The following is a 56914-nucleotide window of genomic DNA, read 5'->3' on the forward strand; positions in this document are numbered from 1 at the left end:
TGGTGGGTTGTCCCAGTCGTCGGCGCCGGCGGTGGCTGCGGGTGTCTCTTCGAGTGCGGGTGGTGGGGTGTCCCAGTCGTCGGCGCCGGAGGTGGCTGCGGGTGTCTCTTCGAGTGCGGGTGGTGGGTTGTCCCAGTCGTCGGCGCCGGCGGTGGCTGCGGGTGTCTCTTCGAGTGCGGGTGGTGGGGTGTCCCAGTCGTCGGCGCCGGAGGTGGCTGCGGGTGTCTCTTCGAGTGCGGGTGGTGGGGTGTCCCAGTCGTCGGCGCCGGAGGTGGCTGCGGGTGTCTCCTCGAGTGCGGGTGGTGGGTTGTCCCAGTCGTCGGCGCCGGAGGTCGCTGTCGCTGGTGCGGGCTCCGGGCGTGGCTCGGGTTCGGTGGCCGCGGGTGAGTCCTCGAGTGCGGGTGGCGGGGCGTCCCAGTCGTCGCCGGCGGAGGTGGCCGCGGGTGAGTCCTCGAGTGCGGGTGGCGGGGCGTCCCAGTCGTCGCCGGCGGAGGTGGCCGCGGGTGTCTCCTCGAGTGCGGGCGGCGGTGCGTCCCAGTCGTCGCCGGCGGAGGTGGCCGCGGGTGTCTCCTCGAGTGCGGGCGGCGGTGCGTCCCAGTCGTCGGCGGCCGGCTCGGCGACCGGTTCCGGAGCCGGCTCGGCTGCCGGTTTCGCAGGCGGTTCGGCCACCGGCTCGGCGCTCGACGCACCGGCCTCCGGCTGCACACTGGTGGCCGGCTGGTCATGGGTGTCGACCGAGTCCTGGGCGGGCGCGGCGCTCGCGACCTGCCCCGGATCGACCGCCGGCTCTGCCCTGCTCAGCTTGTGATCACTGGTCACGCCGTCGATGCCAACCGAGCGACCGCCCTTCGGGTCGCGCAGCAGCAGCCACAGGACGACGGCCAGCACGACAATGATCAGGGCCAGGATCAGCCACACCATGAGCAATACCTCTGAGTTCGACGGTGATCCGACGGAGCGTTCGCCGGACGGGATCAACTAGCGCCTCACCCTAACGAGTCGCGATCGCGCTCGCCGCCGCGTCTCTACTCGCCGGTAACAACGCGATGTGCAAGGTCGCCCCGCGCAGGGCGGCGACATACCGCTGAGCGCGCGGGGTTACCGTTCTGGGCGTGAACGAGCAGGAACGACCGTCCCACGGGGACGGCCCGCAGCGGGACCCACGCGTGGTCCGACGCCGGGTGCGGCGTACTCCCAACTTCCTGCGGTTCATCATCACCGGGGCGGTGATCGGCCTGATCGTCGGCGCGATCATCGCCAGCACCGGCCCGCAGACCGCGGGCTACTCCACCCGCACGGGTGTCGCGCTCATCGGCGCTCTACTGGCCGCGATCGGTGCGCTCGCCGGAGCGATCGTCGGTCTGATCCTGGAACGGCTCCTGAACCGCCCGTGACCGAGCAGTCCGCTCCCCATGTCACACTGGTGACGTGGCGCGTGGAGATGGACGGCTGACGCACGATCTCTATCCCGGTGAGAAGGCACCCCAGGACGAATGCGGTGTCTTCGGTGTCTGGGCTCCCGGTGAAGAGGTCTCCAAACTCACCTATTTCGGGCTCTATGCCCTGCAGCACCGCGGTCAGGAATCGGCCGGCATCGCGACCAGCGACGGCCACAGCATCCTGGTCTACAAGGACATGGGCCTGGTGTCGCAGGTCTTCGACGAGTCGAGCCTGACGTCGCTGCGCGGCCACCTGGCCATCGGCCACACCCGCTACTCGACCACCGGCGGCAGCACCTGGGAGAACGCCCAGCCGACTCTCGGCGGCAGCGACCGCGGCACGGTGGCACTGGCCCACAACGGCAACCTGATCAACTCCGCCGAGCTGCGGGAGCTGGTCGACCAGCAACTGGACGGCCGCGCGGCCCGCGGCGAACTCGCCCGCGGCAACACCTCCGACACCGCGCTGGTCACCGCGCTGCTCTCGGAGAACCCCGACAAGCCGCTCGAGGAGACCGCCCTGGAGGTGCTGCCGAAGTTGCGCGGCGCCTTCTGCTTCGTCTTCATGGACGAGCACACCCTGTATGCCGCCCGGGACCCGTATGGCGTGCGCCCGCTCGCGCTGGGCCGCCTCGACCGCGGCTGGGTCGTGGCATCGGAGACGGCGGCACTGCAGACGATCGGCGCCAGCGTGGTGCGCGAGATCGAGCCCGGTGAGCTCATCGCGATCGACGAATACGGGCTGCGCAGCCACAAGTTCGCCACCCCGACGCCCAAGGGCTGCGTCTTCGAATACGTCTACCTGGCCCGGCCGGACGCGGTGATCCGCGACCGAGTGGTGCACGAGGCGCGGGTCGAGATGGGCCGGGTGCTGGCCCGCGAGCACCCGGTGGATGCCGACCTGGTGATCGGCGTGCCCGAGTCCGGGGTGCCCGCCGCGACCGGCTACGCGCAGGAGTCCGGCATACCGTTCGGCCAGGGCTTCGTGAAGAACGCCTATGTCGGCCGCACCTTCATCCAGCCCAGTCAGACGCTGCGCCAGCTCGGCATCCGGCTGAAGCTCAACGCCCTGCAGCACGCGGTGAAGGGCAAGCGGGTGTTGGTCGTCGACGACTCCATCGTGCGCGGCAACACCCAGCGCGCCCAGATCCGGATGCTGCGCGAGGCGGGCGCGGCCGAGGTGCACGTCCGCATTTCCTCGCCGCCGGTGAAGTGGCCCTGCTTCTACGGCATCGACTTCGCCACCCGCGCCGAACTCATCGCGACCGGCCTCGGCGTGGAGGAGATCTGCTCGTCCATCGGCGCCGACTCGCTCGGCTACATCTCCGAGGCCGGCATGATCGCCGCGACCAAGCAGCCGAAGCGGGAGCTGTGCAGTGCCTGTTTCACTGGCGAATACCCGATCGAGCTGCCCGAGGACGGCCGGATCGGCAAGCACGTGCTGGAGACGCTGCCGATCGACGTCCGCACCGGACACGACAGCTCCATCGACGTCGCCGACCAGGACCGGCGCAGCGACGCCGAGGGTGTGTCGATCGGTTTGTCCGGTGGCGCCGAGAACTCCCTGTTGCAGCCCTGATCCGTCATACCCCCGAAGGACTCCGATGACCGACTCCCCGCAGATCACGTATGCCGCAGCCGGTGTCGACGTCGAGGCGGGTGACAAGGCGGTCGAGCTGATGAAGGAGTCGGTCCGCCGCGCCACCCGGCCGGAGGTGATCGGCGGCCTCGGCGGCTTCGCCGGCCTCTTCGACGCGTCCGCGATCGCCCGGTTCGCGCACCCGGTTCTGGCGACGTCCACCGACGGCGTGGGCACCAAGGTTGCCATCGCCCAGGCGATGGACGTGCACCACACCATCGGCTTCGACCTGGTCGGCATGGTCGTCGACGACATCGTGGTGTGTGGCGCCGAGCCGTTGTTCATGACCGACTACATCGCCACCGGGAAGGTGGTGCCTGAACGCATCGCCGCGATCGTGCAGGGCATCGCGGCCGCGTGCGAGCAGGCCAACGTGGCCCTCGTCGGCGGCGAGACCGCCGAGCACCCGGGACTGCTGGAGCCGAGCGAGTACGACGTGGCCGGTGCCGCCACCGGCGCCGTCGAACGGGCCGACCTGCTCACCCCCGACCTGGTGCGGGCCGGTGACGTGGTGCTCGGGGTGCCGTCCAGCGGGCTGCACTCCAACGGGTTCTCGCTGGTGCGTCGCGTCATCGCGTCGGCGGGCTGGCCGCTGGACCGCGACGTGCCGGAGTTAGGCCGCACCCTCGGTGAGGAACTGCTCACGCCGACCCGGGTGTATGCCGCCGACCTGCTGCAGCTGGTCCGGGAGCTGCCGGTGCACGCCCTCTCGCACGTGACCGGCGGGGGATTGGCCGCCAACCTGGCCCGGGTGCTGCCGACCGGGCTGACCGCCGTGGTCGACCGCAGCAGTTGGACGCCGCCGGCGGTCTTCTCGGTCATCGGCGAGCTGGGCAACGTCCCCCAGGAGGACATCGAGCGCACCCTCAACCAGGGCGTCGGCTTCGCCGTGGTGCTTCCCGAGGCGGCCGTCGACGACGCGCTCGCGCTGCTGGCCGCGCGTGACCTGCCGAGCTGGGTCATGGGCACCGTCCGGGCCACCGACGAGGTCGATGCCAGCGGCGCCGAGATCGTCAGCGGCGCGAAGGGCGCGCAGTCCGGCGGGGCTCAGCTGATCGGTGTCCACGGCTGAGGGAGTGACTGCGCGCCGCGACGTGCAGTCGTGGCAGGTGCGTCATACCCAGGCTGGGCGGAACAGACCGATCCACGGACCGACGGTCCGTGGATGCGGTGAGTGTGGTGTGGTGCCCCCGGTCAGCAGGGGGCAGGGTCAATCGCGGTGCGACGCCCAGTCGGCGTAGTCGCCGTAGTCGTCGTCATCACGCGACTCGTCGGCTTCCTCCGCACCGTGCTGAGACTTCGCGCGAAGTTCGCGCTCGAGTGCATTCAGATCCGTGTCGGGAGAGAAGTACTTCAACTCCCGGGCTACCTTGGTCTGCTTTGCCTTGGCCCGGCCGCGCCCCATGGCGAGACCCCCTCGTGTGTGTTGCCGGGGTGCGACCCGACGGGAACCCGCGCATGCGCGAGACCGCCCTCGGACCCCGGGATCCTCGGTCTATGTCGTGAGGTAAACGGTACCTCAGCCGCCGGACATTCCCAGCATCGACCGGCACCTGTCGCGCAGATCCGATGACGGGGCGGGTCACAGGTCGGAGTCGTCGTCCCGAGAGCGCAGCCGGATCAGCGCCGCGACACCGCTGACCACGATGAGCGCGGCGACCGTCAGGACGATGATCAGCAGCGGCTCGTTGTTGGTCCGGTCGGTCGGGCGCTGGAAGGTCGGCACCGACGTGGAATAGCTGGTGTCGTCCGACGTCGACCCGCTGCTGCGCTCGAGACCGCCGGTGGCGCTGGAACTGCCCGTCCCGGTGGTCCTGCCGGCGCTCGTGTCCGGACTGCGCGTGCTGGCTGCCGCCGCGTCGACCGAGAAGGTGAAGTTGCCGGTCGCCGGATGCCCGTCGGAGGACGTCACCCGCCATACGACCCGGACGGTGCCCGGCGTCGTGGTCGCCTTGAGTCGCTGCGTGACCACGGTGTCGTTGACGACCGGTTCACCGAGCTGCAGCTGCGCGCCGGATGCATCGGTGACCTGGATGGCCGTGCCGGTCGCGTTGATGCCGTCGCTGAACGTCAGCCGCAGGGACGTCGGCGCCGTGCGCAGGTCGGTGCCCGCGGCGGGATTGGAACCGACCAGCGAAGCGTGGGCCAGGGCCTGGCCCGTGCCGGCCAGCCAGGCCGCGAGCAGCAGCGGCAGGACGAGGAGGCCGAGACGGGGACGCAGAAGACGCATGGGCCCGATTAGAACATCGGCTGTGCCGATCGGGCCCATGCGCCGGTCCTGGCGGTGTGTCTCGGACCTCCGGTCAGTGCAACCGGACGGTCTTGCTGTCCTTGAACAGGCCTCCGCTGAAGTCGATGGCCGTGGCCTGCACGCCGACCGGCATGTCGTAGACCAGGATGCCGTCGACGGCGTTGCCCGGGTTGATCTGCGCCAGCCAGACGTCGTTGTCGGCCATCACCAGCTCGGCACCGCTGTCGGGGCTGTAGGTCTTGTTGTCGGCGTCCTTGATCTTCTGCTCCGAATCCAGCAGCGTCTCGGAGTCGTTGCCGACATTGCGGACCGTGACGTAGACCAGCGTGAAGCGGCCCTGCGCCTTCTGCGCCATGAAGTCCTGGCCGACCTGGGCCTGGTTGCGCACCACCTTGGTGACGGTGAACTGCAGATTGCCCGACTTCACCGGGTCGCCGATGCCCGGCGCGGTGTCCTTCGCCGGCTCGGCGGCTGCGCTCGTCGGCTTCGCCGAGGTGGCGGACTTCGCCGGCGCCGCGCTGTCGCCGGTCGCCGAGCCGTCCGCAGAGCCGGCCGCAGAGCCGGCCGCAGAGTGCGAGGCCGCGGTGGTCGGAGCCGGGTCGGAGGCCCCGCCACTCGCGGTGGCCGCCGTGGCGATCACCACGACGGCGGCCAGCCCGCACAGCCCGGTCAGGATCTTGTGCCGGGCGAACCAGTTGGCCTTCTTGGGTGCCGGACCGGGCGGCACGGGCGGGTAGGGCCCGCCGGCGTACGGCGGTTGGCCGCTCCACTGGGTGGGGTTCTGCTGCTGGTGTCGTGAGGTGTTGTGGGCGCCGTGGTCGGGGCCGTCGTGCTGGGTCATCGGGTGCTCCTCCGCTTGTCGTTCTCCGATGGCCTCAGTGGACCGCGGCGGCGGGGTGGCGCACTTCCGGCGACCGGCTCGACATACCTCCGCCGAACGGGGGAGGTGGTGATCGCCGACCGGTGGATATGCGCCGTCCGAGGCGGGCCCTAGAGTGCGGCCATGACGACCGCAGCCGACGCATCCTGGTGGCGATCGTCGCGCGTGCGGCGTGGCGCGGTCACCACCGTGATCGTGCTGTTGTGCGCCGGCACGCAGATCAGCACGTCGGCATACGTGCAGTACCGCCACGACGGCATCACCGACCGCGCGGTCGCCGATGCGACTCAGTCGTCCGGCCGCTTCATCCTCCTCGGCCTGGTCGGTGTTCTCGCCGGTGTCGCGCTCGTCTGGCGGCACCGGTGGCCGGTGTGGATCTCCCTCGGCATCAGCACGCTGACCATCGCCCTGCCGCTGGACGCCATCACCCCGCTGTTCGCGCTGTATGCCGTGCTGCTCGTCGCGTCGGGGCCCTGGTTGTGGGCCTGCCTGGCCGTGGCGACCGGTGCGGAGCTGGCGAGCGTATGGCGCGACGGCACCGGCAGTCAGGTGTCGTCGTGGGCCCGCAGCATGTTCTCGATGGACGACGCCACGCGCTTTCCGTGGTGGCTCGTGGTGCTGGAGACGGTGATCCTGCTCGCGATCACGGTCGGGGCCGCGATGCTGGTGCGCAGCCGCAGGGCGCTGCGGGTGAGCAAGGTCAAGGAAGGCCGCGCCGAGACCAAACTGCACGCGCTGGGTGAGGAGGTGGCGCGCCAGGCCGAGCGCGAACGGATCGCCCGGGAGGTGCATGACGTGCTCGGCCACCGGCTGTCGCTGCTGTCGCTGCACGCCTCCGGTCTGGAGCTGGCCGCCGAGGACCCCAAGCTGGCCCGGAGCGCCGCACTGGTGCGGGAGGGCGCCCAGGAGTCCATGGACGACCTGCGTTCGTTGCTCGCGGTGCTGCGGCAGCCGGGCTCCCCGGACATCAGCGCCACGCTGCCGACGCTGGTCGACCTGCCCCGGCTGATCGACGAGTCGCTGGCGGCCGGCAGCCCCGTCGCGGCGACCGTCTTCCTCGATCACGGCGCCGACCTGCACGACCAGGTCGGTCGCAGCGCCTACCGGATCACCCAGGAACTGCTCACCAACGCACGCAAGCACGCCCCCGGCGCACCGGTCCGGCTGCAGATCGAGGGCGGCCCGGAGCGTGGGCTGCAGATCGGCACGGCCAACCGGGCGCCCGACCCGGCCGACCACACCATCCGGCCCGGCAACGGGCTGACCGGCATGCACGAGCGGGTGCAGCAGGCCGGCGGCGAGTCGTGGGTGTGGGTGGACGACGAGGGCGCCTTCCGGACGCTGGTCCGGCTGCCCTGGCGATCGAGAGGAGCCACTGGTGAGTGACGCGCAGGTGCAGCCGATCAGGGTGCTGCTGATCGACGACGACCCGCTGGTGTGTGCCGGGCTGGAGCTGATCCTGTCCAGCACCGACGACATCGAGGTGGTCGGCACTGCGGGCGACGGCGACGAGGCGGTCGCAGCCGTGCAGCGACACTTCCCGGACGTCGTCCTGCTCGACGTGCGCATGCAGCGCCTCGACGGCATCGCGGCAACCGCGGCGCTGCGTGCGCTGCCCCAGCCGCCGCGGGTGATCGTGCTGACGACGTTCGACGCCGACGACGTGGTGATGCGGGCGATCTCGGCCGGTGCAGCCGGCTTCCTGCTCAAGACCGCCCCGGCGCCCACCATCATCGCCGCCATCCGCAACGTCCATGCCGGTGACGGCGCGCTGTCGCCACGCAGCGTGCGCCGGGTGTTCGAGCAGATCAACGACCGTCATACGAGCGAACACACCGCGGCGCGCGAGGCGATCGGCATGCTCACCGAACGCGAGCTCGAGGTGGTGCAACTCGTCGGCGAGGGGCTGAGCAACCAGGAGATCGGCGCCCGGCTGTATGTCGGGGAGGCGACCGTCAAGACGCATCTGTCCGCGGCCCAGCGCAAGCTCGGCATCGAAGGGCGCGTGCGGCTGGCGGTGTTCGCCTCGAAGGCGGGCCTGGTCTGAGGCCGGGCCGGCCGGCATACCGACCGACCCGCAGTCCGCAGACGACAACGGACCCGTCCGAGGACGGGTCCGTTGTGCGGCCAGTGCGACCGTGGTGGCCAGAGACGGGGTCGAACCGCCGACCTAGCGATTTTCAGTCGCTCGCTCTACCAACTGAGCTATCTGGCCTTGTGGCTGTCTAACGTCCCTCCGAGAAGGGATGGCGACCCCGACGGGACTCGAACCCGCGACCTCCGCCGTGACAGGGCGGCGCGCTAACCAACTGCGCTACGGGGCCTTGCGGCCTTCTTGCATCCTGCATCATCACCATGAGTGATGCGTATCCCCAACGGGATTCGAACCCGTGCTACCGCCGTGAAAGGGCGGGGTCCTAGGCCGCTAGACGATGGGGACTACATCTTCGACGACCAGTCCTGTCGCTCAGCGCACCTCGGCTGGTGTCGAGGACTAGAGAACTATAAAGGAGCGTTGGGCGATCCGCCAAAACGAGGTCCTCAGGACCTCGCCGCCCAGCGCAGCAGGTCCCTCTTGGGCCAGGTGTTGACGATGCGTTCGAGCGGGATCTGCAGCCGTTCGGCGCGTTCGCAGCCGTACTCCACGAAGTCCAACTGCCCCGGCGCATGGGCGTCGCTGTCGATGGAGAAGAGGCAGCCGGCGTCGAGCGCGAGCGCGATCAGATCGTCCGGCGGGTCTTGGCGTTCGGGCCGGGAATTGATCTCGACCGCGACACCGTGCACGGCGCATTCGGCGAAGACCGCCGCTGCATCGAAGCTGGACTGCTCGCGCCGCAGCGCCTTGCCGCGGCGTTCGCCGTCGACCATCCGTCCGGTGCAGTGGCCTAGGATGTTGGTGCGCGGGTTGCGGACCGCGCCGATCATCCGGCGGGTCATCGGCGCCTTGGCCATCTTCAGTTTCGAGTGCACGGACGCGACGCGTACGTCGAGCTTGTCGAGCATGGCGTCGGTCTGGTCGAGGGTGCCGTCGTCCAGGATGTCGACCTCGATCCCCTTGAGCAGCGTGAAGTCACCGGTGCGTTCGTTGATCCGGTCGATCAGTGCCAACTGCTTGGTCAGCCGCTCGGCACTGAGCCCGTTGGCCACCCGCAACGACGGTGAATGATCGGTCAACACTTGGTATTCATGGCCGAGTTCCATTGCGGTCGCGACCATTTCGGGGATCGGTGAGCCGCCGTCGCTCCAGTCGGAGTGGCTGTGGCAGTCGCCGCGCAGCGCCTCCCGGTAGCGCTCGCCGCCGTCGGCCAGGCGTTCGGGTGACTTCTCCTCCAGGCTGGTCAGGTATGCCGGCCGGTCGCCGCCCAGTGCTTCCCGGATGACCGCCTCGGTCGACTTCCCGATGCCCGGCAACTCGGCGAGGGTGCCCGCCCGTGCGCGGTTCTCGAGCTCGTCGCGCGGTGTCGCCACCACGGTGTCGGCCGCCTGACGGAAGGCCTTGACGCGATAGGTGCCTGCACGGGATCGCTCCAGCAGGAACGCGATCCGGCGCAGTGCGTCGAGGGGCTCCATGGTGGTGTCGTCCGGCATACGCCCAGCTTGCCGGACGAGTGTGGGTGAGTGTGCCGAAGGGACGACGGTCGTGATGTCGGACAGTTCTGGCAGCTGACCCGTGCATAACCGGCAACGGTCGCTGGTTGGGTCGGGTTCTGGCAGCTGACCCGTGCATAACCGGCAACGGTCGCTGGTTGGGTCGGGTTCTGGCAGCTGGCCCGTGCATAACCGGCAACGGTCGCTGGTTGGGTCGAAATGGTTGGTGCCTTACGCTCCGTGCGTGCGGATCTGGATCGAGTTGCCCCTGCTGGTGGCGGGCGTTGCTTGGGCGTGGTGGGTGCGCCGGCGCATGCAGCAAGGTCAGCTGCGCTGGCTGATCCGGGCAGCCGCGCAGAGCACCAGCCGCGCGCGCACTCTGACCGTGAGCAGCCAGCTGATCGCAGCCGTGCTGGCCATCGTCCTACTCGTGGTCGCGCTGTGGGCGGAGCAGGTCTATCGCGCCTTCTGGATCCGAATTCCGCTGGCACTGTTGGTGATCTCTGTCTATGTTCCGTTCGCAACGCAGCTCGCACCGGTGCGGTTCCGGCTGGGCACGTTGCGCCGTTCACCCGAAGAAAGGATGGTCGAGCTCGGTGCGCGACCGCCCGTCGCCGAAGCGATCGGTCGTGCCGGGCGGCCGTTCGCGTTCGTGGGTTCGCTGATCTTCCTGGCGTCGATCGCGGTCCTTGCCTGGCACCACGTGCGCTGAGGGAGTCTCAGCGCGACGACAGCAGGCCGGCGAAACGATCCAGGTCGATGTTGCCGCCGGACAGGATCACCCCGACCTTCGCGCCCGGCATGTCCGGAGCCAGCGTGCGGGCCGCGGCAAGCGCCAGTGCCCCGGTGGGCTCGACCACCAGTTTGCAGGTGTGCGCCAGTGACCGCATCGACGCCACGAGTTCATCATCACCGACTCGCACGATGTCCTCGACGAGCTCGCGGATGATCGGAAAGGTCAGCTCGCCCAGCGCCGTGGTCTGGGCACCGTCAGCCAGCGTCTGCGGCACCGGGATGCGGACGATGTGCCCTGCGTCGAACGACTGCTTGCCGTCGTCACCGGCGGCCGGCTCTGCGCCGAAGACCCTTGTCCCACCTCGCTTCCCGCGGACCGCGACGGCCGTGCCGCTGAGCAGTCCGCCGCCACCGAGCGGTGCGATCACGACATCGAGATCCGGCACCTCCTCCAGCAACTCCAGGGCCGCGGTGCCCTGCCCGGCGGCGATGTGCGGGTGGTCGAACGGTGGTATGACGGTGCGGCCGTCCCGCGCGGCCAACTCGGCGGCGATCGCCGCACGGTCCTCGGTCTGCCGGTCGTAGAGGACGACCTCGGCGCCATACCCCTTGGTGGCGGTGAGCTTGATCCTCGGCGCGTCCGTCGGCATCACGATCGTCGCCGGCATGCCCAACAGCCGGGCGGCCAACGCCACCGCCTGCGCGTGATTCCCAGAGGAGAAGGCGACGACCCCGGCGGCGCGTGCCGCATCGTCCAGCCGGCTGAGCGCGTTGTAGGCGCCGCGAAACTTGAAAGCGCCCATCCGCTGCAGGTTCTCGCACTTCACGTGCAGTGAGACGCCCAGCTCGGCGTCCAGCCGTGCCGAGGTCACGACCGGTGTGCGGTGTGCGACGCCGTCCAGCCGGCGCGCGGCGTCCTCGACGTCGGCGAACTCGAACGTCGTCATCGGGTTCCTGTCATCGGGTCTCTTCGGGACGGCTGTCGCGCTCGGTCTCGGCCGCTGCGTCGGGACCGGACGTCGACGTCGGCAACGCCGGGTTGGCCGGCTTGGCGCTCGGCGGCGCTTTCGGGCCGGTGGGTGCGGTGGCCGCCGGTGCGTCGTGCCGTGCCCGGTCCTGCACGGTCTTGACGGCGAACAGGACGGCGACGACGCCCGCTGCCATGAGCAGCCGCGGGTGCTTCACACCGCGCTTGACCAGGAACTGCTCGATCCGGTCGTCGGCCTTCATGCCGAGGCCGGAGGTGACCAGCATCAGCCCGCCGGTGGCGGCGGCGAGCACGTCGCTGGCGCTGACGGCCTTGTGCAGCGGGTGGTCGTCGGGCAGGTCGTCACCGCGGACGACGAAGAAGAGCGACCCGGCCGTCCCGGCGGTGTTCGCCCAGCGCAGGCCGCGCCGCGCCCACTTCGGGAAGCGCGCGGGCTGGATCAGCGTGATGACGCCGGCCGTCGCGGCCGACGCGAGGTTGAGGGCAGTGGTCTGCTTGGAGGACGCCATGGCAAAACCCTAGAGCGTGCTCGGGCGCGGGCAGTTGTCGCCCGAGGACGGCGACGGTGGGCTCAGGCGGCTCGTGTCGCCGCCGACCGACGGTTGTCGCCCGGCTGCAGGGTCTGCGCGGCGGCGTGTGCCCGCCGCAGCAACGGGCCGGCCAGCACGGCGAGCACACAGGCGAGGCCACCGGCGGTGACGGTGACGGCGAACGCGGCGGTCGCGCCGGACACGTCACCGAGTCGTCCGGCGACGGCGGCGCCGACGGCATACCCCAGTCCGGTGGCGGCAGCCAGCAGCGTCATCGCGGCGCCGGTGCGCGACGGAGGTGTCAGCTGCTCGCCGAGGGTGAAGGTGGTGATCATGTATGGCGCCACGCAGCACCCGAGCACGATCAGCACCGGGCACAGCAGGGCCAGGGAGTGCACCAGCAGCAGCGGCGACGCCAGCACGAACAGGCCGGCCGCTGTCACCCGCCAGCGGGTCACGTAGCCGATCCGCGCCGGCAGCGCTGCCATGCTCAGCCCCGCCGCGACGCTGCCGACGCCCAGCAGTGCCTGGACGAGGCCGGCCACCCCGCCGTGTCCGGCGTCGGTCGCGATGACGGTCGTGCCGGTCTGCACCGAGCCGAAGATCATCCCGATGATCAGTTGTGCCAGCAGCAGCGTCCCCAGCGCGGGAGTCAGCAGCCGCCCGGCCGCGGCGACCCCGGTGCGGGAGGAGCGCAGCCGCGCCGTCGGGTGGATGGCGAACCACGTGCCGAAGACGGCGAGCAGGGCCGCGGCGGTGCAGATGCCGACGCCCGGGTCGACGACCGCAGCGATCGACCCGACGAGGGCCGGGCCCAGCACGAACGACGCCTCGTCGGCCGAGCCCTCGTAGGAGAAGGCGGTGTCGATCAGCCGGACCGCCGAGCCGGGGCGGTCGCTGGAGGTGATGATCGGACGCCAGCGGACGCGTGCCAGCGGCCCGGCCTGCGGGATGAAGAAGCCGCCGACCGCGGCCGCGACGGCCGCCCACCCCCACGGGATGCCGCTCTCGGCGGCGATCACGACAGCGATCAGGCCCAGGGCGCTGATGACCGACTGGACGAGCACCACGGATCGCTGGCCGAGCCGGTCGGACACGGCGCCGAGCACTGGGGCACCGGCCGCGTTGGCGACGGCGAGCGCACCCGCCGTGGCACCACCGGCTCCGTAGCTGCCGGTGGTGTGCGCGACGAGCAACAGCACGCCCATCTGGCTCATCGCCAGGGGCAAGCGGGCGAGGAACGCCACGACGATGTAGGTGCGTCCGGTCAGGCCGAAGAGGTGACGGTATGACGCGACGGGTGACACGGGGGAGGCCTTTCGGGTCGTGCAGCGCCCTTCGGGCACTGCGTCGGAGGTCGGCAGAAGCCGACGCGCGACTTCCCGCCTCCAGTCGCGCCGGACCCTTCACTGAACGGGTCCCAGTCTACCGCCGATCCGCCCGGTCACCGACCGCGTCGCTCGTGGCCGGGCGTTCGCCGCGAACGGCGGCGCGGTGCCTTGGGATTCGGGGCCCGGTTTGCGACCGTGGTCACGGACATCGCCGTCTCGGAGGGATGTCCGGCAACCCGAGGGGAGTTGGGGAGCAGATGGCGACGGTTTCCAGGCGGGACGCCCTGGCCGCGGGTGCCGCGGTCGGTGCGGCGGCGGTGCTCGGTGGGTGCGGCATCAGCGGTGGTGGCGCAGGGGCGCGCCATACGCCCGAAGGCGGTCGGTCGTCCGCCGGGACGCCGCATGCGTCCACCTCGTCGTCCCCGGCCGTGCGGCTGATCGGCGACGGCTCGACGTCCGACACCGGTCCGCAGCCGCACCAGCCGGTCGCGCAGCGCCTGGTGCCGGGACAGACGCCACCGCAGTTCGTGGTGATCTCCTGGGACGGTGCCGGCGAGATCAGTGGGCTCAACCTGCTGTCCCATTTCCGCGAGGTGGCGCGCGACACCGGTGCCTCGATGACGCTCTTCCTGTCCGGTCTCTTCCTGCTGCCACGCAGCCACAAGGATCTCTACCACCCGCCGCGGCACCGGGTCGGCGCCTCCGACATCGGCTATTTGGAGGACGAGGACATCCACGCCACGATCCAGAACATCGGCGAAGCCTGGCGCGAGGGCCACGAGATCGGCACTCATTTCAACGGTCATTTCTGTGGGCCGCGCGGTGTGCAGCAGTGGTCGCCCGCCGACTGGAAGAGCGAGATCGAGCAGGCGAAGTACTTCGTCGAACATTGGCGCAGCACCACCGGATTCACCGACCTGCCGCCGCTGCCCTTCGACTACGACAAGGAACTCGTGGGCGGCCGCACGCCGTGCCTCGAGGGTGCGGACAACCTGCGGGTCACGGCGTCGAAGCTGGGCTGGCGTTACGACAGCAGCAAGACCGGCATCCAGATGTGGCCGTCGAAGGATCGCAATCTGTGGGATCTGTCGATGCAGTCGATCCCGTTCGCCGGGCACACCGGGCAGGTGATCTCGATGGACTACAACATCATGTACAACCAGACCGGCGGCACCACCCGCGGCACACCGTCGCGGCGCCCCGGCTGGCAGCAGGAGGCGGTGGACACCTACCTGGCCGGTTTCCGGCGCGCCTACGACTCCAACCGGGCACCACTGATCATCGGCAACCACTTCGAGGGCTGGAACGGCGGCATCTACATGACGGCCGTCGATCAGGTGATGCGCAAGATCGCCACCTACCCGGACGCCCGCATCGTGTCCTTCCGGCAACTGGTCGACTGGATCGAGGCACAGGACCCGGCGGTGTTGGCCAAGCTGCGAACGGTGCCCTTCGGTGTTCGACCGCCGGGCGGATGGAAGCAGTTCCTGGCGGCCTAGCGGCGTGGCGGTCTTGCGTGCGGCGAGTCGCGCACTGGATGCTGAGGTGAATCTCTCACTCCTGGAGGCGATGTCCGGTGCGGTCCTTCCACGTGATCGCCAACCCGTTGTCCGGCGGCGGACGCGCCGTGCACATCGCACGTGACGTCGCCGCGAACCTGGGCGACGCCGGCGGCACCGTGCGGATCACCTTCTCGCCCGGCATCGAGATGGCCGAGAGCCTGATCCGGGACACGGCGGCCGCGGGGGAGATCTGCGTGCTGGTCGGCGGCGACGGCATGGTCAGCAGCATGGCGGGCCCGCTGCACAAGTACGACCTGGTCGCCGCGATCGTCCCGGGCGGTCGTGGCAACGACTTCGCGCGCCAGCTCGCCATACCCGAGAACATCCACGACGCAACCCGATTGGCGGTGGGCGGCGTCGAGACGAAGGTCGACGCCATCGAGGCGGAAGGCCGCGTCGTGGTCGGCAGCGTCTACGCGGGCGTTGACGCACGCGTGTCCGAGCTGGTCAACGCCGGCGCCGGGCGGCTGCCGTCGGCGGCGCAGTATCAGCTGGCGTCGGTGCGCGGACTGCTGCAGTTCAGTCCGCGGCACTACCGCGTGCAGGTCGACGACGAGACCTTTGACTATCGCGGATTCACTGCGATCGCAGCCAATTCCGGCTACTACGGCAGGGGCATGCACATCGCTCCGGACGCCGACGTGCGGGACGGACTGCTCGACGTGGTGATGGTCGGCGCCGGCAACCGGTTGAAGTTCGTGCGCTCCCTGCCGCAGCTCTACCGTGGCACCCACGTGCGCAACCCCGAGGTCAGCGTCCTGCGCGGGCGCACCGTGCGGATCGAGGCCGAGGGCGTCGAGGCGTATGCCGACGGTGATCCGCTCGCTACGGCGCCCGTGACCGTGCGGGTGCTGCCGGGTGCGCTGCGCCTACTGTTGGGGCCCTGACCACAGTTCGACACCGAAGAAGGAATGCAGATGGCTGCCAAGGGTTCGGCAAAGGGCTACTGGATCGCGCGCGTCGCGGTGCACGACGACGCCGGGTATGCCGAGTACGTCGCAGCGGCCAACCCCGTGTACGCCGCTTTCGGCGGCGTCCCGATCGTGCGCGGAGGTCGTTTCGACATCAGCGAGGGCGAATCGCGGGCGCGCAACGTGGTGATCGAGTTCCCGAGCTACCAAGCAGCGATGGACTGCTACAACTCACCGGGGTACCAGGCTGCTCGTGAGCTGCGCTTCAAGGCCGCTGAGGGTGAGGTCGTCGTGATCGAGGGCGCCGAGTTGTCGTGATGACAAGCCGGTGGCTTCCTTGTTTCCGGAGGACGTAGATCACCGGCACGAAGCGGCCAAGAAACTGGTGCGTTGACCACTGGGCGCTGGCTTCGGTCAACCGGTAGACGGGTTCGCCGTACTCCGCGCGCCACCGGGTGCCGACGACCACCTTCTCCGTGATCGCGTGGTGGTGTCGCCGCCAGGCCCTACTTCCTGTATGGCGGTCGCTGCGCGGTCGACGTGCTATGGGACGGGATCGATACCTAGGCGGAGAACCCGAACTGCTCTGCCAGCCGAATCAAATGTCTGGCGTCGCGGCATCCGACATCCAGCGCGTGCCCGCCGGTGACGTGCCGGGCGGCGACGTCGAAAAGCTCGTCCGGGCCGGCCGGTTCGACGAGGTCGATGTCCAACTGGTCGAACAGTCGCCAGCTTCTTGGGTGGTAGATCTCGGACATTTCCACACGGACAGCATGCCGGGCCGCGACTCGGATCTGCGCGACCTTCGACTCCCCGCCGATCGGACTTCGGTCCGTTCCCCTTGTCGTTGGCGAAATCGTAGGTCTGCACTTCCATTCGTCCGAGACTCATGTTTGCTTCGCGCCCTGACGATCCTCGATCTCTGAGGAGGCCAGCTGCGTCCTTCGCGCGTGAGCGCCAGTCGATCAGATTGAGGTACCACCGACATTTTCGAAGTCTGGATCCCGTTGTGGGGTGGGGCTATTCGCCGGGGACGGTGGTGTAGGTGCGGCCGGACGGGCTGGTCCAGGTGCAGACCCCGTCGGCCGTCATGGCGACGTGCCAGTGTTGTTCTTGTTTGGTGCGGTGGTGGTGTCGGCACAGGCATTGGAGGTTCCAGGCCGCTGTGGTCCGGGCAGGCCAGGGGACGACGTGGTCGATGTCGCACCAGCGAGCAGCCCGGGCGCATCCGGGGAACCGGCAGTGCCCATCTCGAGCGCGGACGAAGTCGGCGAGCCGGTGACTGGGCCGGTATTGCGTTTCATTGGTTTCCACGGTGACGCCGGTGTTCGCGTCGACCAGGGCGCGGGTGATCGTCGTGCCGAACGAGCGAGACATTTCGCAGATGACGGCGGCGGGAATGACTCCGACGCCGGGCACGATGGCGTCACCCAGCAAGGCGGTCGAGACGCCGGGCTGCGTCGCTGCTGCGGGCGGTCGGCTCGGTTCAGCCCGCCACCATGCTGGCGGTCCGTCGTCGCCGTCGTCCCGATCAATGGGTTCGTAGTCGTCGAATACGTCGGGCGGGTAATCGTCGGGATCAGGCGGCCACAAAGTCTTCATCAGTTCGTTGAACTCGATGTCCAGGTCTAGTTGCGACTTGACTCGTACCCCGGTGGGCGTGATGGATCCGGCTCTGGCTGCGGTGGGGCGGCCGTGCGGCAAGACCGTGAGACCGGTGATCGGGTGCGCGAACGCGGCAGGCCAGAACGCCGCCCCCTGCCCGACGCGCGGTGCTGCCGACGCTGCGTCCCCGCTGCTTGGGCTGGTGGTGTCTGCTCGGACGTGGACCGGGACGTGGATGAGCAGTTTCGTTGCCACGGTGGCATTGCCCAGGGCCAGGTCGGCGAGGGCATCGGCGCGGCATTCGGCCAACGTCTTGTCCGTGCTGGTATCCGCATGCACATCCCGGGCGAGCTGGTCGAGCGCCGACATGAGCTGCGCAGCGATTGCCGAGTCCAGGATGGCGTGCAGGTGGGTCAGGCCGGGTTCGTCGTCGGGGTGGGTGAAGACCCCGACCCGGTCCCGGCGTCGTTTCGTGGCGGCCTTGTCCGCAGCGACCTGGTCCACGGTGCGCAGGATGCGTTCGGTGCGGTGCCGCAATTGCCGGTTGGACTGCCGCGCAATCAGCTGCACGTTCTCTTGCACGACGGTTGCTGCCTGAGCACTGTCGTCGTCGGGGTGGACGTCACCGAGCAACGCGGTCTCCACTGTCCGCGCCACATCGATTGTGACCGGGTGCCCGTCGTCGCCGAGCTCTTTGACGGTCCGCCCGATGGCTCGGTGGATCGAGGCCAGCTTGGCGGGCTCGAGTTCTCCGGTGCCGACCCTTGCGAACAACCGCGGGGTCCGGGTGATCATGTCGGCGGCTTCGCTGACCCGCCCGACGGCCTGCCCGGACGTCCAGCCCATCAACGGGCCGATCTCGCAGCCGATGAACTCGTCCTGATGTGTCCCGATCGGGTGCGCCACCGCATGCTCTCGGAACCCTGACGGGGAGGTGTGGTCCGGGAAGCGTACGGGCTCGATCGCGGCGACCTGGGCGAGCCGGGCCGCCTGCACGCGACATTCAACACGTACTGGGCGGCGGCAATCTGCTCCAGCAACTCGTCCTTGCCCGGCGTGATCGCATCCAGCCGGGTGTCCTCGAACGCGGACACCAACAACTCGAACGCCGCCCGGATCTTGCCAGCTGCGGCCAGCCCATCACCTGCTGGTGTCTGGTCTGTCGGTGTCCCTCCCATGCACCAAGTCTACCGAACTGGCGTTCGAACTACAAGGAGCCCGATGATCGAATATCCTTTAGAGTCAACGGCTTTCCCCTCGCCGACGTAACCTCGACACGCTCGGCCACCACGAAGACCCGATGCAGCGATGGCGAGCACGCGGGCGACCACACCGACACGAAAACCCTTGTGGCTCAGCTCGACCGACGTGCATCAGGGATCGCCTACTCGGCCGAGGCGCCGCAGCCGAGCGCCTGACGCATCGGCACGAGTTTCGCGTCGGACTCCCTCAGCTCGGACTCGGGCTGCGACCCGGCGACGATCCCGCAACCGGCGAACAGCCTGATCCGGTGCGGTGTTTCGAGTGCGCCGCAACGCAGCGCGATGCCCCACTCGCCATCTCCCGCGGCATCCAGCCAGCCGACGGGTCCGGCATACCGGCCGCGGTCCATCCGCTCGAGTTCGGCGATCAGGTCGCGTGCGGCGAGCGTCGGCGTGCCGCACACGGCCGCGGACGGGTGCAGCGACGCGGCGAGCGTGAGCGACGAGACGTCCTCGTGCAGCACGCCGGCGACGTCCGTCGCCAGGTGCATGACGTTCGGCAGGTGCAGCACGAACGGCGACTCCGGCACGTTCATCGACGAGCAGTGCGGTGAGAGCGCGTCGGCAACCGACCGCACCGCGTACTCGTGCTCCTCGAGGTCCTTGCTGGACCGCGCCAGCGAAGCGGCGAGGGCCAGGTCGTGCTCGTCGTCGCCGGTGCGCCGGATCGTGCCGGCGAGCACGCGCGAGGTGACCAGACCCTTCTGCCGGCGCAGCAGCATCTCGGGGGTCGCGCCGATCAGCCCGTCGACGCTGTAGGTCCAGGTGTTGGGGTAGGAGTCGGACAGGTTGCGCAACAGGTAGCGCGGGTCGATCTCGCTCGCGGAGCGGACCACCACGTCACGCGCCATCACCACCTTGTCGAGCGCGCCGGACTGGATACGATCGACCGCCGAACCCACGGCCGCGGTCCATTCCGCGTCGGTCAGCGCACCGCTGCCGACGGCGGACACGTCCGGGGCCGCCGGACACCGGCCGGCCTGCAACCTCGGCGCGCCGGGCAGTTCGGCGGCCGTGCTGATCGTGGTGATCCAGGCGACGTCGTTGCGCCGGCCGACGACGACCTCGGGCACGTGCAGCACGCCACCGGCGGCGGACGCCGCCGCGAAGGCGAACGACCCCACCGCGATGAGGCCCGAGCCGGGCAGGTCCACCTCGGTGCGGACGACCGCGTCGCGCACGATGCTGCGCCACCACTGCTCCGCGTCGGCGAACCGCGCCGTCCCGTGCGTCTGTATGGCGGCGGCGGTGCCCCACCCCACGAAGCCGTCCCCGTCGCGCAGCCAGCTCACCGGCGCCTCGGCGCCGGCTGGGATCAACGAGACCAGATCGCCCGGGTCGGGGATGCGCCGCGAGCGCACGACCAGTGCGGGATGGGATTGGGGCAACGGCATGGTCACGAGCGGCCACCTTACGCCGCCGTCACCGGTCGGCCCCCGTCCGCGCCGTCTCGGCATACGGAAGAATGCGCCGTATGAACCGTGCGAGCTTGGAGAAGCAGCCCCGTGACGTCGCCACGATGTTCGACCAGGTGGCGGCGCGGTACGACATCACCAACGACGTCATGTCGATGGGGCAGGACCGGCGCTGGCGCAAGGTCGTGGTGGAGTCGGTCGCGCCCCGTCCGGGCGACCTGATCCTGGACATCGCGGCGGGCACCGGCACCAGCAGCGAGCCGTTCGAGCGCCTGGGTGCGCGCGTGGTGCCGGCCGACTTCTCGCTAGGCATGCTGCGCAAGGGCAAGCAGATGCGGCCGCAGATGGCCTTCACCGCGGCCGATGCGATGCAGTTGCCGTTCGCCGACGGGGTCTTCGACGCGGTGACGATGTCCTTCGGTTTCCGCAACGTCCACTCCACCGAGGAGGCGCTGCGCGAGTTCCGGCGGGTGACCAGGCCCGGCGGCAAGATCCTGATCTGTGAGTTCTCCACGCCGACCAACGGTGCGTTCCGCAAGGTCTACAGCGAATACCTGATGTCCGCGGTGCCCCGGGTGGCCCGCAAGGTCGGCTCCAACGCCGAGTCCTACGTCTATCTGGCCGAGTCCATCCAGGCCTGGCCCGACCAGGCCGGCATCGCGTCGCTGATGCAGGACGCCGGCTGGGAGTCGGTCGAATGGCGCAACCTGACCGGCGGCATCGTGGCGCTGCACCGGGCGACCAAGCCCGCCGCCGACTGGATGACGACTTAGGTTCGCCTCAGTAGGTTCGCTGACCTGGTTGGGAATACAGTGCATGGGTTAGTGAAGACGTTCACAAGCTAGAAAGATTCACCCGAGTGAGCCTCCCCGGCGTTAGCCCTGCCCTGGACGAGAACGCCGACGTCATCGTCGTCGGCGCCGGCCCCGGTGGATCAGCCACAGCCGCTTACCTCGCAATGGCCGGTCTCGACGTGCTGTTGTTGGAGAAGACCCACTTCCCCCGGGAGAAGGTCTGTGGCGACGGTCTGACCCCGCGAGCCGTGCGTGAGTTGATCACGCTCGGCGTGCCGACGCCCGAGGCGGACGGCTGGATCAAGAACAAGGGCCTGCGGATCATCGGTGGCGGCATGCGGTTGCAGCTGGACTGGCCGGACGTCGCGAGCTTCCCGCCATACGGCCTGGTGCGCACCCGCCAGGACTTCGACGACATCCTGGCCAAGCACGCCGTCAAGCACGGCGCCCGATTGCGCGAAGGCGTCAACGTGGCCGGCGCCATCCGTGACGAGCGCACCGGCGCGATCGTCGGTGTCGAGGCCAAGGAGATGGGCGAGAACGACCGCCCGACCGGCCGCACGCTGACCTTCCGCGCGCCGCTGGTCATCGCCGCCGACGGCAACTCCTCCCGGCTGTCGCTGGCCATGGGCCGCGACAAGCGCGACGACCGCCCGATGGGTGTCGCGGTCCGCGCCTACTACACCAGTCCGCGGCACGACGACGACTACCTGGAGTCGTGGCTGGAGCTGTGGTCGCAGGACAAGAACGGCAAGCGGGTGCTGCTGCCCGGCTACGGCTGGATCTTCGGTGTCGGCGACGGCACCAGCAACGTCGGGCTGGGCATCCTCAACACCTCCAGCGCGTTCGGCAAGACCGACTACAAGGACGTCATGCGCCGGTGGGTGGCCACCATGCCGGAGGAGTGGACCTACAACGAGGAGACCATCACCGGTCCGATCCGCGGGGCGGCGCTGCCGATGGGCTTCAACCGGCAGCCGCACTACGCCGACGGCCTGCTGCTGGTGGGCGACGCCGGTGGCATGGTCAACCCGTTCAACGGCGAGGGCATCGCCTATGCGATGGAGTCCGGCCGGCTGGCAGCCGAGGTGGTCGCGCAGGCGTTCGGCCGCGCCGACGACGCCGGACGCGAGCGGGTGCTGCAGTCCTACCCGAAGGTGATGAAGGACGCGCTCGGTGGTTACTTCACCGTCGGCCGCTACTTCGCGCAGCTGATCGGGCACCCGGAGATCATGCGCTTCGCGGTGCGCTACGGCCTGCCGCGCAAGACGATGATGCAATTCTTGTTGAAGGTCATGGCCAACCTCGGCGACGAGCACGGTGGCAAACTCGATGACCGAGTGATGTCGATGCTGTCACGGGTGGTGCCCGCAGCATGACCGTCTCGGCTCGAACAGCGACGTTCGGAAGGACTCGTAAGCAATGAACTACTCCTACGCCCCGCTGTTGTTCTTCGCGGGCATCGGCGCCGCGTTCGCCATCTTCTCGGTGCTCGGCGCGAGCTCACTGGCCGGCCCGAAGCGCTACAACCGCGCCAAGGTCGACGCCTACGAGTGCGGCATCCAGCCGAGCCCGCACGCCGAGGGCGGCGGCCGCGTGCCGATCAAGTACTACCTGACGGCGATGCTGTTCATCATTTTCGACATCGAGTCGGTGTTCCTCTATCCGTTCGCGGTCTCGTTCGACCGGTTGGGACTCTTCGCGCTCATCGAGATGGTGCTCTTCGTCGTGACCGTGTTCGTCGCCTACGCCTTCGTGTGGCGCCGCGGCGGACTTGAGTGGGATTGAGGTCTACGGACATGGGAATCGAAGAGAAGCTGCCTGCGGGCTTCCTGCTGAGCACGGTGGAGCAGGTCGCCGGCTACATGCGCAAGAGCTCGGTGTGGCCGGCCACGTTCGGCCTGGCCTGCTGCGCGATCGAGATGATGGCGGTCGGCACCCCCGACTACGACATCGCCCGCTTCGGCATGGAGCGCTTCAGCGCCACGCCCCGGCAGGCCGACCTGATGATCGTCGCCGGCCGGGTCAGCCAGAAGATGGCGCCGGTCGTGCGCCAGGTCTACGACCAGATGCCGGAGCCCAAGTGGGTCATCTCGATGGGCGTCTGCGCCAGCTCGGGCGGCATGTTCAACAACTACGCGATCGTCCAGGGTGTCGACCACGTCATACCGGTGGACGTCTACCTGCCGGGTTGTCCGCCCCGGCCGGAGATGCTGATGAACGCGATCCTGGAGCTGCACCAGCAGATCCAGAACAGCAAGCTCGGCGTCAACCGGGTCGAGGCCGCACGCGCCGCCGAGCGCGCCGCGATGGAAGCGACGCCGACGCATCAGATGAAAGGCCTTCTCGCATGAGCGATGAGAGGAAGCCCGACGAACCCAGCGCGGAGGCGACGACCACCGACGCGGTGACGCCGAACGAGCTCGTCGAGACCACCACCGTGGGCGAGCCGGTCAGGATCGCCGACCGGCACGGGATGTTCGGTTCGTCCCTCGGCAACGACACCAGCGGGTACGGCGGGCTCAACCGCCCCGTGCTCTTCCCCGGCACCGCGAGCAAGCCCTACGGCGGCTACTTCGACGAGCTGACCGACGCCTTGCAGGCCGGCCTGACCCGGCGCGGCGGCGACTACGACGTCGCGGTCGAGCGGGTCGTGGTCGATCGCGGCGAGCTGACCCTCTTCGTGGCACGCGAGCACCTGCCGCTGGTCGCGCAGGCGCTGCGCGACGAGCCGGCGCTGCGTTTCGAGCAGTGCCTCAGCGTGAGCGGAGTGCACTACCCGCAGGACACCGCCCGCGAGCTGCACGCCGTCTACCACTTCATCTCGATCACGGGCGGCAGCAAGCGGGTGCGCGTCGAGGTCGTGGCACCCGATGCCGATCCGCACATCCCGTCGATCGTGGAGACCTACCCGGGCGCTGACTGGCACGAGCGCGAGACCTGGGACATGTTCGGGATCATCTTCGACGGCCACCCGGCTCTCACCCGCATCCTGATGCCGGACGACTGGCCCGGTCACCCGCAACGCAAGGACTACCCGCTCGGCGGCATACCGGTGGAGTACAAGGGAGCCACGGTGCCCCCGCCCAGCGACAGGAGGTCGTACAAGTGACTTCGACAACCGACGCGTATGGCGCCACCACCCACGACGTCGACGACGAGACCCCGGTGCTCAACGCCGTCGGCGGCGACTGGGACGACCTGGTCGACGAGGCGGCCGCGCTGCACGAGGAGCGCATCGTCGTCAACATGGGTCCGCAGCACCCGTCGACCCACGGCGTGCTGCGCCTCATCCTCGAGCTGGACGGCGAGACGGTCACCGAGGCCCGGGCGGGCATCGGCTACCTGCACACCGGCATCGAGAAGAACATGGAATACCGCACCTGGACGCAGGGCGTGACCTTCTGCACCCGCATGGACTACGTCATGCCGATCTTCAACGAGGCGGCCTACTGCCTGTCCGTGGAGAAGCTGCTCGGCATCACCGACCAGATCCCGGCCCGGGCGCAGGCCATCCGGGTGCTGATGATGGAGCTCAACCGGGTCACCTCGCACCTGGTCTGCATCGCCACCGGTGGCATGGAGATGGGCGCGACCACCGTCATGACCATCGGCTTCCGCGAACGCGAGCGGATCCTGCGGATCTTCGAGGCGATCAGCGGACTGCGGATGAACCACGCGTACATCCGTCCCGGCGGTGTCGCCGCCGACCTGCCCGCGGGCACCATCGACCAGGTCCGCGAGAACATCCCGCTGGTGCGCAAGGGCATCGGCGAGCTCGAGGCCCTGCTCAACGAGAACCCCGTGCTGAAGGCGCGCATGTGCGACGTCGGCTACCTGGACCTCACCGGCTGTATGGCGCTGGGTATGACGGGACCGGTGCTGCGCGCGACCGGTCTGCCGCACGACCTGCGCAAGGCCGACCCCTACTGCGGCTACGAGACCTACGACTTCGACGTGGCCGTCCGCGACAGCTGCGACGCCTACGGCCGCTACCGGGTCCGCATCGACGAGATGTACCAGTCGCTGCGCATCGTGGAGCAGGTCATCCAGCGGCTCGACGAGAACCCCGGACCGGTCATGGTCGCGGACAAGAAGATCGCGTGGCCGGCCCAGCTGGCCGTCGGATCGGACGGCCAGGGCAACAGCCTGGACCACATCCGCGAGATCATGGGCGAGTCGATGGAGTCCCTCATCCACCACTTCAAGCTGGTGACCGAGGGCTTCCGGGTGCCGCCGGGCCAGGCCTACGCCGCCATCGAGAGCCCCAAGGGCGAGATCGGCTGCCACACCGTGTCCGACGGTGCGACGCGGCCCTACCGGGCACACTTCCGTGACCCGTCCTTCAACAACCTGCAGGCCGTCGCCGCGATGGCCGAGGGCGGCTCGGTCGCCGACGTGATCGTGGCCGTCGCCAGCATTGACCCGGTGATGGGAGGCGTTGACAGGTGAGCATCGAAGAACACGTCGAGCACGAGGTCGCGGTGCCGTTCCACGAGCAGACGCCGTTGCAGCAGAGCGCCGAGCCCTACACCGCCGAGCAGCTGGAGCAGTTGCACCGCGACTCCGACGAGATCCTGGGCCGTTACCCGGTGAAGCGGTCGGCGCTGCTGCCGATGCTGCACCTGATCCAGAGCGTCGAGGGTTACGTCACCGGCCGTGGCGTGACGTTCTGCGCCGAGAAGCTGGGCCTCACCGACGCCGAGGTGTCGGGTGTGGCCACCTTCTACACCCAGTACAAGCGCCATCCCAACGGCGAATACACCGTGGGTGTCTGCACCAACACGTTGTGCGCGGTGATGGGCGGGGACCTGATCTTCGACGCCGTCTCCGAGCACCTGGGCATCGGGCACGACGAGACGACCGAGGACGGCAAGATCACCCTCGAGCGGGTCGAGTGCAACGCCGCGTGCGACTATGCGCCGGTGGTCATGGCCAACTGGGAGTTCATGGACAACCAGACGCCCGAGTCGACCATCCGGCTGGTGGACGACCTGCGTGCTGGCAAGGACGTCAGGCCGACGCGCGGCCCGGCCAAGGTCTGCGGCTTCAAGCAGATCTCCCGCACGCTGGCCGGTTTCCCGGACGGCCTGGCCGACGAGGGCGTCGGCGCGGGCGGTCCGAGCCTGGAGGGCCTGAAGCTGGCCAAGGAGCACGGCTGGCGCGCGCCGGGCGACTCCTCCGAGGTGGGCGACGAGCAGCAGAACCCCACCGGTGCCGGCCAGGACCCGCAGCCGGGTGACCCGCACACCAGCACCCAGGGGCACGGCACCGCAGAGTCCGCCAAGGAGGAGAAGTAATGGCCACCACGCTGACTCCGATCCTGACCAAGTTCTGGGACGACCCGCGGTCCTGGACGTTGGACACCTACCTGGACAACGGCGGATACCAGGCGCTCGACAAGGCCCTGGGCATGGAGCAGCAGGCGCTGGTCGACATGACCAAGGACTCCGGCCTGCGCGGTCGTGGCGGCGCCGGCTTCCCGACCGGTCTGAAGTGGTCGTTCCTGCCCAAGCCGGACGGCGGCCCCCGCTACCTGGTGGTCAACGCCGACGAGTCCGAGCCGGGCACCTGCAAGGACATCCCGCTGATGATGGCGGCGCCGCACTTCCTCATCGAGGGCGTCGCGATCACGTCATACGCCATCGGCTGCCACCACGCGTTCATCTACCTGCGCGGCGAGACGGTGCACGTCTACCGCCGGCTGATGCGTGCGGTCGAGGAGGCGTATGCCGCGGGCCACCTCGGCAAGGACATCCACGGCACCGGCTTCGACCTGGAGGTCACCGTGCACGCCGGTGCGGGCGCCTACATCTGCGGTGAGGAGACCGCGCTGCTGGACAGCCTGGAAGGCCGGCGTGGCCAACCCCGGCTGAAGCCGCCGTTCCCCGCCGTCGCGGGTCTCTACGCCCGGCCCACTGTGGTGAACAACGTCGAGTCGATCGCGTCGGTTCCGCTGATCGTCGGCCGGGGTGCCGACTGGTTCGGCGACATGGGCACCGAGAAGTCCAAGGGCTTCGGCATCTTCAGCCTGTCCGGTCACGTGACCCGGCCGGGTCAGTACGAAGCGCCCCTGGGCATCACCTTGCGCGAACTGCTGGACATGTCCGGTGGCATCCGCGAGGGTCACCGGCTGAAGTTCTGGACGCCGGGAGGCTCCTCGACGCCGATCTTCACCGACGAGCACCTGGATGTGCCGCTCGACTTCGAGTCGGTGGCCGCCGCCGGTTCGATGCTCGGCACCCGCGCCCTGCAGATCTTCGACGAGACCACCTCGGTGGTTCGGGCGGTCAGCCGCTGGACCGACTTCTACGCGCACGAGTCGTGCGGCAAGTGCACGCCGTGCCGGGAAGGCACCTTCTGGCTGAAGCAGATCATGACCCGGCTCGAGGTCGGCCAGGGCACCCAGGACGACATCGACAAGCTCGTCGACATCTGCGACAACATCCTCGGCCGTGCGTTCTGCGCGCTCGGTGACGGCGCGACCAGCCCGATCACCTCGGCCGTGCAGTACTTCCGTGAAGAGTTCGAGGCCGGCATGCACTCGCCGTGGTGGGAGGCCTTCCCGCCCGAGCGTTCGGCGCTCTTCCCGGCCGCTTCCACCCAGAAGGAGACCGCGTCCGTATGACGACCGTCACTTCATCCGCATCCGGCGGCGCGGCCGCAGCGCCGCCGCCCCCGCCGGAGAGCGTGTCCCTGACCATCGACGGTGTGCCGGTCAGCGTGCCCAAGGGCACCCTGGTCATCCGTGCCGCCGAGGAGATCGGGGTGCAGATCCCGCGCTTCTGCGACCACCCGTTGCTGGAGCCGGTCGGCGCCTGCCGCCAGTGCCTTGTCGAGGTCGCGACGCCGGGACCGGACGGGTCGATGCGGGCCATGCCCAAGCCGCAGGCCTCCTGCACCATCGAGGCCACCGAGGGCATGGAGGTCAAGACGCAGATCTCCTCGCCGGTGGCCGACAAGGCGCAGCAGGGTGTCATGGAGCTGCTGCTGATCAACCACCCGCTGGATTGCCCGGTCTGTGACAAGGGCGGCGAGTGCCCGCTGCAGAACCAGGCGATGAGCAACGGCCGGCCCAAGTCGCGCTTCGACGACATCAAGCGCACCTATCCCAAGCCGATCAACATCTCCAGCCAGGTGCTGCTGGACCGCGAGCGCTGCGTGCTGTGCGCTCGCTGCACTCGCTTCTCCGACCAGATCGCCGGTGACCCGTTCATCGCGCTGATCGAGCGCGGCGCGCTGCAGCAGGTCGGCATCTACGAGGAGAAGCCGTTCGAGTCCTACTTCTCCGGCAACACCGTGCAGATCTGCCCGGTGGGTGCGTTGACCGGCGCGGCATACCGCTTCCGGTCGCGTCCGTTCGACCTGGTGTCCACCCCGTCGGTGTGTGAGCACTGCGCCAGCGGCTGCTCGCTGCGCACCGACCACCGCCGCGGCGTGGTGCTGCGCCGGATGGCGCTGGAGGATGCGGCGGTCAACGAGGAGTGGAACTGCGACAAGGGTCGCTGGGCGTTCAAGTACGCCACCACCGACCGGCTGCAGACGCCGCTGGTGCGCGACGCGCACGGTGAACTGCGGGTCGCTTCCTGGCCCGAGGCCCTGGCCGTGGCGGCCAAGGGCATCGCGGCTGCCAAGGCGGCCGGCGGTGTCGGCGTGCTCACCGGCGGCCGGATCAGCGCCGAGGATGCCTACGCCTACAGCAAGTTCGCGCGGCTGGTGCTCGACACCAACGACATCGACTTCCGCGCCCGTCCGCTGTCCGCCGAGGAGGCCGACTTCCTGGCCAGCTCGGTCGTGACGACCGGTCCCGATACCGCGGCGACGGCCGGTGGTGCCGCAGCGCAGCAAGGCAGCACCGACGCAGACGAGCCGCGAAAAGACGTCCGCGGTGCAGTGACGTACACCGACCTCGAGCACGCTCCGTCGGTGCTGCTCGTGGGCATCGAGCCGGAGGAGGAGTCGCCGATCATCTTCCTGCGGCTGCGCAAGGGCAACCGCAACCACGGCACCAAGGTCCTGTCCGTCGCGCCGTTCGTGACACGTGGCCTGGCCAAGATGGGCGGCACGCTCATCGCGGCCGCACCGGGCACCGAGGCCGAGGTGCTGGACGCGATCACCGCGGCCACCGGAGACCTGGAGTCGACCGCCGCCGAGCTGAGCTCCGACTCGATCATCGTCGTCGGCGAACGTATGGCGACCGTGCCGGGCGCGCTGTCCTCGGTCCTCGCCCTGGCGCAGGCCAAGGGAGCACGCGTCGCGTGGGTGCCGCGGCGGGCCGGTGAGCGCGGCGCGCTCGAGGCCGGCGCCATCGGCAACCTGCTGCCCGGCGGGCGTCCGGTCGCCGACGCCGCCGCGCGCGCCGAGGTCGGCACGGTCTGGGGCGCCGCCGAGCTGCCCGCACAGCCCGGTCGCGACACCGACGCGATCCTGGCCGCCGCCGCGTCCGGCGAGCTGGCCGGCCTGATCGTGGGTGGCCTCGACCCCCGCGACCTGGCCGCGCAGCACGCCGCACAGGCCGGTCTGGACCGGGCCTTCGTGGTGTCGCTGGAGGTCCGGCAGAGCCCGTTGGCGCCCTACGCCGACGTCATCCTGCCGGTCGCCGCCCAGCAGGAGAAGTCCGGTTCCTACGTCAACTGGGAGGGTCGCGTGCGGCCCTTCGAGAAGGCCATCGAGAGCACCGCGATCTCCGACCTGCGCGCTCTGGACCTGCTCGCCGCCGAGTTGGGCGAGTTCCTGGGCACCCGCACCGTGGAGCAGGTCCGCGCCGAGATGCGCGAGCTCGGTGCCGGCGCCGGCGAACGCCCGGCGCGGCCGCGGGTCAAGTCCCGTGGTGTGCCGCGCCCGCTGATCGGCGAGGCCGTGCTGGCCACCTGGGCGCATTTGCTGGACAAGGGCGTGCTGCAGGACGGTGAGCCGTTCCTGGCCGGCACCGCCATGGCGTCCGTGGCGCGGCTGTCGTCCGCGACCGCAGCCAGTGTCGGCGTGCACGAGGGTGAGCGAGTGCGGGTGTCGACCAAGGACGGGGCGATCACCCTGCCGGTGGTCCTCACCGAGATGCCCGACTACGTCGTGTGGTTGCCGACCAATTCGACCGACAGCGCGGTGCGTGCCACCCTCGGTGCCGACGGTGGCGCGATCGTCACGCTGGCCAAGGCGCCGGCGGCCGTCACCGACCAGTCCCCAACCGAGGAGAGTGTTCAGTGAACCTCGTCGCCCTCGCCGGTCCGGCGCTGGCCGCCAGCACCGACAACCCGGCGGCCGACTTCAGCGACACGCCGTGGTGGCTGTCGCTGATCAAGGCGGTGTTGCTGTTCGTCTTCCTGCTGCTCAACACGCTGATCGTGATCTGGTTCGAGCGGCGCGTGATCGGCCGGATGCAGGAGCGTCCCGGCCCCAACCGCACCGGACCCTTCGGTCTGCTGCAGACGCTGGCCGACGGTGTGAAGCTGGCGTTGAAGGAAGACATCACGCCCCGCAAGGCCGACAAGCTGATGTTCGTGCTGGCACCGATCATCGCCGGCGCGATGGCGTTCGTGTCGTTCGCGATCATCCCGTTGTCCGGCAACGTGTGGATGTTCGGCCACTACACGCCGCTGCAGCTGACCGACGTGCCGGTCGCCGTGCTGCTGGTGCTCGCCGTCGCGGGTGTCGGTGTCTACGGCATCGTGCTGGCCGGCTGGTCGTCGGGTTCGACATACCCGCTGCTGGGCGGTCTGCGCTCCAGCGCCCAGGTGATCTCCTACGAGATCGCCATGGGCCTCGCCCTGGTCGCCGTCTTCCTGTATGCCGGGTCGATGTCGACCAGCCAGATCGTGCTGGCGCAGAAGAGCTTGTGGTACTGCATCCCGGCGTTCTTCTCCTTCGGCGTCTACATCATCACCATGGTCGGCGAGACCAACCGGCTGCCGTTCGACCTCGCCGAGGGTGAGGGCGAGTTAACCGGTGGTTTCCACACCGAGTACTCGTCGCTGAAGTTCGCGATGTTCTTCCTCGGCGAATACGTCAACATGTTCACCGTCTCCGCACTGGCCACCACGCTCTTCCTCGGCGGCTGGCAGGCACCTCCCGGCATCGCCGCCATCGGCGGCGGCATGTTCAACGGCGGCTGGTGGGGCCTGTTGTGGTTCGTCATCAAACTGTGGCTGTTCATGTTCTTCTTCGTCTGGCTGCGCGGCTCGCTGCCGCGTGTCCGATACGACCAGTTCATGCGGCTGGGCTGGAAGGTGCTCATCCCGAGCACCCTGGTGTGGGTTGTCGCGGTCGCCTTCCTGCGCGCCTCCAACGAGGGCTTCCTGGGCGACAGCATGGTGTTCGGTGGCCGGATCCACCGGTCGACGCTGATCACCATCGTGATCATCGTGCTGCTGGTGCTGGCGGCCGCCTGGATCTACGACTACAAGGCCGCAGCCCGGGAGAAGGCCGTCGCACCGCAGGCCACCGAGATCGACCCCTTCGCCGGTGGTTACCCGGTGCCGCCGTTGCCGGGGCAGCAACTGCGTGAGCCCGCCCCGGCCCTGACCGCGTCGGCGGCATACCAACCCGAGCGCTTCGACAACGCGACCGATTCCGAGGAGGAAGAGACTCGTGGCTGACAACAAGAAGTCGAGCGGCGCCCACGCCGCCCAGGGTGACGAGCAGCAGAACCAACAGGGTTTCCTGTCCGAGCTCTTCGCCCCGGTGGCCGGCTTCGGGGTGACCTTCTCCACGATGTTCCGCAAGGTCACCACCGAGGAGTATCCCGAGGAGAAGCGGCCCACCCAGCTGCGTTTCCACGGCCGGCACCAGCTCAACCGGCACCCGGACGGCCTGGAGAAGTGCGTCGGCTGCGAGCTGTGCGCCTGGGCGTGCCCGGCCGACGCCATCCTGGTCGAGGGCGCCGACAACGACGACGCGTCGGGTCAGCGTTTCTCGCCGGGTGAGCGTTACGGCCGCGTCTATCAGATCAATTATCTGCGCTGCATCTTCTGCGGACTGTGCATCGAGGCCTGCCCCACGCGCGCGCTGACGATGACCAACGAGTACGAACTCGCCGACGACAACCGCGCGGACCTGATCTTCACCAAGGACCAGCTGCTCGCGCCGTTGCAGCCCGGTATGACGCCCGCCCCGCACCCGATGGTGCAGGGCATGGAGGAGCGCGACTACTACCAGGGCAAGGTGACCGGCGCGACGTCCGAGCAGGAGGAGTGGGTGCGTGAGCATCACTCCGGCGACGACGCGATGGCGTCCTCCGACGCGGAAGGAAAGACGGCATGAGGCTCGGTGGTGCGGAGGCAACACTGTTCTTCTTCGGTGCCCCGCTCGCAGTGGCCGGTGCGCTGGCGCTGCTGTTCGCGCGCAAGGCAGTGCACGCCGCGATGGGCATGGCGCTGACGATGGTGCTGCTCGGTGTCTTCTACATCGCCGAGCAGGCCGAATTTCTCGGCATCATCCAGGTCTTCGTCTACTCCGGCGCCGTGATGATGCTCTTCCTCTTCGTGGTCATGCTGGTCGGTGTCGACTCCTCCGACTCGCTGGTGGAGACCATCAAGGGCCAGCGTGTCGCCGGCCTGCTGCTCGCCCTGGCGGTGATGGTCAGCATGCTGGTCAGCGTCGCCAAGATCAGCTTCGGCACCGCCAAGGGGCTGGACAAGGTCAACGGCAGCACCGGCAACGTCAGCGGGCTGGCCAACCTGATCTTCGGTCCCTACGTGTGGGCCTTCGAGGTCACCTCGGCGCTGCTGATCACCGCCGCGCTCGGCGCGATGATCCTGGCGCACCGCGAGCGGCTGCGCCCGAAGGCGTCGCAGGCCGATTGGTCGCGCGGCCGCATCCGCCGCAACGAGTACGTCGCGGGTCTGCCGGTGCCGGGTGTCTACGCCCGGCACAACGCTGCCGACGTGCCGGCGCTGCTGCCGGACGGCACACCCGCCGAGCCCTCGGTCCAGCGAGTCCTCAAGGCACGCGGCCAGGTCGGCTCGGCCGGCGGTTACGTCGCCGCTGCCCAGGAGATCGAGGGCGAGGCCGGAGACATGACGAGCAAGGAAGTCGGTGACCGTCAGTCATGACACTCACGTCATACATTTACCTGTCGGTGATCCTGTTCTCGATCGGCAGCGCCGTGGTGCTGCTGCGTCGCAACGCGATCATCGTGTTCATGGGCATCGAGCTGATGCTCAACGCCGCCAACCTCGCCTTTGTGACCTTCGCGCGCATGCAGGGTTCGCTGGACGGCCAGGTCATCGCGCTGTTCGTGATGGTGGTCGCTGCCGCCGAGGTCGTGGTCGGCCTCGCGATCATCATGGCCATCTTCCGCGCCCGCAGGTCCGTGTCGGTGGACGACGCCAACCTGCTGAAGCTGTGAGCTCGAGGAGTATTCGTGACCTTGCATGACGCCACCGGTGTGGCATCGATCGGCTGGCTGATGATCGGCCTGCCCGCCCTGGGCGCAGCGCTGCTGCTGCTCGGCGGGAAGAAGCTGGACAAGGCGGGCCCGATCGTGGCCGTGCTGCTGTCCTGGGCCTCGTTCGTCATCGGCCTGCTGATCCTGCTGCAGTTGCGCGGCAAGCCGGCCGACGAGCGGTCGCTGCACCTGCACCTCTACTCCTGGCTGCCCGCCGGAAAGCTGCACCTCGACGCGGGTCTGCTGCTGGACCAGCTGTCGCTGACCTTCGTCATGCTGATCACCTTCGTCGGGTCGCTGATCCTGGTCTATTCGCTGGGCTACATGGAGCACGACCCGGACAAGCGCCGGTTCTTCGCCTACCTCAACCTCTTCGTCGCCAGCATGCTGCTGCTGGTCCTCGCCGACTCCTACCTGCTGCTGTTCGTCGGCTGGGAGGGCGTGGGCCTGGCGTCATACCTGCTGATCGGCTTCTGGAACTGGAACCCCGCCTACGCGACGGCCGCCAACAAGGCATTCTTCCTCAACCGCATCGGCGACATGGGCATGCTCATCGCGATGTTCGTGATGTTCTGGGCGTTCGGCCGGATCGACTTCGCCGGAGTCAACGCCGGTGTCGCACACGCCGGCAAGGGCACCCTGCTGGCGATCGGCCTGTGCCTGCTGGTGGCCGCCTGCGGCAAGTCCGCGCAGTTCCCGCTGCAGTCCTGGCTGGGCGACGCGATGGCCGGCCCGACACCGGTGTCCGCGCTGATCCACGCCGCGACGATGGTGACCGCCGGTGTCTACCTCATCGTGCGCAGCCACGTGATCTTCAACGCCTCGGAGAACGCCCGCCTGGCGGTGTGCATCGTCGGCGCCATCACCCTCTTCGCCGGCGCGGTCATCGGTTGCGCCAAGGACGACCTGAAGAAGGCACTGGCCGCCTCCACCATGTCGCAGATCGGCTACATGGTGCTCGCGGCTGGTCTGGGCCCGGTGGGCTACGCCTTCGCGATCTTCCACCTCGTCACGCACGGCTTCTTCAAGGCCGGCATGTTCCTCGGCGCCGGCTCGGTCATGCACGGCATGAACGACCAGGTCGACATGCGCCGCTTCGGTGGACTCGGCACGGTCATGAAGATCACCTGGATCACCTTCGGCCTCGGGTTCCTGGCCATCATCGGGTTCCCCGGGCTGTCCGGCTTCTGGTCCAAGGACAAGATCATCGAGGCCGCCTTCGAGGGCAGCGGCTGGAAGCCGTGGGTCTTCGGCCTCACCGCGCTCATCGCCGCGGGCATCACCGCGTTCTACATGTCGCGGATGTTCTTCATGACCTTCATGGGCAAGCGCCGGTGGACCGAGGACGTGCACCCGCACGAGTCGCCGCTGACGATGACCGTCCCCATGATGGTGCTGGCCGTCGGCTCCGCCTTCCTCGGCCTCATCCTGGGCCCAACCGGCATCATCAGCGACTGGCTGGAGCCGGTCGTCGGCAAGCACGAGGCCGGCAGCGCGGTGCTCGGGCAGTACCCGCTGATGGTGGCCACCTTCGTGCTGATGGTCATCGGCATCGCGATCGCCTGGAAGATGTACTGGCGCGACGACGTGCCGATCACTCCACCGGTCGGCTCGCCGCTCACCCAGGCCGCCCGTCGTGACCTCGGTCAGGACGACTTCAACCAGGCCGCCATCCAGCGTCCCGGTCTGCACCTGACCCGCTCCCTGGTCTTCTTCGACAACAAGGTCGTCGACGGCGTCGGGAACGGCTCGGCAGCCGGCATCGGTGGCAGCTCCGCTCGACTGAAGAAGATGCAGAACGGTTTCGTGCGTACTTACTCCCTGACGATGCTCGTGGGCGTCGTCGCAATCCTCGGCGCCTGGTGGGTGGTGCAGTGATGTCGAACTTTCCCTGGCTGACGACGATCGGCGTCATACCCCTGGTGGGCGCCGTCGTCATCGGGCTGCTGCCCAAGGGCGCCACCCGCAACTCGCGGGTCGTGGCGCTGGCCTTCTCGCTGATCACCCTGGTCGTCGGCATCGTCGCCGCGACGCAGTTCAAGACCGGCGGCGGTCACGGGCAGTTCCAGCTGACCGAGACCCACTCGTGGATCCCGCAGTTCGGGGTCTCCTACGCCGTCGGCGTCGACGGTATGGCGCTCACGCTCATCCTGATGAGCCTGGTGCTGGTCCCGGTGTCGCTGATCGCGGCCTGGAACGACGTGCCCGAGGGCGGGCGCCGCGAGCAGGGCTACTTCGCACTGCTGCTGGTGCTCGAGACGTTCATGATCGGCGTCTTCGCCGCGACCGACGTCTTCCTGTTCTACGTCTTCTTCGAGGCGATGCTGATCCCGGTCTACTTCCTGATCGGGCTGTACGGCGGCCCGCGCCGGCAGTATGCCGCGGTGAAGTTCCTGCTCTTCTCGCTGCTGGGCGGGCTGATCATGCTGGTCGCGGTCATCGCGCTCTACCAGCAGGGTCCCGGTGGCGACCACGGCTTCCTGGTGAGCACGCTGACCGGGCTGCACATGTCCGAGAGCACCGAGCGGCTGCTGTTCGTCGGCTTCTTCATCGCCTTCGCGATCAAGGCGCCGATGTGGCCGGTGCACACCTGGCTGCCGGATGCGGCGACCGAGGCCAAGCCGGCCGTCGCCGTGCTGCTGGTCGGCGTGCTCGACAAGGTCGGCACGTTCGGGATGATCCGCTTCTGCCTGCAGCTCTTCCCGAACGCCAGCAAGTGGGCGACCCCGGTCGTCATCATCCTGGCGCTGATCTCGATCATCTACGCGGCGATCGCGGCCATCGGCCAGAACGACATGATGCGGCTGATCGCCTACACCTCGGTGAGCCACTTCGGCCTGATCGTGCTGGGCATCTTCGCGGTGACCCAGACCTCGCTGGTCGGCTCGCAGCTCTACATGATCAACCACGGCTTCACGACGGCGGCGCTGTTCCTCTTCGTGGGCTTCCTGATCATCCGCGGCAAGAGCAAGAACATCACCGACTACGGCGGCTGGCAGCGCACCACCCCGGTGCTCGCCGGCGTGTTCCTGACCGCCGGCCTGTCCGCGCTGTCCCTGCCGGGCCTGAACTCCTTCGTCTCGGAGTTCCTGGTGCTGGTCGGCTCCTTCCAGCGCTACCCGGTCGCCGCCGGGATCGCGGTGGTCGTCGTGGTGCTCGCGGCGCTCTACATCCTGCTGATGTACAAGAACGTCTTCACCGGCCCGAAGCAGGCGCTGGTGGCCGCACCCGACGGCACCCTGGCGCTCGGGCCGGACGGGCTGCGGCCCAGGACCGGCATCACCACCACGCTGTTCGACGAGCCCGAGATCGACAAGGAGGACGTCCCCGAGCAGGCGCGGGTGCGCGGATCCGACATACAGGATCTGAACACGCGTGAGCGTCTGGTCGCCGGCATCCTCATCGCGATCATGCTGGTGCTCGGCTTCTTCCCGAAGCCCGCGCTCGACCTGCTGCGTCCCGCGGTGGACTCGACCCTGCAGCACGTACACGTCCACGACCCGGCACCGCACGCCGGCGTCACCACCGAGGGGAGCAGCAAGTGACCTCGCCCGCCGCGTTCACGCAGGCACACATCTCGTATGCCGCTGTCGTGCCGATGCTCGTCATCTTCGGCGCGGCGATGGTGGGTGTCCTCGTCGAGGCCTTCCTGCCCCGCGCCCAGCGTTACTGGGCGCAGGTCGGTGTGACATTCGTCGGCATCGTGGCCGCCTTCCTCACCCTGGTGCTGATCTCGCGGGACAACCGCGGCATCACCGCCGCGGACGCGGTCGTCGTCGACGGCCCGGCGCTGCTGCTGCAAGGCACCATCCTGGTGATCTCGTTCTTCGCGGTCATGCTGATGGCCGAGCGGTTCGACACCCCGGCGGCGGACGCGTTCACCCAGTCGGGTGCTTCGGTGCCCGGCTCGCCCATGGAGACCAACGCCGTCAAGCTGGGCGCGACCACGACCGAGGTCTTCCCGCTCGCGCTCTTCTCCATCGGCGGGATGATGCTCTTCGTCGCGGCCGGTGACCTGCTGGTCATGTTCATCGCGCTCGAGGTGCTCTCGCTGCCGCTCTACATCCTGACCGGGCTGGCCCGCCGCCGACGGCTGCTGTCGCAGGAGGCGTCGCTGAAGTACTTCCTGCTCGGCGCGTTCTCCTCGGCGTTCTTCCTCTTCGGCTCCGCCCTGGTCTACGGCGCGACCGGATCGATCAAGTTCGGCGAGATCGCCAACGCGGTCGGCACGGTCACCGGCCGGGACGACATCATGATCCCGGGTGTGTTCCTGATCGCGGTCGGTCTGCTCTTCAAGGTCGGTGCCGTGCCGTTCCACACCTGGACGCCGGACGTCTACCAGGGTGCCCCGAGCCCGGTCAGCGGCTTCATGGCCACGACCGTCAAGGTCGCCGGTTTCGGCGCAATGCTGCGGCTGTTCTACGTCGCGCTGGAAGGACTGCGCTGGAACTGGCAGCCGATCGTGGCGATCGTGGCCGTGCTCACGATGGTCGTCGGTGCCGTGTTCGCGGTCACCCAGACGGACATGAAGCGGCTGCTGGCCTACAGTTCGATCTCGCACGCCGGCTTCCTGCTGGTCGGCGTGGTGGCCCTGAACAAGACCGGCCTGTCCGGGACGATGTTCTACCTGGTCGCCTACAGCTTCACCACGCTGGCCGCCTTCGGGATGATCCCGCTGGTGCGGTCGGCCGGTTCGGAGGCGACCCACCTGTCGCAGTGGGCCGGTCTGGGCAAGACCAGCCCGGTGCTCGCGGCGACGTTCTCCTTCCTGCTGCTCGGTTTCGCCGGCATCCCGCTGACCTCCGGGTTCACCGCGAAGTTCGCGCTGTTCTCCGGCGCGGTCGGCCACGGCTCGACCTGGCTGGTGGTCATCGCCATGTTGATGAGCGCGGTCACCGCGTTCGTCTACATCCGGATCATCGTGCTGATGTACTTCTCCGAACCGACGGGCGACACGCACGTGCTGATGCCGTCGGCGTTGACCGGCATCGCGGTGACGGTGGGCGCACTGGCGACGCTGGTCCTCGGCGTGGCTCCGGCCCCGCTGCTGAACCTGGCGCAGCACTCCGCGCTCTTCCTTCGATGAAGGGTCGCGTCGACCGAGTAGGCGGCGGGGGCCTCGATGAGTAAAGCCGCGACGTTGATGCCGTCGGCCAGCGGGGCGCTGGCCGACCGGCTCACCGCCGGGCTGGGATCGGTCGAGTCCCGGCTGGCCGAGGTGGTGCAGCACGAGGACGAGTTCATCGCGGGTGCCTCGCAGCACCTGCTGGGCGGCGGGAAGCGGTTCCGCCCGTTGCTGACCCTGCTGGCCTCCGAGCTCGGCACCGGCGTCAACGAGGCAGTGATCGACGCCGCCGTCGGGGTCGAACTCACCCACATCGCCTCGCTCTACCACGACGACGTGATGGATGCCGCCGAACGACGCCACGGCAAGACCAGCGTCAACGCCGAGTACGACAACATCACCGCCATCATCGTGGGTGACCTGCTCTTCGGACGTGCCTCGGAGATCGTGGCCGGCCTCGGCAGCGAGGCCGCGCGCATCCAGGCGCAGACCTTCGTCCGGCTCTGCGCCGGCCAGATCCGCGACGACCGGCAGGCGCCGGTCGACGCGGACCCGATGGAGCACTACCTCGGGGTGCTGGCCGACAAGACCGGTTCGCTGATCGCGACGGCCGCCCGGTATGGCGCGATGTTCGGCGGATGCCCCGCCGAGACCGTAGAGATCATGCGCCAGTACGGCGAATTCGTGGGCATGGTCTTCCAGCTGTCCGACGACGTGCTGGACATCGCCTCGGACGGTTCGTCCGGCAAAACCCCGGGCACCGACCTGCGCGAGGGCGTCACCACCCTGCCGGTCCTCTACGTCCGGGCGTCCGAGGACCCCGCCGACGCCCGGCTGCAGGACCTCGTGTCTCGTCCACTGCTGGACGACGCCGAGCACGCGGAGGCGCTGGAGCTGCTTCGTGCGCACCCCGCCCTGGAGCAGGCTCGGCGCCATACGGCTGCGGTCGCGGAGCAGGCCGTCGCGCTGCTGGAACCGCTGGGCGACAGCGACGCCCTCGCGGTGCTGCGCGACCTGCCCGGCCAGGTGGCCTCGCGCACCGTCTGACCGGTCCGCGAACCGGGCGGCGCTTTCATGGTCGGCCGTCCAACTTCGCCGCTAGACTGACTGCCATGTCACGGCTGTCAGCGCAGGATCGTCGGGTCGAACTCATCGATGCGACCGTGCGGGTCGCGGTCGCGGAGGGGCTGGACGCCGCGACCGTGCGGCGGATCGCGCAGGAGGCCGGTGTGCCGCTGGGCACCGTGCACTATTGCTTCGGGTCCAAGGCCGCACTGATCAGCGCAGTCGCCGACAGCATCGAGCAACCCACCATCGACGTCACCCTGCTGGAGACGCTGCCGACCGACCAGGCACTCCTGACGGCGTTCCGTGCCTACTGGGAGCAGATCGGCAGCGACCGGCGCCGCCAGCTGTTGATCTACGAGCTGCTCGCGCACCTGTCCCGTGGCGACGTGGCCAGCCGGCAGATCGCCCGCAAACTCCTCGATCGCGCGTATGGCGCCGTGCTGGGCGCCATCCGCCGCTATGCCGAGGACCTCGGCCGGACCATGCCGGTCGAGCCCGAGGTGCTGGCCCGTTTGGTGATCGCGGTGACCGACGGCGTGAGCCTCGCCTGGATCGTCAACAGCGACGATGCCCAGGCGCAAGTGGTGATGGAGACCTTCGCGCGGCTGCTGGCCGGCGCGATCGACCAGGGATCGGGGCCGGCGTGAGGCTGGGCCCCGGACGCAGTGCGCGCAGCGGCGCGGCCGGCGTCTGGGACGCGGTGACCACGGCCTGTGCACCGGTCGCGGCGCTGGACCTCGCGGCCTGCGAGCACAACGTCGCGGAGATGCGCGGGCGGGCCGGTGGCCTGCCGATCCGGTTGGCATCCAAGTCGATTCGGGTGCGCGGGCTGATCGACATGGTGCTCGGCGAGCCGGGCTACCACGGGGTGCTCGCCTATTCGGGTGCGGAAGCGCGGTGGCTGGCCGAATGCGGTGTGGACGACGTGCTGGTCGCCTACCCGACGGTCGACTCCGTGACGATCTCGGCGGTGGCGGCCGACCCGGTCCTGCGTGAACGGGTCACCTTCATGGCCGATCTGCCGGATCACCTGCGGCTCATCGACGCGGCCGCGGGCGGCGCGCGGGTGCGGGTGTGCCTCGATGTCGACAGCTCGCTGGACCTCGGGCCGGTCCACCTCGGGGTGCACCGATCGAGTGTGCACTCCGCATCGCAGGCCGCCGAATTCGCCCGCCACGCAGCCCGGTTCGCGTCGATCCGGCTGGTGGGCCTGATGTTCTACGACGCACAGATCGCCGGCATGCAGGACACCGGCGCCGCCATACGGCTGGTGAAGCGGAAGTCGGCGGACGACCTGCGGGTCCGGCGCCAGGAGGTGCGGGCGGCGGTCGAGCGCTACGCCGAGCTGGAGCTCGTCAACGCCGGCGGCACCGGCAGCCTGCACGCCGACTGGGACAGCTCGGTGACCGAACTCGCGGCCGGCTCGGGGCTTTTCGCCCCAACGCTGTTCGACGGGTATGACGGCACCGACCTGCACCCTGCGGCCTACTTCGGCACACCGGTGGTCCGCAAGCCACGACGGGACGTGGTGGTCGCCTTCAGTGGCGGGTATGCCGCCTCCGGCGTCGCCGGGCCGTCCCGGTCGCCGCAGCCGGTCCATCCGGTCGGCTTGGAGCTGATCCGCACCGAGGGTGCCGGCGAGGTGCAGACACCGTTGCGCGGCAAGGCTGCTCGAGACCTGCAGGTGGGAGACCTGGTGTGGTTCCGGCACGCCAAGGCCGGTGAGATGTGTGAGCGGTTCGACGAGATCGTGCTGGTGCGTGACGGGGCGATCGTGGACCGGATGCCGACCTACCGCGGAGAGGGGCAGAACTTTGGCTGAGTGGAGCAACTGGGCCGGCACGGTCACCAGCCACCCGCAGGAGACGGTCACGGTGCACGACGTCCCGCATCTGCAGCTGCTCTGCGAGGAGTCGATGCGTGCCGGGCGCAGGGTGAAGGCGGTCGGCGCCGGCCATTCGTTCACCGGCATCGCCGAGCCGACCGACGTGCTGGTCCGCATGGACCGGCTCTCCGGAGTGCGCTCGGTCGACGAGGCGACCGGCCGGGTGTGGGTGCATGCCGGGACGCCGCTGCACGTGCTGGGGCCGGAGCTGCACCGCCGCGGTCTGGCGATGACCAACCTGGGTGACATCGATCGGCAGACGATCGCCGGTGCCGTCTCGACCGGCACCCACGGCACCGGCGCCGGTTTCACCGGCTTGGCGGGTCAGCTGACCGGTGTCGAGCTGGTGCAGGCCGACGGTGCACTGCTGCGTGTGACGGATACCGAGAACCCGCAGCTGCTTCCGGCCGTGGCCCTCAGCCTGGGCGCCCTGGGCATCGTCACCGCGCTGGAGATCCAGTGCGTGCCGACATTCCTGCTGCACGCGGTGGAGGCCCCGGCCACGCTGGACGAGGTGCTCGACGGCATCGACGAGTACGTCGACGGCACAGACCATTTCGAGTTCTACTGGTTCCCGCACACCGACCGGGTCCTCACCAAACGCAACACCAGGCTGGCCGACCCAGCGCAACGCAGGCCACTGCCGGCCTGGCGCTCCCGGATCGACGACGATCTGTTGTCCAACAAGCTGTTCGGCGTGCTCAACAGGGCGACCACCCGGGCGCCACGCATCATTCCCGCGCTCAACCAGGTGTCCGCTCGCGCCCTCTCCCGGCGCGAGTTCACCGACTGGTCCTATCGGGTCTTCGCGTCCGAGCGGGACGTGGTCTTCCGGGAGAGCGAGGTCGCCATACCTCGCGCGGCGGTGCCGGACGTGCTGCGCGAGCTGCGGTCCTGGTTGTCCCGAAAGGTGGAGGTGGTGACCTTCCCGGTCGAGGTGCGCTTCGCGGCGGCGGACGACCTCTGGCTGTCGACGGCCTATCGGCGTGAGTCCGGCTACATCGCCATACATCAGTATGCCGGGCGCGACCACCGCCGCTATTTCGAAGCGTTCTGGTCGATGCTCGCCGGCCTCGACGCTCGTCCACACTGGGGCAAGATGCACGAACTCGACGCTGCCGCACTACGTTCGCGCTACCCCCGATTCGACGACTTCGTGGCGCTGCGCGACCGGCTCGACCCGCAGTTCGTCTTCAGCAACCCCTACCTGGACCGCGTCCTGGGCTGACCGTCCGCAGACCCGACCCCGACCGGCCCGCCCCACCCCTACTTACCGAGCGGAGACAAAACCATCCAGCGGACACGATCCGGCGCCCATTTCCGGGCGATTTTCGTGTCCGGTCGGTGCATAATGTGTCCGGTCGGTGCATTTGTACCCTTGCAGTTATGTAACTGGGCGGGTACGTTCATCCGCATGGACGCAGTTCTGCAGGCTCTGGCCGACCCGAGTCGGCGCACGGTGCTGGAGATCCTGCGCGACCACGAGGCGACGGCCGGTGAACTGGCCGGCGCCCTGCCGATCGCGCGACCCGGCGTCTCGCGGCATCTGCGGGTGCTGCGCGAAGCCGGACTCGTCGAGGTGCGCCAGGACGCACAGCGCCGGATCTACCGACTGTGTCCCGAAGCGCTCGTCCCGGTCGACGACTGGCTCGACGACTACCGAGCCCTGTGGCAGAACCGCCTCGACGCGCTGCACACCGAGATAGCCCGAGGAAAGAAGGCCCGCACGTGAAAACCATTGCCACGATACGGAAGCTGGACGACACGCGCGGGGTGGTGCGCGTCGAGGACGTCTATGACACCGACATCGAGGACCTGTGGGAGGCGTGCACGGATCCGGAGCGCCTCGCCCGCTGGATCGCCCAGGTCGAGGGCGATCTGCGGCCCGGCGGGATCGTCCACGCGACCTACACGAGCACAGCATCGGGCGCCTGCCGCATCGTGACGTGCGAACCTCCGAGCCACTTGTTGATCGCCTCCGTGCCGGAGTCGGCGGACCAGCGCGAGGACCTCGACGGAGACAGCGAGACAGAGGTGTGGCTCAGCGCCGAGGGGTCCCGGACGCGCCTGGTCGTCGAGGAACGTGGTCTGCCCGGGGACAAGCTGCACTTCTACTGCGCGGGATGGCAGGCGCATCTGGAGGACCTCGCGACGACGCTGGCGAGCGGAGAGCCGGTGCACGCCGGCGGCTGGTCGCCCGAACGACCGGCCGACGCTTTCGACGCGCGGTTCCAGGAGCTCATCCCGGTCTACGAGCAAGCCGGCGCCTGAGCCGACTCAGATCGCGCAGTTCTCCGCGGCACGGGCCAACCGCCGCGCCCGTGACCCGGCGGTGAGCGAGTCGATCGTCAACAGGACCAGCGCGACCCAGACGATGGCGAAGCCGATCCACCGGGCGATCGGCATGTGCTCGCCGAGCAGCAGTACGCCGCACAGGAGCTGCAGGATCGGGGTGATGAACTGCAGCATCCCGATCGTCACCAACGGCACCCGGCTCGCGGCAGCTGCGAAGAGCAGCAGCGGCACAGCGGTCACGACTCCGGCGGCGAGCAGCAGCAGCGTGTGTCCGGTGCCGTCCGAGGTGAAGGTGGCGTTGCCCGTCATACCGACGACCACCAGCACGACGATCGCGATCGGCGTCAGGACGGCGCTCTCGGCAGTGAGGCTCTCGACCGCGGTCAGCGAGCCGCCGATGCGCTTCTTCATGAAGCCGTAGCTGGCGAAGGAGAGCGCCAGGACCACCGAGATCCATGGCGGCCGGCCGTAGTCGATGGCCAGGTAGACGCAGGCGAGGGCGCCGACGCCGACGGCGACCCACTGCAGGACGCGCAGACGTTCGCGCAACACCACGACACCGAGGGCGACGGTCACCAACGGGTTGAGGAAGTAGCCCAACGCCGCCTCGACGGTGTGCCCGGTGACGACGGCCTGGATGTAGACGGTCCAGTTGACCGCGATCAGCAGGCCGGCGATGGTCGTCGCGCCCAGCTGGCGGGGGTTGGACGCCAACCGGCGCAGGAAGCCCAGGTTGCGCGTGGCGGCCAGCACCGCCAGGCAGACGACCAGCGTCCAGACGATGCGGTGCGCCAGCACCTCCCACGCGCCGGCCGGCTTGAGGGCGTTGAAGTAGAGCGGGAAGGCACCCCAGATCAGGTAGGCCACGAAGCCGTATGCCGCGCCGTTGCCGGCGAGTGCGGAACGCTGTGTCGCAGTCGTGTCGTCGCCCGCCGACGTCCCTGCACTCGTGGTCTGCACAGCGCTCATTGTCCCACTCTCGCGTATAACGATCGTGAAGCACCAGCGAAATCTTCTTCATGACCATGAAGGACAACTGCAGCGTGTCGACGCCGGGCTCAGGGACGGGTCCGGGCCGTCACCCAGTGACGGCCGGGACGGCCACGATCTAGCGTCGCACCATGAGCCGCCGTCTCGTGCTGACCGTCCTGGCCGTGTGCGCGCTGGTGCTGCTGCCGTGGACGACCTATCTCGGCCGGACGCTGCCGGCCACGCACCTGACCGACGACTGGCGGCTCGCCTGGGTCGGTTTCGACGTCGGCCTGATCGTGCTGCTGCTGGCCGCGCTGTGGTCCGGTCACCGGCGGCACCCGTGGGCGGCGTCCGCGATGGTGGCGACGGCGACCGTGCTCGTCTGCGACGCCTGGTTCGACGTCGTGCTGGACTGGGGCTCGGCGGACGCCTGGGCGAGCATCGCTTCCGCGGTCCTGGTCGAGCTGCCGCTCGCGGTCGCACTGTCGGTGTCCGCCCGGCGCCTGCTCTCCGGCGGTATGCCGCGGCACGTCGTCACCGCGGAGGAGATCCGCAGCGGCTGGGCCCGTCACCGGCACGGGCCGATGTCTCTCGAACGGCCAGCGCTGGAGACACTCAGTCCCGCGGACCGGGCGACGGTGGACGCGTTCTACGAAGAGAAGGTCCAGCAGGAGCTGCGGCTCTTCGCCTGGGCGGCGGCCCGGCACGCCGACTTCGGCGAGCGGGCGAAGGGCAGCCGGTCGGCGATGTGGCTCACCGACCGGGAGCTGCGCCGGTTCGATCGTGAATATCTCGACCTGGTGCTGCGGTACGCCCAGCTGCACACCGGACCCGCCGAGCACACCCGCGAGTTCGCGGTGCGGTGGTATGCCTTCCCGGCGCCGGCCGAACGGGAGTTGCACACCGCTGACCGGAGGTCAGCCGCCGACCGCCCAGGTGTCGCCGCCGTGCAGTAGGTCCAGCAGCTCCGCGTCGGTCGCCGGACCGGCCGGGGATGCGGCCGCGACCTGCGCGCGGACGCCGTCGTCATACGTGGGGCGGTCGACATCGCGGAAGATGCCCATCGGGACGCTGGTCATCGACGCGCCGTCGAGTCGCGACAGCGCGAATGCCGTCGACGGGTCCTCGGCCGCGGTGTCGTGGGTGAGCACCTGGGCCGGGTCGGCGGTCGCCTCGGGTGCCAGTTCCAGTCGTCCGTCCGCAGCCCGTATGACGACCCGCGCCTGCTCGCCGTCGCCGGCACGCACCGGCTCGCCGTCGACGAGCCGTAGGATGCGGCCCTCGCCCTCGTCGGCGTCCTTGAGAATGTCGAACGCGCCGTCGTTGAAGATCGGGCAGTTCTGGTAGATCTCCACCAGGGCGGTGCCGCGGTGCTGGGCCGCCGCGCGCAACACGTCGGTGAGGTGCTTTCGGTCCGAGTCCATCGTGCGAGCAACGAAGGTCGCTTCCGCGCCGAGCGCGAGCGACACCGGGTTGAACGGCCGGTCGACCGAACCCAGCGGTGTCGATTTGGTGACCGCGCCGACGTCGGAGGTGGGGGAGTACTGCCCCTTGGTCAGTCCGTAGATCTTGTTGTTGAAGAGCAGGATCTTGAGGTTGACGTTGCGGCGCAGCGCATGGATGAGATGGTTGCCGCCGATCGACAGTGCATCGCCGTCACCGGTGACGACCCAGACCGACAGATCCGGCCGGCTGGTGGCCAGGCCGGTGGCGATCGCCGGGGCCCGCCCGTGGATCGAGTGCATCCCGTAGGTGTCGAGGTAGTAGGGGAACCGGCTGGAGCAGCCGATACCGGAGACGAAAACGATGTTCTCCCGGCGCAGTCCGAGCTCCGGCAGGAAGCTCTGCACGGCGTTGAGGATGATGTAGTCGCCGCAGCCGGGGCACCAGCGCACTTCCTGGTCGGAGGTGAAGTCCCGTTTGGTCTGCTTCTCGCCGTCGGCCAGCAGGGGGACGCCGGCGATGCCGCTGGTGGCCGGCATCCCGAGATCGGTGGTCGTCACTGGTTGCTCCCTTCGCCCATGGTGTCGAGGTGTTCACCGATGACAGCGGCGATCTCCGCTGCGGTGAAAGGCAGTCCGCGGACTGCGGTGTGGCTGCGTATGTCGACGAGGTATTTGCCGCGCAGCAGCAGCGCGAGCTGCCCGAGGTTCATCTCCGGCAGCACGACGCGCTCGTAGCGGCGCAGCACCTCACCCAGGTTCGCCGGCATGGGCGCGAGGTGGCGCAGGTGCGCACGGGCGACCTTCGCACCCGTCGCGCGGGCCAGCCGTGCACCGGCCGCGATCGGACCGTAGGTCGAACCCCAGCCCAGGACAAGGAGTTTGGCATTGCCGGTCGGGTCGTCGACCTCGATGTCGGGCACGGCGATGCCGTCGATCTTGGCCTGGCGGGTGCGGACCATGTGGTCGTGATTGGCCGGGTCGTAGCTGATGTTGCCGGTGCCGTCAGCCTTCTCGATGCCGCCGACCCGATGCTCCAGGCCGGGTGTGCCGGGCACCGCCCACGGGCGCGCGAGCGTCTCCTCGTCGCGCAGGTAGGGGTGGAACGCCGGGTTGCCTTTGGCATCAGTGGCGTTCGGTTCCGTCGCGAAGTCGACCTCGACGACCGGCAGTTGGTCGATGGAGGTCGGCAGCCGCCACGGTTGCGACCCATTGGCCAGATAGCCGTCGGTGAGCAGGATGACCGGTGTGCGATAGGTGGTCGCCATCTGCACGGCCTCGATGGCCGCGTCGAAGCAGTCGGCAGGGGAGTTGGCGGCGATGACCGCGACGGGTGACTCGCCGTTGCGGCCGAACATCGCCTGGAGCAGGTCGGCCTGTTCGGTCTTGGTCGGCAGACCGGTCGATGGTCCGCCACGCTGCACGTCGATGATGACGAGCGGCAACTCGAGGGAGACGCCGAGCCCGATCGTCTCCGACTTCAGGGCCAGGCCCGGCCCGCTGGTGGTCGTCACGCCGATCGCGCCGCCGAAGGAAGCGCCCAGGGCGGCGCCGATGGCCGCGATCTCGTCCTCGGCCTGGATGGTGGTGACGCCGAAGTGCTTCAGCCGCGACAGGTTGTGCAGCAGGTCCGAAGCCGGGGTGATCGGATAGCTGCCCAGCACGAGCGGCAGCTTCGCCCGGTGTGCCGCAGCGGTCAATCCGTATGCCGTGGCGACGTTCCCGGTGATGTTCCGATAGGTGCCGGCCTCCATCGGTGCCGGCGCGACCGCGTATTGCACCGAGAATGCCTCGGTCGTCTCGCCATACGCGTGACCCGCGCGCAGCGCCGCGAGGTTGGCCTCCAGGATGTCCGGCTGCTGGGCGAACTTGGCGGCGAGGAAGGCGCGCGTGCCGTCCAACGTGCGGGTGTACATCCAGGACAGCAGGCCGAGCGCGAACATGTTCTTCGCGCGTTCCTTGTCCTTGCGGCCCAGGTCGAAGTCGGCGAGCGCCTCGACGGTGATCGAGGTCAGCGGCACGGGGTGCACCTGCCACGCCTCGAGCGAGTCGTCCTCCAGCGGGTTGGTCGCGTATCCGACCTTGGCGAGGTTGCGCTTGGTGAACTCGTCGGTGTTGACGATGATCGTCGAACCGCGTGGCAGGTCGCCGAGATTGGCCTTGAGTGCCGCGGGGTTCATCGCGACGAGCACATCGGGCGCGTCGCCCGGGGTCAGCACGCTGTGGTCGGCGAAGTGCACCTGGAAGCTGGAGACGCCGGGCAGCGTCCCCTGTGGTGCGCGGATCTCGGCGGGGAAGTTGGGCAGGGTGGACAGGTCGTTGCCGAGGACGGCGGAGTCGCTGGTGAAGCGGTCGCCGGTCAGCTGCATGCCGTCACCGGAGTCTCCGGCGAACCGCACGACGACGCTGTTGATCTGTTTCAGGTTGCTCACTGGTTCTCCCGCTATCGGTGCTAGCAGCAAATCTACGCGTTGCTCCGGCACCGATTACATCCGGGTGGACAGGCATAACTACGACTTATATCTCGAGTCGACTCGAGGTTTTGTGCGCTGTGATCCAGCCCACTCGCGCAGGTGGTCGGCGCGCGAGCGCACCGGCCGGGATCAGCGCTTCGGCGGCTGCATTCGCGTCGGTATGGCGAGCCGGTTCCACACGTTGATCGTGGCGATCGCGACCAGCAGGTGGGCGACCTCCTCCTCACTGAACTGGTCGCAGGCGGCGGCCCACACCTCGTCGGTGACCCCCTCCTCGCCCAGCCGGGTGACCTGGTCGACCAGCGCCAGCGCGGCGCGCTCCTGGTCGGTGAAGCACCCCACCTCACGCCAGGCCATCAGCTCGAAGAGCCGCTGCGGCTGCTCGCCGGCCTCGAGAGCGTCGTGGCTGTGCATGTCGATGCAGAAGCCGCAGCCGTTGATCATCGAGGCGCGCAGTTTGACCAGTTCGTAGAGCGTCGGGTCGACGTGAGTGGCGGCGTACTGCTCGAGCGCGATGACCTTCTCGTAGGCCTCGGGTATGACGTTGGCGATCTTCATCCGCGGTTGCATGTCGTGCTGCTCCTTCTGTCCAGATGGTGCGTCCGTCACAGGTCTACTCCTCGGCGCGGTCGCCGTCAGCCGCACCCCTCGTCATCCGCGAACGCCAGACAGGTGCCGGCGAGGGCGCGACGCACTAGGGTGCGCAGATGAGTGTTGGACACGTCGTGGTGGGTTCCGGTCCGGTGCGGTTGATCGCCCTGCACGGGTGGTTCGGGTCGTCGAGCGGTTGGGGGGAGCTGCCGCTGCGGATCGACGGTGACCGATGCACCGTGGCGTTCCTGGACTACCGCGGATACGGCACTCGCAAGACCGAGACCGGTGACTACAGCCTCGCCGAGATCAGCGCGGACGCCCGGGCGCTCGCCGACGAACTCGGCTGGAATCGTTACGCATTGATCGGCCACTCGATGGGTGGCACCGCCATGATGCGCACCTTCGCCGACGCACCGCAGCGGGTCACCGGACTGATCGGTGTGTCGCCGGTGCCGCCGACCGGGGTGCCGTTCGACGACGAGTCGTGGGCGTTGTTCGACGGAGCCGCGGACAACGACGACAACCGGGCGGCGATCATCGACTTCACCACCGGCAACGTGCACCCGGACGAGTGGGTGCAGCAGATGGTGCGCTTCTCGGTGGAGAACTCCCGGCGGGACGCCTTCGGCGCCTACCTGCCGTCGTGGGGCAGGACCGACTTCCACGAAGAGGTCCCCCCGGTCGAGGTGCCGCTGCGGCTGATCGTCGGCGCTCGCGACGCGGCGCTCGGCCCGCAGACCTGTGAGGCCAGCTGGCTGCAGCTCTTCCCCGACGCCGCGATGGCCGTCATCGATGACGCCGGACACTATCCGATGTACGAATCACCGGACGCCTTCATGGACCACTTCGGTCGCGCCCTCGACGCACTGGACTGAGCAGGATGGCGACGCCGTCGACTGCAGCTCTGCACGATCCGAGCACCTACACCGAGGGCGTGCCGTTCGAGCTGATCGAGCGATTGCGCGCCGCCGGTCCGGTGCACTGGGTGGACGAACCCGAACTCCCCGGTCTGCCGCCCGGGCCCGGCTACCACCTGGTGGTGGATCACGCTCTGGTCACCGAGGTGGTGCGCGACCCCGCGACATACTCCTCGGCGCTCGGTGGCACCCAGATCCGTGACCCTGCGACACCGGGTGACTTGGCCTACGTGCGCCGGATGATGCTGAACATGGATCCGCCGGAGCACACCCGGTTGCGCAGGATGATCGCCGCGTCGTTCACGCCGCGGGCGGTGCGGGCGCTGGAGGATCGGATCGCCGCGCACGCCGAGGGCATCGTCGACCGGATGCTCGACGGACCGCACGAGTGCGATTTCGCCAAGGATGTCGCGGCTGATCTGCCGCTGCTGACGCTGGCGGACGTCCTCGGCGTGCCGACGGAGGATCGTTGGCTGATGTTCGACTGGTCGAACCGGGTCATCGGCTTCCTCGACGCCGACTATGCCGGATCGGCGACTTTCGATGGAGCACAAGGGACTTCGCTGGCGCAGGAGGCGGTGGCGCTGCGCCCGTCGCCGGATGAGCACGGACGTATGCCGGACCCGCGCGGCCGTGACGGCATGCCGGACCTCTACCGCTACGCACACCTGCTGGGTGACGCGAAGCGGGCCGAGCCGGGTGACGACGTGATGTCGATCCTGCTCGCGCAACGCGCGGAGGACGGCGGGCAGTTGTCGGTCGAGGAGTTCGAGAACATGTTCTGGCTCTTCGCCGTCGCGGGCAACGAGACGCTGCGCAACGGGTTGCCCGGCGCGATGATCGCACTCCTGTCGAACCCCGACGCGATGGCGGCACTGCGTGCCGACCCGTCGCAGATCCGGGGTGCGGTGGACGAGTTGCTGCGCTGGTGGACACCGGTCATGACCTTCCGGCGCACTGCTGCCCGTGACGTCCAACTCGGGGACACCGCCGTGCATGCCGGTGACAAGGTGGTCGTCTCCTACCTGGCCGCCAACCGCGACCCTGCCGTCTTCGACCAGCCGGCGGAGCTGCAGCTGGGCCGAAAGCCCAACAACCATCGCGTCTTCGGCCACGGTCCGCACGTCTGTGTCGGCGCACACTTCGCACGGGTGCAGATGGAGCACCTCTTCCGTGAAGTGCTGGTCCGCACCCGCGACATACAACTCGCCGGGGAGCCGGCCCTGCTGCGGTCCAACTTCCAGCGCGGCGTCAAGCGGCTGCCGATCCGCTGGGAATGAGTGGTCGACTCATTTCACATAGACGTCGACGTCGAGCGCGGCGACCTGCTCCTTGTACTGGCTCGCCCACTCCTTCTCGACCGACGCCAGATCACGCTTGAAGACGTGCGCAAAGCTGGCGGCCGTGCTGCCGTAGGCCGGCTCGAGTGATCGTTTGTAGAACCGGATGGCGGTGGCCTGGCCGAACTGCGAGACCAGGTACGAAACGAACATGAAAGACTGCGCGTAGGCATTAGTGGCTCTTTCCTGCGCGAACTCAGAGTTGGTCGCCGGCAGATTCGGCGGCGGTGCAGCCTGCGGAAACACAACGGTCGCCGTTGATCCTGCCCACTCGGCGTACCCCTCCGTGACCCATAGCGGTGCGTTTCCAGCGCTGTCCGAGTCCGGCAGGGTGTTGGCATGAAAGAACTCATGGCGAATGTCGTGTTCCAACCACGCGCGGTTGTCGAGCAGTGTTCGGCCGGTGCCGATGCTTGATGCGGTGTCAATCACGATCCAGCCTTGGGCGCCCGGAGGCCCCGGTGGGACGTACCCTCCGGCTACATCCTTCGAAGAACCGGCTATCCAATTCTTGAACTCGGCACCGTTGCGCGGGAGAAGCATGAGGTATTTCTCATTCGGACGAATCCCGGTGATTCGCTCGATAGCGTCGACAGACTCCTGGGCAAAAAGCGCGCACCTTGAAAGGTCGCCCGCGGCGATGTCTCCGACTGTTATCACCCGCGCCAACACCTTGCTTTTGAGGTCGGAGCGCGTCCACAATGCGACGGGGATGTCGCTGCTGTCCTCGATTCTGCCGACGACCTCTGTCGGCAGTGTGACAGGATGCTTCGAGGCCTTTGTCGGTGCGGACCCAACGCTGCACGCGCCGAGGATCGCAGTCGCGCCTCCCGTGACGATAAGCGTCAATGCCACGCGTCGAGAGAGATCCTGTCCTTGGCTTGGCATAGTGCTCGTTTCGTCATTTGATAGTGACTACTGCGTTGGCCCCGCAGAGGCACCTTGGGGCCAACGCACCGACTATTTTTCTCGGTCAACAACCATAGTTGCGGAAGTAGTCCACCATGTATCGAGTTGACGTTTCCCGTGTGATCTCAGCAGAACCACCGTGACCTTCGCGGATGGCCTCCTGGGCGGCATCGACCGCATCGGGGTGTGTCCGGTAGGGACCGAATAGCTCGCCCTTTGGGAACATGTTCGGACCGACAGTGTCGATGCATTCCATAGGTGATATTGATGATACGGCTACGCGAGTTCCGCTGGGAATGCTGGCGTGGGCCGGCGTTGGCATCAACGGGACAGCGATGGCAATCGCTGTAACAGAGACTGCCATGATGTGTCGAATTTTCAATTGTTTCCCCTTTGAATCGTGACGCCCCCCCTTGGGCGCTAAGAGTGAGAGTTCGAGCGAAGTGGTCGAAGCCCCCGTGGGGAAAATATAGAAGTATCCGCGATGGAACTGCAATCATTCGAGAGTAAATCTTTGGCAAAGCGTTTTCGGTCAGCATATTATGGGTGAAAGTTCAGGCTTTCTTGAAGTTGTTGTGATCCAGAGGTGTGTCGGTCGCTACTGTGTTGTTGTGCTGATCTGGATCAACGGCGCTTTCGGGGCGGGCAAGACGCAGACCGCGCACGAGTTGCGGCGGCGGCTGCCGGAGAGCCAGGTGGCGGATCCCGAGGTGTTGGGCTTCGCGATGCACAAGATGCTGCCCGACTGCGCGCGCGGTGACTTCCAGGACCTGGCGCAGTGGCGGTCGGGCGTCGTCCACACCCTGCAGCAGGCCGAGGATGCGGCGCGCGGACCGGTCATCGTGCCGATGACGATCGTGCGCGACGACTACTTCGACGAGATCATCGGCGGACTCCGGCAGCTGGGTGTCGACGTACGGCACTACACGCTGAGCGCCAGCGCGCAGACGCTGAGAAGCCGCCTGCGGTCACGGCTTTCAACCCTGCGCGGTCACGAGGACACGTGGGCGCTGGGCAACATCGACCGATGCGTGCAGGCGCTGGTCGGCGATCGCTATGCGACCCATGTGCCGACCGACGACTTGTCGGTCGACGAAGTCGTCGAATGGATTGCGGCCGACGCCGGCCTGCAGCTCGCGCGGCCGCGGCTTCGGCCGCAGCGGTACCAGGCGCGCCGACTCGCGGTGAGTGCGCGTCACATCCGGTGGTGATGCGACGGATGCATCACCGCGTGTGCTCGCGCACTCCTTGACGGCATGGAAGACAATCCGGGCATGAGAGCAGAGGTCACGACCTACCGTTACCTCCGGTTCTGTCTGCTCGCGCTCCTGCTGGCCCTGGCAATCTCGCTCGGCATCGAAACCGTGCGCGGCGGCTGGCAGACGTCGATCAGCGCGTACTACTACACGCCCGCCGGTCCCGTCTTCGTCGCCGTGCTGGCCAGTGTCGGGGCCTGCCTCGTCGCGCTGCGCGGCTACACCGACGCGGAGAACGTCTGCCTCGACCTGGCCGGCATCAGTGCGCCGATGGTGGCCTTCGTGCCGACGCCGGAGAGCGGTCGCTCACCGGACGTGGTGGCCATCACCAACAACGCGGCGACGTTCCTGACGGTGCTCGGCATCGGATACCTGGTGGTGCTCGGGTATGCCGTCCGCCGGGTCCGGCGGCGCGAGCGCCTATCCGCCTGGAGCGCCGTCGGACTGGTGGCCGTGGCGCTCGCGTGGCTCGTCGGCGTCGTCTGGCTGGCGGTGGACCGTGACGGGTTCGCCCGCCATGCGCACACGCTGGCGGCGACGTTCACCTTCGTACCGTTCGCCGGCGTGGTCGCCCTGAACACCGACTGGGGTGTGCGGGTGATCGCCCGGAAGGCGACTGCGAGCCGCACACGGTTCGACAGGGCGTACTGGGTCGTCCTCGGTGGCATGGGTCTCGTGGTCGTGGTCTTCGCCGCCCTGCGGTCGTGGTCCTACGCGCTGCTGGGACTCGAGATCGGGATCCTCGCTCTCTTCGCGGCCTTCTGGATCCTGCAGACCATCGACCTGATGGATCCGCGCCGGGATGCGGCAACTACCGTGCCGGGCCGATCAGCGCCCGGTGTTCGACCATGAGGCAACGGTCCATGACGACCGTCAGGCCGGCGGATGACGCTGTGGCTGCGACACTTTCGTCATACAGACCAAGCTGCGTCCACAACGCGCCCGCACCGGCGGCGATGGCGTCGTCGGTCACTGCGGGCAGCTCGCTCGGCCGGCGGAAGACGTCGACGATGTCCGGTGCCGCGGGCAGGTCGGCCAGGCTCGGGTGCACCGGCCGGCCCATCAGGGTGGTCAGCCGCGGGTTGACGAACCACACTTCGTAGTCGGTGTGTTCGAGCAGGTATGCCGCCACGCCGTGGCTCGGTCGGGTGGGCTTGTCGGAGACGCCGACCACGGCCACGGTGTGCGCCGCCCGCAGTAGATCACGGATCTTCCGGCTGGACGGCCTGCTCCACTGGTGCTGCTCGCTCACGAGCCCACGGTATGCCTGCCGTGGTCGCCGGCTGCGAATCCGCTGCGACCGCAGGCCGTGTGTCGCAGTCGATTCGCAGGGCGAGTGCCTAGCTTTCGTGATCGGAGCGGGAGACTCTCGCCGTCAGGAGAACGCCATGAAGTTTCGCCGTACAGCTGCCGCCCTCGCCGTCGCCGCCGCAGCATCCACCACCGTGATGCTCGCCACGCCGGCGCACGCCGCCGGATACCGCACACCGGTCTCGAGCTTCCCGGTCGGAGATCCCGGCATCCTGTGGGACAGCGGACAATTCGTGAATTTCTACACCGGCTGGCGGGCGAAGGTGGCCACCGCGCCATACGCCAACGGGCCGTGGAAGCAGGCCGGGCACGCGCTGAACGCTGACCCAGTCTGGTCCAAGCAGTCGACCTCGACATCGCATCCCGCGGTCTGGGCACCATCGGCCATCAAGATCTCGTCCGGGAAGTACATGCTCACGTATGCCGCCCAGCGCAAGGACTCCAGCTACCTGCGCTGCATCGGGGTCGCCTTCGCGACCAAAGCCACCGGTCCCTACACGCCGGCCTCGACGCCGCTGTCGTGCATCAACGGGCGGTACGGCGCACCCGACGTGATGTCCGGTGCTGCGTCGAACGACTCGGTGATCGACGCGACACCACGCTTCCTGACGTTCAACGGGTCGAGGGGTCTGTATGTGACGTACAAGACGCAGCACAGCGTCGGCACGAAGGGCCAGCCGGGTTTCCATTACTACTCGACGATCCGGATGGTCAGGGTGCAGACCGCCAGCAATGCGTCGTCGGTCAAGATCTTCGGCACCAGTCACATCCTCACGACGCGCCCGGACAACATCGAGGAGAACCCGGTGATGGTGCAGCGCGGCAACACCTTCACGCTCTTCACGTCGCTCGGCGGCTACACGCTGTGCAGCTATCACACGGAATACCGGACGTCGACCCACCTGTGGGGCTGGCCGGCGACGTCCCATCGCCTGAGCTTCCCGTCCAACACCAACACCTGCGGTACCGGGGACGCCGACGTCTATTACTCGCCGCAGGCGAAGGCGTACCGGATCTTCTGGTCCGGACGGCCCGGTGGGGCGGGGAAGTCCCACCCGTTCTATCTCTACAGCGGCGAGCTGGCGTTCTCCAACGGTGTGCCGAAGGTGACCGGAGTGGACGCCCGCAAGTCGTGACGCGGCGAGGCCGGACAGGAGTCGTCTCCCGTCCGGCCAGGCGTGCGTCAGGCGGCGCTGTGCGCGTCCACCGCCGACGCCGTCTCGAAGGCGAGTTCGAGGATCTGCGCGACATCGCTGACCGGTCGTATGTCGAGAGCGTTCCTCACCTCGTCCGGCACGTCGTCCAGATCCGGTTCGTTGCGCTGCGGGATGAACACCGTTGTCAACCCTGCGCGCTGCGCCGCGAGCAGCTTCTGCTTCACGCCGCCGATCGGCAGGACACGGCCGTTCAGGGTCACTTCTCCCGTCATACCGACATCGCTGCGGACCGGTCGGCCGGTGGCCAAGGATGCCAGGGCGGTGACCATGGTGACACCGGCGGACGGGCCGTCCTTGGGCGTTGCACCGGCGGGCACGTGCAGGTGGATCGGTCCGGTGAGTGCCGCGACGTCGACACCGTGCTCGGCGCCGTGGGCGCGCAGGTAGGAGAGGGCGATCTGTGCGCTCTCCTTCATCACGTCACCGAGTTGGCCGGTCAGGGTGAGTCGCGGGCCGGATTCACCGTCGACAGAAGCCGATTGCAGTGTCGCACTCGCCGGTTTGGCGGCTTCGATGAACAGCACGTCGCCGCCCATGCCGGTCACCGCGAGTCCGGTGGCGACACCGGGCACGGCGGTTCGTTCCGCTGACTCCGGGGTGAACCGGGGTCGGCCCAGGTAGTCCGTCAGGTCGTCGACGGTGACCCGCACGGGCGCCTCCGCCTTGTCCATGGCGAGCTGGGTGGCGACCTTGCGCAGGATCTTGCCGAGCATGCGCTCCATCTGACGAACACCCGCTTCGCGCGTGTATTCGCCTGCCATCTCCCGCAGTGCTGCTTCGTCGATGGTGACGTCATCCGCCGTGAGCGCAGCGCGGTCCAACTGTCGGGGCAGCAGGTGCGTCGACGCGATGGCGAC

Annotated in this window: 54 protein-coding genes, 3 tRNA genes and 1 pseudogene (1 of these 58 cut by a window edge); 37 read left to right on the top strand and 21 right to left on the bottom strand. The window is 68.6% G+C overall.

What is annotated here, in order from left to right; translation table 11 throughout:
* A pseudogene (locus ACYVBN_RS00025) lies at positions 1-921 on the bottom strand (hypothetical protein); the annotation flags it as partial.
* Positions 922-1112: 191 nt separating this feature from the next.
* Here ACYVBN_RS00025 and ACYVBN_RS00030 point away from each other — a divergent pair.
* Genes ACYVBN_RS00030 through purM form a run of 3 tightly spaced genes read left to right on the top strand, consistent with a single transcriptional unit; the run spans position 1113 to position 4150 of the window.
* The gene (locus ACYVBN_RS00030) at positions 1113-1394 is read left to right on the top strand and encodes a hypothetical protein (protein WP_460598811.1); all 282 of its coding nucleotides are present in this window, start codon (positions 1113-1115) and stop codon (positions 1392-1394) included.
* 34 nt (positions 1395-1428) lie between these two features.
* Positions 1429-3018 (top strand): amidophosphoribosyltransferase, encoded by a 1590-nt coding sequence (gene purF / locus ACYVBN_RS00035; RefSeq protein ID WP_460598812.1) that lies wholly within the window; start codon positions 1429-1431, stop codon positions 3016-3018.
* 25 nt (positions 3019-3043) lie between these two features.
* Complete coding sequence (purM, locus tag ACYVBN_RS00040; protein WP_460598813.1) at positions 3044-4150, top strand: phosphoribosylformylglycinamidine cyclo-ligase; 1107 nt, start codon at positions 3044-3046, stop codon at positions 4148-4150.
* A 138-nt stretch (positions 4151-4288) separates the two neighbouring features.
* Here purM and ACYVBN_RS00045 read toward each other — a convergent pair whose 3' ends face one another.
* From ACYVBN_RS00045 to ACYVBN_RS00055, 3 genes are all read right to left on the bottom strand, one after another.
* Positions 4289-4435 carry a DUF3073 family protein gene (locus ACYVBN_RS00045; RefSeq protein ID WP_440283429.1) on the bottom strand — a complete coding sequence of 49 codons (147 nt, stop codon included), beginning with the start codon at positions 4433-4435 and terminating at the stop codon, positions 4289-4291.
* 225 nt (positions 4436-4660) lie between these two features.
* Complete coding sequence (locus ACYVBN_RS00050) at positions 4661-5308, bottom strand: copper resistance CopC family protein (protein WP_460598814.1); 648 nt, start codon at positions 5306-5308, stop codon at positions 4661-4663.
* A 73-nt stretch (positions 5309-5381) separates the two neighbouring features.
* Positions 5382-6170, bottom strand: a complete 789-nt coding sequence (locus ACYVBN_RS00055; RefSeq protein ID WP_460598815.1) for a DUF4352 domain-containing protein — start codon at positions 6168-6170, stop codon at positions 5382-5384.
* Positions 6171-6332: 162 nt separating this feature from the next.
* Between ACYVBN_RS00055 and ACYVBN_RS00060 the strand changes: the two genes are divergently transcribed.
* Positions 6333-7595 carry a sensor histidine kinase gene (locus tag ACYVBN_RS00060; RefSeq protein WP_460598816.1) on the top strand — a complete coding sequence of 421 codons (1263 nt, stop codon included), beginning with the start codon at positions 6333-6335 and terminating at the stop codon, positions 7593-7595.
* On the top strand, positions 7588-8256 hold the full coding sequence (locus ACYVBN_RS00065) for a response regulator transcription factor (protein ID WP_460598817.1): 669 nt from the start codon (positions 7588-7590) through the stop codon (positions 8254-8256). The genes ACYVBN_RS00060 and ACYVBN_RS00065 overlap by 8 nt, the downstream gene beginning before the upstream one ends.
* Before the next feature lie 92 nt (positions 8257-8348).
* Here the strand turns inward: ACYVBN_RS00065 and ACYVBN_RS00070 are convergent.
* The 4 genes from ACYVBN_RS00070 to ACYVBN_RS00085 form a co-directional block, all read right to left on the bottom strand.
* Positions 8349-8424, bottom strand: a tRNA-Phe gene (locus ACYVBN_RS00070).
* A 32-nt stretch (positions 8425-8456) separates the two neighbouring features.
* Positions 8457-8533, bottom strand: a tRNA-Asp gene (locus ACYVBN_RS00075).
* Between the two features lie 43 nt (positions 8534-8576).
* A tRNA-Glu gene (locus ACYVBN_RS00080) sits at positions 8577-8649 on the bottom strand.
* A gap of 101 nt (positions 8650-8750) precedes the next feature.
* A complete protein-coding gene (locus ACYVBN_RS00085; RefSeq protein ID WP_460599774.1) occupies positions 8751-9779 on the bottom strand; it encodes a PHP domain-containing protein in 1029 nt (342 codons plus the stop codon).
* Positions 9780-10041: 262 nt separating this feature from the next.
* On the opposite strand from ACYVBN_RS00085, the gene ACYVBN_RS00090 reads away from it, so the two are divergent.
* A complete protein-coding gene (locus tag ACYVBN_RS00090) occupies positions 10042-10509 on the top strand; it encodes a hypothetical protein (RefSeq protein WP_460598818.1) in 468 nt (155 codons plus the stop codon).
* A gap of 7 nt (positions 10510-10516) precedes the next feature.
* Here the strand turns inward: ACYVBN_RS00090 and ACYVBN_RS00095 are convergent, their stop codons facing one another.
* From ACYVBN_RS00095 to ACYVBN_RS00105, 3 genes are all read right to left on the bottom strand, one after another.
* Entirely contained in the window at positions 10517-11479 is a 963-nt protein-coding gene (locus ACYVBN_RS00095) for a threo-3-hydroxy-L-aspartate ammonia-lyase (protein ID WP_440283436.1), read from the bottom strand.
* A 10-nt stretch (positions 11480-11489) separates the two neighbouring features.
* Positions 11490-12029 carry a hypothetical protein gene (locus ACYVBN_RS00100; RefSeq protein ID WP_460598819.1) on the bottom strand — a complete coding sequence of 180 codons (540 nt, stop codon included), beginning with the start codon at positions 12027-12029 and terminating at the stop codon, positions 11490-11492.
* Between the two features lie 62 nt (positions 12030-12091).
* Entirely contained in the window at positions 12092-13357 is a 1266-nt protein-coding gene (locus ACYVBN_RS00105) for an MFS transporter (protein ID WP_460598820.1), read from the bottom strand.
* 281 nt (positions 13358-13638) lie between these two features.
* Here ACYVBN_RS00105 and ACYVBN_RS00110 point away from each other — a divergent pair, with 281 nt between their 5' ends.
* From ACYVBN_RS00110 to ACYVBN_RS00120, 3 genes are all read left to right on the top strand, one after another.
* On the top strand, positions 13639-14880 hold the full coding sequence (locus tag ACYVBN_RS00110) for a polysaccharide deacetylase family protein (RefSeq protein WP_460598821.1): 1242 nt from the start codon (positions 13639-13641) through the stop codon (positions 14878-14880).
* A gap of 77 nt (positions 14881-14957) precedes the next feature.
* On the top strand, positions 14958-15830 hold the full coding sequence (locus ACYVBN_RS00115) for a diacylglycerol/lipid kinase family protein (protein ID WP_460598822.1): 873 nt from the start codon (positions 14958-14960) through the stop codon (positions 15828-15830).
* Positions 15831-15860: 30 nt separating this feature from the next.
* A complete protein-coding gene (locus tag ACYVBN_RS00120) occupies positions 15861-16172 on the top strand; it encodes a DUF1330 domain-containing protein (RefSeq protein ID WP_460598823.1) in 312 nt (103 codons plus the stop codon).
* Positions 16173-16417: 245 nt separating this feature from the next.
* Here ACYVBN_RS00120 and ACYVBN_RS00125 read toward each other — a convergent pair whose 3' ends face one another.
* The 3 genes from ACYVBN_RS00125 to ACYVBN_RS00135 all read right to left on the bottom strand — a co-directional run bounded on the left by ACYVBN_RS00125 (position 16418) and on the right by ACYVBN_RS00135 (position 20115).
* Positions 16418-16618: a hypothetical protein gene (locus ACYVBN_RS00125; RefSeq protein ID WP_460598824.1), complete on the bottom strand. Its 201-nt coding sequence runs from the start codon at positions 16616-16618 to the stop codon at positions 16418-16420.
* Positions 16619-16874: 256 nt separating this feature from the next.
* Complete coding sequence (locus ACYVBN_RS00130) at positions 16875-18365, bottom strand: HNH endonuclease signature motif containing protein (protein WP_460598825.1); 1491 nt, start codon at positions 18363-18365, stop codon at positions 16875-16877.
* Positions 18366-18843: 478 nt separating this feature from the next.
* Positions 18844-20115 (bottom strand): isochorismate synthase, encoded by a 1272-nt coding sequence (locus ACYVBN_RS00135; protein ID WP_460598826.1) that lies wholly within the window; start codon positions 20113-20115, stop codon positions 18844-18846.
* An 80-nt stretch (positions 20116-20195) separates the two neighbouring features.
* On the opposite strand from ACYVBN_RS00135, the gene ACYVBN_RS00140 reads away from it, so the two are divergent.
* The 22 genes from ACYVBN_RS00140 to ACYVBN_RS00245 all read left to right on the top strand — a co-directional run bounded on the left by ACYVBN_RS00140 (position 20196) and on the right by ACYVBN_RS00245 (position 43601).
* The gene (locus ACYVBN_RS00140; RefSeq protein ID WP_460598827.1) at positions 20196-20909 is read left to right on the top strand and encodes a class I SAM-dependent methyltransferase; all 714 of its coding nucleotides are present in this window, start codon (positions 20196-20198) and stop codon (positions 20907-20909) included.
* Positions 20910-20995: 86 nt separating this feature from the next.
* Positions 20996-22309 (top strand): geranylgeranyl reductase family protein, encoded by a 1314-nt coding sequence (locus ACYVBN_RS00145; protein WP_440283443.1) that lies wholly within the window; start codon positions 20996-20998, stop codon positions 22307-22309.
* A 43-nt stretch (positions 22310-22352) separates the two neighbouring features.
* Entirely contained in the window at positions 22353-22718 is a 366-nt protein-coding gene (locus ACYVBN_RS00150; RefSeq protein WP_440283444.1) for an NADH-quinone oxidoreductase subunit A, read from the top strand.
* 11 nt (positions 22719-22729) lie between these two features.
* Complete coding sequence (locus ACYVBN_RS00155) at positions 22730-23284, top strand: NuoB/complex I 20 kDa subunit family protein (protein WP_440283445.1); 555 nt, start codon at positions 22730-22732, stop codon at positions 23282-23284.
* Entirely contained in the window at positions 23281-24042 is a 762-nt protein-coding gene (locus ACYVBN_RS00160) for an NADH-quinone oxidoreductase subunit C (RefSeq protein ID WP_460598828.1), read from the top strand. Before ACYVBN_RS00155 ends, ACYVBN_RS00160 begins: the two co-directional genes overlap by 4 nt.
* The gene (locus ACYVBN_RS00165; RefSeq protein WP_460598829.1) at positions 24039-25382 is read left to right on the top strand and encodes an NADH-quinone oxidoreductase subunit D; all 1344 of its coding nucleotides are present in this window, start codon (positions 24039-24041) and stop codon (positions 25380-25382) included. Before ACYVBN_RS00160 ends, ACYVBN_RS00165 begins: the two co-directional genes overlap by 4 nt.
* A gap of 32 nt (positions 25383-25414) precedes the next feature.
* Positions 25415-26230 (top strand): NADH-quinone oxidoreductase subunit NuoE, encoded by an 816-nt coding sequence (gene nuoE / locus ACYVBN_RS00170; RefSeq protein ID WP_460599775.1) that lies wholly within the window; start codon positions 25415-25417, stop codon positions 26228-26230.
* Positions 26230-27558 carry an NADH-quinone oxidoreductase subunit NuoF gene (gene nuoF / locus ACYVBN_RS00175; protein ID WP_440283448.1) on the top strand — a complete coding sequence of 443 codons (1329 nt, stop codon included), beginning with the start codon at positions 26230-26232 and terminating at the stop codon, positions 27556-27558. Before nuoE ends, nuoF begins: the two co-directional genes overlap by 1 nt.
* Positions 27555-30134 (top strand): NADH-quinone oxidoreductase subunit G, encoded by a 2580-nt coding sequence (locus ACYVBN_RS00180; RefSeq protein WP_460598830.1) that lies wholly within the window; start codon positions 27555-27557, stop codon positions 30132-30134. Before nuoF ends, ACYVBN_RS00180 begins: the two co-directional genes overlap by 4 nt.
* Positions 30131-31522 (top strand): NADH-quinone oxidoreductase subunit NuoH, encoded by a 1392-nt coding sequence (gene nuoH, locus ACYVBN_RS00185; RefSeq protein ID WP_440283450.1) that lies wholly within the window; start codon positions 30131-30133, stop codon positions 31520-31522. Before ACYVBN_RS00180 ends, nuoH begins: the two co-directional genes overlap by 4 nt.
* A 64-nt stretch (positions 31523-31586) precedes the next feature.
* The gene (nuoI, locus tag ACYVBN_RS00190) at positions 31587-32186 is read left to right on the top strand and encodes an NADH-quinone oxidoreductase subunit NuoI (RefSeq protein WP_440283470.1); all 600 of its coding nucleotides are present in this window, start codon (positions 31587-31589) and stop codon (positions 32184-32186) included.
* Positions 32183-32977 carry an NADH-quinone oxidoreductase subunit J gene (locus tag ACYVBN_RS00195; RefSeq protein ID WP_440283451.1) on the top strand — a complete coding sequence of 265 codons (795 nt, stop codon included), beginning with the start codon at positions 32183-32185 and terminating at the stop codon, positions 32975-32977. The genes nuoI and ACYVBN_RS00195 overlap by 4 nt, the downstream gene beginning before the upstream one ends.
* Complete coding sequence (gene nuoK, locus ACYVBN_RS00200) at positions 32974-33273, top strand: NADH-quinone oxidoreductase subunit NuoK (RefSeq protein WP_440283452.1); 300 nt, start codon at positions 32974-32976, stop codon at positions 33271-33273. Before ACYVBN_RS00195 ends, nuoK begins: the two co-directional genes overlap by 4 nt.
* A gap of 60 nt (positions 33274-33333) precedes the next feature.
* On the top strand, positions 33334-35190 hold the full coding sequence (gene nuoL, locus ACYVBN_RS00205; RefSeq protein WP_440283471.1) for an NADH-quinone oxidoreductase subunit L: 1857 nt from the start codon (positions 33334-33336) through the stop codon (positions 35188-35190).
* Positions 35190-36857, top strand: coding sequence for an NADH-quinone oxidoreductase subunit M (locus ACYVBN_RS00210; RefSeq protein WP_440283453.1), 1668 nt, complete (start codon positions 35190-35192; stop codon positions 36855-36857). The genes nuoL and ACYVBN_RS00210 overlap by 1 nt, the downstream gene beginning before the upstream one ends.
* A complete protein-coding gene (gene nuoN, locus ACYVBN_RS00215) occupies positions 36854-38398 on the top strand; it encodes an NADH-quinone oxidoreductase subunit N (RefSeq protein ID WP_460598831.1) in 1545 nt (514 codons plus the stop codon). The genes ACYVBN_RS00210 and nuoN overlap by 4 nt, the downstream gene beginning before the upstream one ends.
* A gap of 36 nt (positions 38399-38434) precedes the next feature.
* A complete protein-coding gene (locus ACYVBN_RS00220) occupies positions 38435-39424 on the top strand; it encodes a polyprenyl synthetase family protein (RefSeq protein ID WP_460598832.1) in 990 nt (329 codons plus the stop codon).
* Positions 39425-39489: 65 nt separating this feature from the next.
* Positions 39490-40092 (top strand): TetR/AcrR family transcriptional regulator, encoded by a 603-nt coding sequence (locus ACYVBN_RS00225; protein ID WP_440283456.1) that lies wholly within the window; start codon positions 39490-39492, stop codon positions 40090-40092.
* Positions 40089-41267 (top strand): type III PLP-dependent enzyme domain-containing protein, encoded by a 1179-nt coding sequence (locus tag ACYVBN_RS00230; RefSeq protein ID WP_460598833.1) that lies wholly within the window; start codon positions 40089-40091, stop codon positions 41265-41267. The genes ACYVBN_RS00225 and ACYVBN_RS00230 overlap by 4 nt, the downstream gene beginning before the upstream one ends.
* Entirely contained in the window at positions 41260-42558 is a 1299-nt protein-coding gene (locus ACYVBN_RS00235; protein WP_460598834.1) for an FAD-binding oxidoreductase, read from the top strand. Before ACYVBN_RS00230 ends, ACYVBN_RS00235 begins: the two co-directional genes overlap by 8 nt.
* Positions 42559-42744: 186 nt before the next feature.
* Entirely contained in the window at positions 42745-43062 is a 318-nt protein-coding gene (locus tag ACYVBN_RS00240) for an ArsR/SmtB family transcription factor (protein WP_440283459.1), read from the top strand.
* Positions 43059-43601, top strand: a complete 543-nt coding sequence (locus ACYVBN_RS00245; protein ID WP_440283460.1) for an SRPBCC domain-containing protein — start codon at positions 43059-43061, stop codon at positions 43599-43601. Before ACYVBN_RS00240 ends, ACYVBN_RS00245 begins: the two co-directional genes overlap by 4 nt.
* Positions 43602-43607: 6 nt before the next feature.
* Here the strand turns inward: ACYVBN_RS00245 and rarD are convergent, their stop codons facing one another.
* A complete protein-coding gene (gene rarD / locus ACYVBN_RS00250) occupies positions 43608-44594 on the bottom strand; it encodes an EamA family transporter RarD (protein WP_460598835.1) in 987 nt (328 codons plus the stop codon).
* A 152-nt stretch (positions 44595-44746) separates the two neighbouring features.
* Here rarD and ACYVBN_RS00255 point away from each other — a divergent pair, with 152 nt between their 5' ends.
* Positions 44747-45553, top strand: a complete 807-nt coding sequence (locus ACYVBN_RS00255; RefSeq protein ID WP_460598836.1) for a hypothetical protein — start codon at positions 44747-44749, stop codon at positions 45551-45553.
* On the opposite strand, the gene ACYVBN_RS00260 is transcribed toward ACYVBN_RS00255, so the two are convergent.
* From ACYVBN_RS00260 to ACYVBN_RS00270, 3 genes are all read right to left on the bottom strand, one after another.
* Positions 45515-46579, bottom strand: a complete 1065-nt coding sequence (locus ACYVBN_RS00260) for a 2-oxoacid:ferredoxin oxidoreductase subunit beta (RefSeq protein WP_460599776.1) — start codon at positions 46577-46579, stop codon at positions 45515-45517. The genes ACYVBN_RS00255 and ACYVBN_RS00260 overlap by 39 nt on opposite strands.
* Positions 46580-46596: 17 nt before the next feature.
* Positions 46597-48471 (bottom strand): 2-oxoacid:acceptor oxidoreductase subunit alpha, encoded by a 1875-nt coding sequence (locus ACYVBN_RS00265; RefSeq protein ID WP_460598837.1) that lies wholly within the window; start codon positions 48469-48471, stop codon positions 46597-46599.
* A 171-nt stretch (positions 48472-48642) separates the two neighbouring features.
* Complete coding sequence (locus tag ACYVBN_RS00270; RefSeq protein ID WP_460598838.1) at positions 48643-49122, bottom strand: carboxymuconolactone decarboxylase family protein; 480 nt, start codon at positions 49120-49122, stop codon at positions 48643-48645.
* A 98-nt stretch (positions 49123-49220) separates the two neighbouring features.
* Between ACYVBN_RS00270 and ACYVBN_RS00275 the strand changes: the two genes are divergently transcribed.
* Positions 49221-49982, top strand: a complete 762-nt coding sequence (locus ACYVBN_RS00275) for an alpha/beta fold hydrolase (protein ID WP_460598839.1) — start codon at positions 49221-49223, stop codon at positions 49980-49982.
* Between the two features lie 5 nt (positions 49983-49987).
* Positions 49988-51304, top strand: a complete 1317-nt coding sequence (locus tag ACYVBN_RS00280; RefSeq protein ID WP_460598840.1) for a cytochrome P450 — start codon at positions 49988-49990, stop codon at positions 51302-51304.
* Positions 51305-51313: 9 nt separating this feature from the next.
* On the opposite strand, the gene ACYVBN_RS00285 is transcribed toward ACYVBN_RS00280, so the two are convergent.
* Positions 51314-52219, bottom strand: a complete 906-nt coding sequence (locus ACYVBN_RS00285) for a gluzincin family metallopeptidase (RefSeq protein WP_460598841.1) — start codon at positions 52217-52219, stop codon at positions 51314-51316.
* Positions 52220-52884: 665 nt separating this feature from the next.
* Between ACYVBN_RS00285 and ACYVBN_RS00290 the strand changes: the two genes are divergently transcribed.
* Together ACYVBN_RS00290 and ACYVBN_RS00295 are read left to right on the top strand one after the other, a co-directional pair.
* The gene (locus tag ACYVBN_RS00290; RefSeq protein WP_460598842.1) at positions 52885-53484 is read left to right on the top strand and encodes an ATP-binding protein; all 600 of its coding nucleotides are present in this window, start codon (positions 52885-52887) and stop codon (positions 53482-53484) included.
* Positions 53485-53547: 63 nt separating this feature from the next.
* The gene (locus ACYVBN_RS00295; RefSeq protein ID WP_460598843.1) at positions 53548-54381 is read left to right on the top strand and encodes a hypothetical protein; all 834 of its coding nucleotides are present in this window, start codon (positions 53548-53550) and stop codon (positions 54379-54381) included.
* On the opposite strand, the gene ACYVBN_RS00300 is transcribed toward ACYVBN_RS00295, so the two are convergent.
* A complete protein-coding gene (locus tag ACYVBN_RS00300; RefSeq protein ID WP_440283155.1) occupies positions 54341-54781 on the bottom strand; it encodes a CoA-binding protein in 441 nt (146 codons plus the stop codon). The two genes, ACYVBN_RS00295 and ACYVBN_RS00300, sit on opposite strands and share 41 nt — an antisense overlap.
* A gap of 136 nt (positions 54782-54917) precedes the next feature.
* Between ACYVBN_RS00300 and ACYVBN_RS00305 the strand changes: the two genes are divergently transcribed.
* Positions 54918-55976 carry a glycoside hydrolase family protein gene (locus tag ACYVBN_RS00305; protein ID WP_460598844.1) on the top strand — a complete coding sequence of 353 codons (1059 nt, stop codon included), beginning with the start codon at positions 54918-54920 and terminating at the stop codon, positions 55974-55976.
* A gap of 47 nt (positions 55977-56023) precedes the next feature.
* On the opposite strand, the gene lon is transcribed toward ACYVBN_RS00305, so the two are convergent.
* Positions 56024-56914, bottom strand: partial view of an endopeptidase La gene (gene lon, locus ACYVBN_RS00310; protein WP_460598845.1) — the 3' end only. The gene runs 1476 nt beyond the window's last position; only the last 891 of its 2367 coding nucleotides appear in the window; its start codon lies beyond the right edge, outside the window; the stop codon is at positions 56024-56026.

The sequence above is a fragment of the Flexivirga lutea genome (assembly GCF_054778955.1).

Coding starts and splice junctions, on each gene's coding strand:
- ACYVBN_RS00260 (WP_460599776.1), bottom strand. CDS start 46,579: ATGCCGGCCACCAGCGGCATCGCCGGCGTCCCCCTGCTGGCCGACGGC.
- rarD (WP_460598835.1), bottom strand. CDS start 44,594: ATGAGCGCTGTGCAGACCACGAGTGCAGGGACGTCGGCGGGCGACGAC.
- nuoL (WP_440283471.1), top strand. CDS start 33,334: ATGATCGGCCTGCCCGCCCTGGGCGCAGCGCTGCTGCTGCTCGGCGGG.
- ACYVBN_RS00050 (WP_460598814.1), bottom strand. CDS start 5,308: ATGCGTCTTCTGCGTCCCCGTCTCGGCCTCCTCGTCCTGCCGCTGCTG.
- ACYVBN_RS00255 (WP_460598836.1), top strand. CDS start 44,747: ATGAGCCGCCGTCTCGTGCTGACCGTCCTGGCCGTGTGCGCGCTGGTG.
- ACYVBN_RS00150 (WP_440283444.1), top strand. CDS start 22,353: ATGAACTACTCCTACGCCCCGCTGTTGTTCTTCGCGGGCATCGGCGCC.
- ACYVBN_RS00225 (WP_440283456.1), top strand. CDS start 39,490: ATGTCACGGCTGTCAGCGCAGGATCGTCGGGTCGAACTCATCGATGCG.
- ACYVBN_RS00140 (WP_460598827.1), top strand. CDS start 20,196: ATGAACCGTGCGAGCTTGGAGAAGCAGCCCCGTGACGTCGCCACGATG.
- ACYVBN_RS00085 (WP_460599774.1), bottom strand. CDS start 9,779: ATGGAGCCCCTCGACGCACTGCGCCGGATCGCGTTCCTGCTGGAGCGA.
- nuoF (WP_440283448.1), top strand. CDS start 26,230: ATGGCCACCACGCTGACTCCGATCCTGACCAAGTTCTGGGACGACCCG.
- ACYVBN_RS00180 (WP_460598830.1), top strand. CDS start 27,555: ATGACGACCGTCACTTCATCCGCATCCGGCGGCGCGGCCGCAGCGCCG.
- ACYVBN_RS00120 (WP_460598823.1), top strand. CDS start 15,861: ATGGCTGCCAAGGGTTCGGCAAAGGGCTACTGGATCGCGCGCGTCGCG.
- ACYVBN_RS00100 (WP_460598819.1), bottom strand. CDS start 12,029: ATGGCGTCCTCCAAGCAGACCACTGCCCTCAACCTCGCGTCGGCCGCG.
- ACYVBN_RS00210 (WP_440283453.1), top strand. CDS start 35,190: ATGTCGAACTTTCCCTGGCTGACGACGATCGGCGTCATACCCCTGGTG.
- ACYVBN_RS00055 (WP_460598815.1), bottom strand. CDS start 6,170: ATGACCCAGCACGACGGCCCCGACCACGGCGCCCACAACACCTCACGA.
- ACYVBN_RS00155 (WP_440283445.1), top strand. CDS start 22,730: ATGGGAATCGAAGAGAAGCTGCCTGCGGGCTTCCTGCTGAGCACGGTG.
- ACYVBN_RS00280 (WP_460598840.1), top strand. CDS start 49,988: ATGGCGACGCCGTCGACTGCAGCTCTGCACGATCCGAGCACCTACACC.
- ACYVBN_RS00220 (WP_460598832.1), top strand. CDS start 38,435: ATGAGTAAAGCCGCGACGTTGATGCCGTCGGCCAGCGGGGCGCTGGCC.
- ACYVBN_RS00295 (WP_460598843.1), top strand. CDS start 53,548: ATGAGAGCAGAGGTCACGACCTACCGTTACCTCCGGTTCTGTCTGCTC.
- ACYVBN_RS00135 (WP_460598826.1), bottom strand. CDS start 20,115: ATGCCGTTGCCCCAATCCCATCCCGCACTGGTCGTGCGCTCGCGGCGC.
- ACYVBN_RS00275 (WP_460598839.1), top strand. CDS start 49,221: ATGAGTGTTGGACACGTCGTGGTGGGTTCCGGTCCGGTGCGGTTGATC.
- purM (WP_460598813.1), top strand. CDS start 3,044: ATGACCGACTCCCCGCAGATCACGTATGCCGCAGCCGGTGTCGACGTC.
- nuoK (WP_440283452.1), top strand. CDS start 32,974: ATGACACTCACGTCATACATTTACCTGTCGGTGATCCTGTTCTCGATC.
- ACYVBN_RS00110 (WP_460598821.1), top strand. CDS start 13,639: ATGGCGACGGTTTCCAGGCGGGACGCCCTGGCCGCGGGTGCCGCGGTC.
- ACYVBN_RS00195 (WP_440283451.1), top strand. CDS start 32,183: ATGAGGCTCGGTGGTGCGGAGGCAACACTGTTCTTCTTCGGTGCCCCG.
- ACYVBN_RS00060 (WP_460598816.1), top strand. CDS start 6,333: ATGACGACCGCAGCCGACGCATCCTGGTGGCGATCGTCGCGCGTGCGG.
- ACYVBN_RS00305 (WP_460598844.1), top strand. CDS start 54,918: ATGAAGTTTCGCCGTACAGCTGCCGCCCTCGCCGTCGCCGCCGCAGCA.
- ACYVBN_RS00160 (WP_460598828.1), top strand. CDS start 23,281: ATGAGCGATGAGAGGAAGCCCGACGAACCCAGCGCGGAGGCGACGACC.
- ACYVBN_RS00240 (WP_440283459.1), top strand. CDS start 42,745: ATGGACGCAGTTCTGCAGGCTCTGGCCGACCCGAGTCGGCGCACGGTG.
- ACYVBN_RS00095 (WP_440283436.1), bottom strand. CDS start 11,479: ATGACGACGTTCGAGTTCGCCGACGTCGAGGACGCCGCGCGCCGGCTG.